Source organism: Rhodococcus sp. NPDC060090, assembly GCF_042729855.1.
GTDB lineage: Bacteria > Actinomycetota > Actinomycetes > Mycobacteriales > Mycobacteriaceae > Rhodococcus.
In genome coordinates, this window is the sequence record NZ_JBHWXB010000005.1 from 1 (window position 1) to 54,101 (window position 54,101).

Here is a 54,101-nt window from a genome sequence, read left to right on the forward strand (position 1 = left end):
GTCTTCGCGCGCCGGGCCGGGCCGCCGCCCTCGGCCTGCTTGTCGCTGGGCCCCTTGCGGCCCTTGGGCTCCCAGTGGTCGCCCACCTTCTCGAACTCGTGCTTGACCGCCGCTCGTGTACGTCGGAATCAGCCTCGGTACGGCTCCGCGGAAGTCAGCGTCACCTTCATCTTCTTGCCGTTGGGCAGCGCGTATTCGCGAGTCTCGCCGACCTTGGCCTCGATGAGGGCCTTGCCGAGCGGGGAGCTGGGCGAGTACGTCTCGAGCTCACTGTTGCGCGCGCCCTCTTCGCGGGTCGCGATGAGGAACGTTTCCTTGTCGGACTCGTCGCCGTCGTAGTACACCGTGACGACCGAACCGGGCAGCGCGACACCGGACTGCGTGGGTGCGACGCCGACCTTCGCGGCACTCAGCAACTCCTGCAGCTGACGGATGCGTGCTTCCTGCTGACCCTGCTCTTCGCGGGCGGCGTGGTAACCGCCATTTTCCTTGAGGTCACCCTCTTCACGCCGCTCGTTGATTTCGGCCGCGATGACGGGACGATTGGCAATGAGTTGGTCCAGTTCCGCCTTGAGACGGTCGTGGGACTCCTGCGTCAGCCAGGTAGCCTGGGTCTCGGTCATCATCGATCACTTCCTTCGGGTTGGAGCCCCCGGCTCCGTGGACAAGTCGTGCATACGCAACGACCGCAACAGCACGACCCTCGTCGTTCCCCCTGTAATGCGGTGAACGGGGTCGCACTGTCTCTGATGCAGCAATACACGGCCCCAATGGGTGGAACCGTGTATCCGCATATTCTAGCACCAGTGCGGGGTCGTGCACGGAAGTTGCAGTACAACCCCGGTGTGGACCGCACTGTGGTCAGGGTGTGTGCAGGTATTCCGGAACGTTGAAGCTGCAGCCGTACCCGTCGCCCATGCCCGGGCGCTGTGATGTCTTGACCGTCGAATCCAGTACCACCGTCGATGTCTCCGACGCGGGGACGAAGATTTCACGCCGACCTGTTTCGCTGCCGTCCCGCGATCGCGCACGAACGATGCACACCGCTTCCTGCGACGGGTCCTGGCGCGTGACCGACAACTTGATATCGAGGGTGTCGTCGTCGATGACCTCGAACGCGACCACTTCGTACTCGATCTCGGCGGGCCCGAACTGCTGGAACATCACGAATCCCAGCCCGATCCCCGCGATGACGCCCATAGCCGTGAACCCCCACTTCCTGCCGCGGGTCGTCCGTGTCTTCGACGGATATCTCGCGCTGCGGCGAGGTTCTTCTGGAGTGTCGGTCATCATATTCTTTCGTGCCAGGGCCGAAGTTCGGGTGCTCCCGTGGGGCCACGGCTGACGGAGGAGTTGTCAGGTGGAACTATAGGGGAGGGATCCGAACGGCCCGCACCGGCGGTAGCTGTCCGGTCCCGAGACGTACACGACGGTGAGGTGGAGGAAACACGTGAGCGGACTACGGCTCATGGCCGTGCATGCCCATCCCGATGACGAGTCGAGCAAGGGTGCCGCCACTACGGCCCGCTACGCGGCGGAGGGGCACGACGTGCTCGTCGTGACCCTGACAGGCGGCGAACGAGGAGACATCCTCAATCCTGCGATGGACGTGCCCGGTATCCGGGACCGCATGCCCGAGGTGCGTCGCGAGGAGATGGCGACCGCGGCCCGTCACCTCGGGGTGCAGCATCGCTGGCTCGGCTTCGTCGACTCAGGGCTTCCGGAAGGCGACCCCAAGCCGCCGCTGCCCGAGGGGTGCTTCGCGGTGGTGCCGCTCGACGAGCCCACCCGCAAGCTCGTCGAGGCCATCCGGGAGTTCCGCCCCCATGTCATGACCACCTACGACGAGAACGGTGGCTACCCGCACCCCGATCACATCCGTTGCCACGAGGTGTCGATGGCGGCGTACGACGCGGCAGCCGACCCGAACTACCACCCCGAGCTCGGCGAGCCGTGGGAAGTGCAGAAGGTCTACTTCTCGCACGGCTTCATCCGTAAGCGCATCGAACTGTTCCGCGACGAGTACGAACGTCGCGGCGAGCCGTTCCCGATGGAGGAGTGGCTCAGCCGCTGGCGCACCGAGCAGGGCGATCTCATGGCACGGGTCACCACCCAGATAACCTGTGGTGACTACTTCCCGAATCGCGACGATGCGCTTCGGGCTCACGCCACTCAGATCGATCCGAACGGGTCGTTCTTCGCGGTGCCGCTGGATATCCAGCAGAAGGTGTGGCCGACCGAGGAGTTCGAGTTGGCAAAGACCCGCGTCACCACGAAGATCCCCGAATCGGATCTGTTCGCGGGTATCGAGGACGGACAGGTGAGATGACGTTAGGCACGCTGGCAATCGAGGTTCTCGCGCAGGCACCCGCCGGCCCGGAGTTCGGTAAGGCGTCGCCCCTCGGCCTCGCGCTGGTCCTCTTGCTGCTGGTCGCCATCGTTCTGCTCATCTGGAACATGAACAAGCGACTCAGCAATCTTCCCGAGACCTTCGAGCCGGAAAGCCCCGAGGCCGATCAGGCCGCCGACGAGGGCACCGACCGTGGCGCCGCCGTAGCCGACGCCGCTCCGGCAGACGAGAGCACTGCACAGGCGAACGGAACCGAGGAGAACGGGCGGCACACCACCCCCGGCACGAACTGATCGCACGTAGCGTGGGGGAATGGCGAACAGGCTTGCCGGCTCCCTCAGTCCGTACCTGCGTCAGCACGCCGACAACCCCGTGCATTGGCAGGAGTGGGGTAGCGACGCGCTTGCCGAGGCCCGCGACCGCGACGTGCCGATTCTCCTGTCCATCGGTTACGCGGCATGCCATTGGTGCCATGTCATGGCGCACGAATCGTTCGAGGACGACGCCACCGCGGCGGTGATGAACACAAATTTCGTGTGCATCAAGGTCGACCGGGAAGAACGCCCCGACCTCGACGCGGTGTACATGAACGCCACGATTGCGATGACAGGGCAGGGCGGATGGCCCATGACGTGCTTCCTCACTCCCGACGGGGAGCCGTTCTACTGCGGGACGTACTACCCGAGCGCGCCGCGCGGTGGCATGCCGTCGTTCACCCAGCTGCTCGGCGCGATCACCGACACATGGCGCCACCGCCGCGACGACGTCGCGAAGGCCGCGGCCGCGATCGTCGCCGAACTCCAGCGCAGCAGCGGCGGACTTCCCCCGGGCGCTCGCACGGTAGATCCGCAACTTCTCGACGCGGCGGCAGCGGCGGTCGCGGTCGACGAGGACAGGGTTCACGGCGGTTTCGGGGGCGCACCGAAATTCCCGCCGTCGAACCTGCTCGAAGGTCTGCTGCGCGGGTACGAACGCACCGGGGCATCGGAGACTCTGGGGCTCGTGGAACGCACCGCAGAGGCCATGGCGCGCGGCGGCATCCACGACCAGCTCGGCGGCGGATTCGCGCGTTACAGCGTCGATTCGGGTTGGGTAGTGCCCCATTTCGAGAAGATGCTCTACGACAACGCGCTGCTCCTGCGCGTGTACGCGCATCTCGCCCGGATCACCGATTCGCCGGTGCCGCGTCGCGTGACGGAAGGCATCGTCGAATTCCTGTTCCGCGACCTGCGCACCGACGAAGGGTGCTTCGCGTCGGCGCTCGATGCCGACACCGACGGTGTCGAAGGGCTCACCTACGCGTGGACGCCGCAGCAACTCGTCGCTGTCCTCGGCGACGAGGACGGCGCGTGGGCAGCGGAGCTGTTCGCCGTCACCGAGGCCGGAACCTTCGAGTCGGGTACCTCGGTCCTGCAGTTACCGGCCGATCCGGCCGAGCCCGAGCGCTTCGACACCGTGTGTGCCCGGTTGTTCGCTGCCAGGCAGGACCGACCGCAGCCGGGTCGCGACGACAAGGTCGTCACCGCATGGAACGGGATGGCGGTCACGGGTCTCGTCGAGGCAGGTCTTGCCCTGGGCCGGCCGGACTGGATCGACGCCGCCGCGACGTGCGCTCGCGCACTGCTGAATCTGCACCTGGTCGAGGGCCGCCTGCGACGTACATCGCTCGGGGGATCGGTGGGAACGCCCGCTGGTGTTCTCGACGACCACGGCGCCCTGATCACCGCACTTCTCGCGCTGTATCAGGCGACGGGGGATGCGCATTGGCTCGAACCGGCCCGGACACTGGCGGATCTCGCGCTCACCCACTTCGCCGATCCCGATCGGCCGGGTAGCTGGTTCGATACCGCCCACGACGCTCAACAGCTCGTGGCGCGGCCGCGCGACCCGGTCGACGGCGCGACACCGTCCGGCGCCTCGCTGATCACCGAGGCGATGCTCTCGCTGGCCGCGGTGGTCGACGACGGTGCCCGCTACGCGGAGGCCGCGCGCGCGTCGTTGAGCGATGCGTCGCTCCTGCTCGAACGGGCTCCACGTTCGGCGGGTCACTGGCTCACCGTCGCAGAGGCTGCGGTGCGCGGTCCGATCCAGGTGGCCGTCGTGGGCGGGGGAGAGTTGCTCGAGGTCGCCCGACGCCGCGCGCCGGGCGGGTCGCTCGTCGTCGGCGGCGACCCGGAGTCGTCTGCGCTCTTCGCCGACCGGCCTCTGGTCGACGGGGCGCCGGCCGCGTACGTCTGTCGGGGATTCGTCTGTGATCGACCGGTCACGTCGGTGCCCAAATTGCGCGAGGCGCTGGCTGCCCGCTGACTGCTGCCCCCGCGGTCACGGCCAGACCAGGGAGCTGCGCGCTCCGAGGAAGTCCCCCTCGCTGGTCACCGGTGCTTCGAGCAGTCCCGCACAGGCGTCGATGAGGAAGTTCGCGAAGCCGGTCCAGTTGGGCTCGGCCTGCTCGGTGCCGAGTCGCTCCTCGTAGTCGGCGCAGAGGTCGGTGACGATGCGACCGAGGATCCACGACCGGCCGGTGAGTACCGACGACGGGATCTCGGTGAGCAGCGCGCGTATGCGTTGGATGAGTTCGTCCACGACCGGATCGGCCGTGATGGTGCCGGCCACGGTCTCGGCAATCGACGGGACGCTTCGCATCTGGCGGAGGAATCGCGCACGCCAACCAGGGATCGGCATCGACGCCAGTTGGTCGGTGAACGGAACGATGAGGCAGGTCAACAGATCTCGTAGGCCCGAGTCCGGGCCGAGCATCGCGAGGAGTTCCCGCCGCCGGGCATAGGTGTCGTCGGAGAATCGGTGCAACAGGGCGCGGATGAGTTCGTCGCGGCTGCCGAAATGGTAGTTCACCGCGGAGTGGTTGGAGTTGCCGGCGTGCTCCGCGATGCGACGGTTCGATACCGCGTCGATGCCGTGCTCGGCGAAGAGTTGTTCCGCGGAGTCGAGCAGAGCCTGCCGAACCCGATCGCCGTAGCTGCCCATGCCCGCTTCCGTCGCTTTCTCGAGTCGGTCGAACATCTCCGCCGGGGTGGGACGAAGGTCACCAGTCTTGCATCTTGGAGGATTTAAGACACTTAGCGTAACATTTTTAAGTCACACAACGTAATTATTCGAGGAGTATTCGCCATGTCCACATCGACCCTCGAGGAACCCACAGGCGGACCGCCGGGCGACGGCGAGCCGTCCGAAGCCGACCTTGCTCGTGCCCGCAAGGAAGAAATCGGCCGATACGTCGCGATCTTCGTCATGCCCTTCCTGATGGTCGGAATGATGATCACCGGGTATCTCGCCGCGATGCACGCCCCGGCGCCGAACAACATGCCGATCGCCGTGGCCGGGTCGACCGAGCAGGCCGTCCAGTTCGCTCGCACGCTCGAGGACGCCGATCCCGATGCCGTGGACGTTCGGGTCGTATCCACGGCCGACGAAGCGCGCGACCTCGTCTTCAGCCGTGAGGTTGCGGGCGCGGTGTCGCTGTCGGATGCCGGGACCGCCACGGTCTACACCGCGGGTGCCGCGGGTGCCTCTCAGTCGTCCACCGTCACCGGCCTGCTGGCGCCACAGGTGATCGGTCAAGGGCTCGATCTGGTCGCCGAAGATCTGGCGCCGCTACCCGGCAACGACACCGCAGGTCTTGCTGCAATGTTCATGGCCACGGGGCTGATGCTTGCGGGTTACATGCCGTGGAGCATCACGTTGTCGAACTCACCCGAATTGCTACGCACGCGCCGTGCGGTTCCGCTCCTCGCTGGTTGGTCCGCGCTCATCTCCGCGCTCGTGTGGTTCATCGCAGGCCCGGTGCTCGGTGCCATCGAGGGGCATACCGCTGCGATCCTGGGAATCTCCTGGCTCGCGGTATTCGCCGTGGGCTCGGTGCAGCTGTTCCTGACCAAGATCTTCGGTCCGATGGCCGTGCTCGTCGGCATGCTCTTCATCATGGTGCTCGGCGTTCCCGCGTCCAACATGGGCATGTCGATCTACACGTTGCCCTCGCTCTACACGACGTTGCATGCCTTCCTGCCGACGGCGGCGACCGGTGAGGCCATTCGCTCCGTCCTGTACTTCGACGGTGACGGACTCGGTTCGAATGTCCTCGTCCTGGTGCTCGGTGCAGTGCTCGCGCTCGCCGCGATCCTCGGTGTCGATGCGATCAAACGCAAGCGCAACCCCGATGGAGGCGACCCGGAGATCACGGTGGCCTCACTCACCGCAGGCCCGCGCCCCGAGCGCACTTGGGTCCGCTACCTCACCCTCGGGTTCTTCCCGCTCGCGATGGTCGTCATGATGTTCTCGATCATGCTCGGCGCGATGTACCAGCCGGCGCCGCGCGAGATGCCCGTCACCGTGGTGGCCGCGACGATGGAGCAGGCCGAGCAGACCGTGGCCGGACTCGAGCAGAACATGACCGGACTGTTCGAGCTGACCGCGTCCGACTCCGTCGACGAAGCGAGCGCCGCCGTTGCGGACCGCAGCGTTGTCGCCGCATACGTGCTGCCTTCGGTCGAGTCGCCGACGGCGACGCTGATCACCAGTCAGGCCGCAGGCATGAGCCAGCAGCAGGTGGTGGCGATGACGTTCGAGCAGGTCTCTGCGGGAAGGCAGGTGCCGCTCACCACGGAAGATCTTGCGCCGCTCCCTGACTCCGACACCATGGGCACGGTCACGATGTATGTCGCGATGGGCTGGATCATGGCCGGGTTCATGCTTGCGGTCGTGGGCAACAGTGCCGCTCCGGCGGCCATGCGGTTGAAGAAGCTGCTCCCGATCGCAGCCGGGTTCTCGGTGTTCATGTCGCTTGTCGTATGGGTGATCGCCGATCCTCTCACCGGCGCCCTCGACGGACACTTCCTGCAGCTGTTCGGTACCGGAATCGTCGCGATCTTCTGCACGGCGATGTTCTCCACGCTGCTCACCAGGTTGTTCGGGATGCTCGCGGTCATCCCCGCCGTCGCGATCCTGATGTTCCTGGGTGTGCCGGCGTCGAACGGTGCGATGTCGGTCTACATGAGCCCGGAGATCTTCCGCGTGCTGCACGACATCCTGCCGATGCCCGCGGCCGTCGAGTCGATTCGATCGATCGTGTACTTCGGTGCAGATTCCGTGGGCACCCATCTGGTGACGTTCGCGATCTGGGGTGTCGTCTCGCTCCTGGGAGTGATCGCGATCGACATCGTGCGTGGCCGGAAGAAGCCGGAGGGTTCAGTGACCGCAGAAGATGCGGTCGACGTCTCCTAGGAACCGGCGACCGGCGCGAGCATCAGCGACGGCGACTCGATGCCACTGGAATCGAATGCTTCGAGTACCGCGCCGGTAAGTGCACGCCGGACGGCCCACTGCTTGCCTGCCCGCACCCGCACGGTGAGGCGCAGGGTGACCGCGCCTGCCGTCACCGAGTTCACTCCGAGCAACTCCGGCTTCTCCAGAATGAATGCCATGAGGTCGTCACGCTCGACCGTGTCCAGCACCGCCCTGAAGGCGACCTGCTGGGCACGGTCGACGTTTGCGGTGGGGGCGACGGGTACGTCGACGACTGCGACCGCGTGGCCCTGACTCATGTTGCCGACGCGCAGGATCTCCCCGTTGCGGCAGTACCAGAGGGTGCCGTCGATGTCGCGAATGGTGGTCACGCGGAGCCCGACGGATTCGACCGTGCCGATCGCGTCGCCCACATCGACCACGTCACCCACACCATATTGGTCCTCGAGCAGCATGAACATGCCGGAGATGAAATCCCGGACGAGGTTCTGAGCGCCGAAACCGAGCGCGACACCGGCGATGCCGGCCGATGCGATGAACGGTGCGACGTTGAACCCGAGCGTCGCGAGGGTCTGTAACACGACCCAGGCGAGCACCACGATCGAGACGCCCGATTTGAACACCGAACCGATGGTCTGCGCCCGCTGGGCGCGACGTTCGCGCACGGCCGGGTCGCCCATACCGACACCGTTCCTGGCCGCACGTTCTTGGAGCGGTCGCAGGATCGATCGTTTGATACTGCTGTCCTCGTCGACCGTAGGTCGCGGCTTGGTCATGCGATCGATCATCTTGTGCAGCACATAGCGCAGAAGCACCGCCACGACGATGTAGCTCAAAATCGTCAGCGGACGGTCGATCAGCCAGTCGCGGTGGGTGTCGGTCAATTCGAAGGACAGGAGCGAGATAGACATCCCCTCGATGTTATCAATCCGTGATCATCGCTGCCAGGGGCGATGCTCAGGCGAAGACGACGAGCCACACCGCCACCGCATGACACAGTGCCGCGATCACGGTCGCCGCGTGGAAGAACTCGTGATGTCCGAACGTCGAGGGCCACGGATCGGGCCACTTCGTCGCGTACAGGATCGCTCCGCCGCTGTAGAACAGACCGCCGACGAGGAGCAGGATCATCGGCGCGACACCCGCCTCGGCCACGAGATCGCCGGCAACGGGGACGATCGCCCAACCGAGTAACAGGTAGAGCGGTACGCCCACCCATCGCGGTGCTGTCGGCCACAGCATCTTCAGCGCGACACCGGCCGCCGCTCCCGCCCACACGATCGCCAGGAGGGTTCGTCCGGTCTCGGGTGGGAGGGCCAGCGTCGCGAACGGTGTGTAACTGCCCGCGATGAACACGAAGATCATCGAATGGTCGGCGCGCTTCATCCACATCCGGTGTCGGGGATCGGTCCAGTGGACGCGGTGGTACAGGGCGCTGACGCCGAAGACGCCGCACACCGTGATGCTGTAGATCGCGGTCGGCCAGGTTGCAGCGGGATGCGTCGCTGCGGCGACGCTCACCAGGACGATGCCCGCGACCACGGCGGCCCCGAATGCCCAGAGATGGAGCCACCCGCGCATGCGGGGTTTGACGGGCAGTTCGTCGATTCCGAAGACCGTCATATGCGTGGACCCTTCCCGACCGGCCGGTAACCTACGGTTACGTAGGTTTGGTGACGTCAGGCTACCGGGACGTGGGCGGGGCGCGCGAGTGTTGTTGCCCACCGACGCAAACCGCGACAACCCGTGGGCGTAATGTGACTCACGTGGTGATGACGCGGTGAGGCTCAGCGGCGTGCTGTACGGGCTCTACGAACGGCGGCTGCTCAGGGAGCTCGAGGGTGCGCGCCACCCACGACACGTCGCGGTGATGTGCGACGGCAACCGCCGATGGGCCCGGGAGAACGGGTTCACGGACGTCGCTCACGGCCATCGCATGGGCGCCCGCAAGATCGCCGAATTGCTGAGCTGGTGCGACGCCGCGGGCATCGAGACCGCGACGATCTATCTGCTCTCCACCGAGAATCTGAGTCGCGACCCCGAGGAGCTCGATGCGCTGCTCGAGATCATCGCCGACGTCGTCGAAGAGATCTCGGCGCCGGATCAGAACTGGAGCGTGAAGATCGTCGGCACCCCCGAATTGCTGCCGGACGATCACGCGACACGGTTGCGTGAGGCCGCCGCAGGGACGGCCGGTCGGACCGGCACACACGTCAACGTCGCAGTCGGATACGGCGGCCGGCAGGAGATCGTCGACGCGGTGCAGGCGCTGCTGCGCAAGAAGCAGGCAGAAGGACTGTCGGGTGACGCACTGATCGACGCGGTCACCGTCGCCGACGTCGACAGTCACCTCTACACCTCGGGGCAACCCGACCCGGATCTCGTCATCCGCACCTCCGGCGAGCAGCGCCTCTCCGGCTTTCTGCTCTGGCAGAGCGCGTACTCGGAGATCTGGTTCACCGAGGCGTACTGGCCCGAGTTCCGGCGGGTCGACTTCCTCCGCGCACTCCGTGACTTCGCGGCGCGGCACCGCCGTTTCGGGGTTTGACCGGGTCAGATTTTACGCAACCGAAGCCGGTTGATGGAGTGGTTGGCGTCTTTGCGCAGCACGAGGGTCGCCCGCGGCCGGGTGGGAAGAATGTTGTCCACCAGGTTCGGCAGGTTGATCGAATGCCACAGCTCCTTCGCCGCGCTCATCGCGTCGCGATCCGACAGTCCGGCGTAGTGGTGGAAATGCGCATCAGGGTTCGAGAACGAGGTCTTCCTCAGCGCGAGAAACCTGTCGACGTACCACTTCTCGATGTCCTCGATTCGGGCGTCGACGTAGATCGAGAAGTCGAACAGGTCCGACACCATCAGGCGGGGGCCGGTCTGCAGAACGTTGAGCCCCTCGATGATGAGGATGTCGGGCTGGCGCACCACGTGGTACTGACCAGGCATGACGTCGTACGAGATGTGTGAATAGAGCGGGGCTGCAACCTCTTCGGCCCCCGACTTGACCTCGGTGACGAAGCGCAGCAGCTTCCGCCGGTCGTAGCTCTCCGGGAAACCCTTCCGATGCATGATGTTCCGGCGGATCAGTTCCTTCGACGGATACAGGAATCCGTCGGTGGTCACCAGATCGACCCGGGGGTGATGCTCCCATCGCGCCAGCAGTGCCTGGAGCACGCGCGCGGTGGTGGATTTGCCGACGGCGACCGAACCCGCGACGCCGATCACGAACGGCACCTGGCGGTCGGGGTGTTTCTCTCCGAGGAAGGTCGCAGTCGCCGCGAACAGCCGCTGCCGCGCTGCGACCTGGAGGTGGATCAGGCGAGCGAGAGGCAGGTACACCTCGGCGACCTCGACGAGGTCGATCTGCTCACCGAGTCCGCGCAGACCCACCAGTTCGTCCTCGGTGAGTACGAGTGGGGTGGACTTGCGGAGTGTCCGCCACTGCTTGCGGTCGAACTCGACGTACGGGCTGGGTTCGCTCAGGCGCGCCATCGGCACGTCCCTCCGACGACGCACATCCCGTCGATGCGGCCCTTGGGTGGGTCGTGGCGCTGCGTGTCCATGCAGGGGATTGTGCTCGCTGACACAGAATGATGCGTCGCCGGGGTCCCCGCGCGCAGCGGAACTGCGCGTCGCCTCACCGGGGGAGCGACTAGGGTTGCCGGGTATGGGATCGGACGCATTCGTACAGGAATACCTGCTGCTCGGGCTGGCTTTCGACCGTCTCGAAGAAGGATTCGTCGACGCCTACACAGGCGACCCCGAGTTACGCCGTCGAACGGAGAACGCGCCCGCGCCGGTGCCTCGTGATTTATCCCACATTGCGCAGAGGCTCCGCGACGAGCTTCCGGCCGCGGGACTCTCGGACGAGCGAACCCGATTCCTCGATGCTCACCTGCGCGCTCTGGACTGCTCCGCCCGCACCTTCGCGGGCGACGGCATCGGTTTCGTCGACGAGGTCGAGGCCTACTTCGACGTGCATATCGAGCCAGGCAACGAGGACGACTACCGCGACGCGCATCGTCGCCTCGACGCGCTTCTGCCCGGCGGGGAGCCGCTGGCAGAACGGCTGCAGGCCTATCGCAAGGCCGAGGTGATCCCGGCCGACCGGCTCGAAGAATGCGTCGAGGCGTTCTCGAGCGCGCTCCGCGACAAGGTCCGCGCCGTCTATCCGCTGCCCGAGACCGAGCGCGTCGAATACGAGGTGGTCGGCGACAAGCCGTGGTCCGGTTTCAACTACTACCTCGGCGACTACCGGTCGCGGGTGGCGATCAACTCCGATCTCGAACAGCAGATGTCGAATCTGCCGCGCCTGATCGCGCATGAGGCCTACCCCGGGCACCACACCGAACACTGTCGGAAGGAAGCGGGCCTCGTCGCCGACGGGCAGGGCGAGCAGACGCTGTTCCTCGTCAACACCCCGCAGTGCCTCATGGCCGAGGGGCTCGCCGATCTCGCACTCGAGGCGATCGTCGGGCCCGGGTGGGGGCTCTGGGCGCAGGAGATCTACGCGGACCTGGGTCTGCGATTCGACGGAGAACTCGCCGAGGCTCTGGGGGAGGCGTCCGCTGGGCTGCTGTCCGTCCGTCAGGATGCAGCGCTGCTCCTGCACGACCGTGGGCGCAGCCACGACGAGGTCGCCGCGTTCCTGCAGCGCTGGACGCTGGCGAGCCCGGAGCGTGCCCGGCAATCGCTGCGGTTCCTGTCATCGCCCCTGTGGCGCGCGTACATCAGCACCTACGTCGAGGGCTACCGGCTGCTCGGTGGCTGGCTCGCCCAGGCCCCGGTGGGCGTGGAGCGTGCCGAGCGGTTCCGCCGACTGCTGGACGAACCGCTCGTGCCGAGCTCACTGCGGTGACCTCGATCACCTGCGGGGACCGGGTTCCTCGGAGCGGGGTGCGGTTCGTAGACTGGAGGTCGTATCCTGCCGCCCTCAGCTTGGAGAATCCTCGTGACAACTGTGCCCGGCACTGACGTCAACACCGCTTCGCTCGCCGATCTCGACCCGGAGGTCGCGCAGGCGATGGCCGGCGAGTTGGCTCGTCAGCGCGACACCCTCGAGATGATCGCGTCGGAGAACTTCGTGCCGCGCGCGGTGCTGCAGGCTCAGGGCAGTGTGCTGACCAACAAGTACGCAGAGGGCTACCCCGGTCGCCGCTACTACGGCGGCTGCGAGCACGTCGACGTCGTCGAGGACCTCGCCCGCAACCGCGCGAAGGAACTGTTCGGCGCCGAGTTCGCCAACGTGCAGCCGCACTCGGGCGCGCAGGCCAACGCGGCGGTGCTGATGGCGCTCATGACGCCGGGGGAGAAGCTCCTCGGTCTCGACCTCGCGCATGGCGGCCACCTCACGCACGGCATGAAGCTCAACTTCTCCGGCAAGTTGTACGACGTCGCGTCCTACGGTGTCAGCAAGGACGATCACCGCATCGACATGGACGAGGTCCGCGACATCGCGCTTCGTGAGAAGCCGAAGGTCATCGTCGCCGGCTGGTCGGCGTACCCGCGGCAGCAGGATTTTGCGGCCTTCCGGGCGATCGCCGACGAGGTCGGGGCCTACCTGTGGGTCGACATGGCGCACTTCGCCGGCCTGGTCGCTGCGGGTCTGCACCCGTCGCCCGTTCCGTACGCCGACGTCGTGTCCACGACCGTGCACAAGACCCTCGGTGGGCCCCGCTCCGGCCTGATCCTCGCCAAGAAGGAGTGGGCCAAGAAGCTCAACTCCGCGGTGTTCCCCGGCCAGCAGGGCGGCCCGCTCATGCATGCGATCGCCGCGAAGGCCGTCGCGCTGAAGATCGCCGCGGGCGAGGAGTTCAAGGACCGCCAGCAGCGCACGCTGTCGGGCGCTCGCATTCTCGCCGAGCGGCTGTCGCAGGCCGATGTGGCCGACAAGGGCATCTCCGTCCTGACCGGCGGCACCGACGTCCACCTGGCTCTCGTCGACCTGCGTCACTCGCAGCTCGACGGACAGCAGGGCGAGGACGCGCTGCACGAGGTCGGTATCACCGTCAACCGCAATGCGGTGCCGTTCGATCCGCGCCCGCCGATGACCACCTCGGGCCTGCGCATCGGCACCCCGGCGCTCGCAACCCGCGGTTTCGGCGACGAGCAGTTCACCGAGGTCGCTGACATCATCGCGCAGACCCTCATCGGTGGCGCCGACCTCGATGCGTTGCGTTCCCGCGTGAGCAAGCTGGCGCAGGACATCCCGCTGTACGAGGGCCTGGAGGACTGGCCCCTGATCTGAGTTTCGCAGGCCGGGTTGCCGGTCTCGATCCGTCTTTCTCGTGAGCCCGGTCCGCACCGAATTCGGTGCGGACCGGGCTCACGTCGTATCTCGTTGGGGCCGTGAGTGTCGGCGACTGTCGGCGGCGGCGCTGCCGTGATGTCATGCAGGCGGAACAGCTGCGTTCATCCGAACTTCACCGACACGCCTCATCGCTAGCAAGCGCACAGAGCGCGTCGGGGTTAGCGTCGATGGTGTAGACGGTGCAGTGCCGGCTACACGGGAGGTCCCTGATCGTGCGGAAGAACAGTCCGAGCGAGGGGCCGGCACCCGGCCCTCGTGTCCGTGAGGACCGCCAGGGAACGACCGGCCACCGAACAATCTGCGCTGTGTCGCGCAGGTCGAGGAGCCTCACGTGAACGCAACACGCTCCGTCCCAGCTGTACGCACCTACGTGCTGGACACTTCCGTATTGCTCTCCGACCCGTGGGCGGTCACGAGATTCGCCGAACACGAAGTCGTGCTTCCCCTGGTGGTGATCGGCGAACTCGAAGGCAAGCGCCACCACCACGAACTCGGATGGTTCGCGCGGGAGTCACTGCGGTTGCTCGACGACCTGCGGCAGCGACACGGTCGGCTCGACCGCCCGATCCCGGTCGGCGACGCCGGTGGGATGCTGCACGTGGAACTCAACCACACCGATCCGATGGTCCTGCCCTCCGGCTTCCGAACCGACTCGAACGACTCGCGGATCCTCGCGTGCGCGATGAATCTCGCAGCGGAGGGTCGCGACGTCGTCCTCGTCAGCAAGGACACGCCGCTGCGGGTCAAGGCCGGTGCCGTCGGCCTGACCGCGGACGAATACCACGCGCAGGATGTGGTCACGTCGGGCTGGAGCGGCATGACCGAACTCGAGGTCGACAAGGCGCTCATCGACGAGTTGTTCGCCGGGGGCGTCGTCGACCTCGAGGCCGCCCGGGACCTGCCGTGTCATACCGGTATCCGGCTGCTGGGGGGATCGTCGAGCGCGCTCGGTCGCGTCACCGCCGACAAGCAGGTGCAGTTGGTGCGCGGAGACCGCGAGGCATTCGGTCTGCACGGCCGCTCCGCCGAGCAGCGGGTCGCGCTGGATCTGCTCCTCGACGAATCCGTCGGCATCGTGTCGCTGGGAGGTAAGGCCGGAACCGGCAAGTCGGCGCTGGCCCTCACGGCCGGCCTGGAGGCGGTGCTCGAGAAGCGCTCCCATCGCAAGGTTGTGGTGTTCCGGCCCCTCTACGCCGTCGGCGGTCAGGAACTCGGCTATCTCCCGGGGACCGAAGCCGAGAAGATGAATCCGTGGGGGCAGGCCGTGTTCGACACCCTCGAAGGGCTTGCGAGCCCACAGGTGATGGAGGAGGTCATGGCCCGCGGGATGCTGGAAGTGTTGCCGCTCACCCACATTCGCGGACGATCCCTGCACGACTCGTTCGTGATCGTCGACGAGGCGCAATCCCTCGAACGCAATGTGCTGCTGACGGTGCTGTCGCGGCTCGGTGCCGGGTCGCGGGTGGTGCTCACGCACGATGTCGCGCAACGAGACAACCTTCGTGTCGGGCGGTACGACGGGGTGGCGGCGGTGATCGAGAAGCTCAAGGGCCACCCGCTGTTCGCGCACATCACCTTGACCCGCAGTGAGCGGTCGCCGATAGCGGCGCTCGTGACCGAGATGCTCGAGGAGTTCGCGCCGGGCTCCTGAGTCATCGGCCGATGTCACCTTCAGTACGCGGAGATAGCTGAAGGTGACATCGGCCATGTGGCCGTGGGTTATTCGGAGTCGGGGAGGGCGCCGAGTTCGGCCTCGAGGACTTCCTGCACGACGCGCATCGCAGCGAGTGCTGCGGGGGCGCCGCAGTATGCACTGCAGTGGATCACGGATTCGACGATCTCGGTGCGGGTCAGGCCGTTCCGCAAGGCACCTCGCACGTGGCCGCGCAACTCGTTCTCGGCGCGCAGCGCGATGAGCATGCCGAGATTGAGCAGGCTGCGACTACGACGATCGAGTCCGGGGCGAGACCACACTGCACCCCAGGCATGCTCGGTAACGAACTCCTGCAGTTCTTCCGAGTCGGTGTCGCGCGCGCGGGCGAATGCGCGGTCGACGAAGTCGTCTCCCATGACTTCGCGCCGGATCTCGAGTCCCGCCGTGAATCCCGGACTGTGCTCGGCGTCGGACATCTCACTGCTCCCTGTTCGATCGCCACCGAACTGTTCGGTGGCCGCAGAGAGTCTACGGCCGCCGGAACACCGCCCGAACGAGACCGGCCGCAACAGCGCCCAGGAATCCGAGGACATCGAAGTGGTCGCGCCACGCCAGGATGCGTCCGTCGCGCAGTTCGAACGTGCCGCACACCGGGAAGGAGATCTCGACGCGCCCGATGCGGAGTACATCAGTGCGTTCGGTGAGGACGACGTCGGCGCTTTCGGCAGCAATGTGGTGCACCACGACGTCGAAACCGATCCACGGCTTCTCGAGGCCCGCCAGCACCGAGCTGATCCTGCGGGCGCCACGCAAGGTGGGAAGCGAGGTGTTGTGCCACGACATGTCGTCGTCCATGAGGGGCTTCGTGTCGCGGGGCCGGCTTTCGGCCAAAGCTTCGAGGAACTCCCGGACCACTGTGATGGCAGTATCGGGTGTGGTCGTCGCCGCGATGGCATTCACGTGCTTCCCCTTTTTGTCGACTGTGGGCATGGTACGGCGTCGATGTCGAGGTATCGACGAGAACGATCTTCTCGAAATCGAATCGAGTTGCGTAGAGGTCGACGAGTCGGTGCCTACCGAAGAAAGTGGACTTATCCAGATCGAACGGCTACGAACACCGGTTGAGGGTGGTTACGTTCGGGTCGTCCGCTTGTCCTATCCCGTGCAGGGCCACCGGCGCGGGGGATCAGACAGGAGAAGGTCCATGAATCGAATCAACCGTCGAATGGCAGCCACAGTTGCTGCGCTCGCCGCCGTCGGCCTGGTCGCCTCGGCATGCGGCGACGACACCAGTGCTGAAGACGTTGTCGGTAGCGCCACGAGCGCCGTCGAGTCCGCAGCCGAAAGCGTCGTGTCCGAGGTACAGGGCTCTGACGAGACCACCGGCGCTGAGGAGACGACAGGTGCTGAGGAGACCACAGGCGCCGAAGGGGAAGAAGGCACCGAGCCGGCGGAGGATCAGACCAGTGCAGTTCCCGGCCCGGACGGTGAATCGGTCGAACTGAGCGGTCAGATCCTCGCCAAGTACAACGAGGTCGGCGGTGAATCGAGCCCGCTCGGCATGGCCACCGGAAACCAGGAGGACGTCGGCGACGGCAATATCGCCGAGTTCGACGGGGGCATCATCGCGTGGAGTCCCGACACCGACGCCCACATCGTGTGGGGCGAGATCCGAGTTGCGTGGGAGGCAGAAGGCGGCGCAGGCGGCGAACTCGGTTTCCCCGTCAGCGATGAGCAACCCACCGACGGGGGTATGCAGAGCAATTTCGAGAACGGCTACATCACCTACATCGACGGACAGACCGAGGTGATGATGAACTGACGCAGTTCCCGGCCCCGGGTGCGGGGCCGGGACAGTCCATCCCCGGACTCTCCGTCACTGCTCGGGTTCGACCCTCGCCATCGCGAGTACGTCGAGGCGACGGTCGAGTTCGTCCTCGCTGAGATTCTCGCCGATGAGCCCGCGATCGACGACCGTCTGCCGAATGGTCTTGCGCTCCTTCAACGCCTCTTTGGCCACCGCGGCTGCCTCTTCGTAGCCGATCGCGGAGTTCAGGGGCGTCACGATCGACGGCGACGACTCGGCGAGGGTGCGCAGATGTTCGACGTTCGCGACGAGCCCTACGATGCACCGGTCGGCGAACAGCCGAGAGACGTTGGCGAGCAGCCGGATCGATTCGAGCACGTTCCGCGCCATCATCGGTATGTAGACGTTGAGTTCGAATGCGCCCGCCGCGCCGCCCCACGCGACCGCAGCATCATTTCCGACGACCTGTGCGGCCACCTGTGTAACTGCCTCGGGAAGAACAGGATTGACCTTTCCTGGCATGATGGAACTTCCGGGCTGCAGATCGGGAAGCTGGATCTCGGCGAGACCGGTCAACGGACCCGACCCCATCCAGCGGACATCGTTGGCAATCTTGGTCAGCGACACTGCGATCGTGCGCAACGCACCTGACACCTCGACGAGGCCGTCCCGGGCCGCCTGTGCCTCGAACCGGTCCTTCGCCGGCTTCAGCGCATCGACACCGGTGGCCTTGACGAGTTCGGCGACGACCCGCGGCCCGAAGTCGTCGGGTGCGTTAAGCCCGGTGCCGACGGCGGTCCCGCCGATGGGAAGTTCTCCGAGGCGCGGCAAAGTGGCCTGCACCCGCTCGATTCCGGCCTCGATCTGGCGGGCGTACCCACCGAATTCCTGACCGAGAGTGACGGGTACGGCGTCCATCAGGTGCGTGCGACCCGATTTGACGACCGTGCGCCACTCGGAGGCCTTGTCGCTCAGCGCACCGTGGAGTTGCTGGAGCGCCGGAACGAGATCGGCCACCGCCGCTTCGGTCGCAGCGACATGCGTCGAAGTGGGGAATGTGTCGTTCGACGACTGCGACATGTTGACGTGATCGTTCGGATGGACCGTGACGCCCGCCTGCGCGGCGATCGACGCGATGACCTCGTTGGTGTTCATGTTCGAGCTTGTGCCCGAACCGGTTTGGAACACATCGATCGGAAACTGGTCGTCGTGTTTGCCGTCGGCGATCTCGCGAGCGGCAGCAATGATCGCGGCCGCCTTCTCAGGATCGAGGAGACCGAGATCCTTGTTGACCTGCGCGCATGCGCCTTTGAGGAGTCCGAGGGCGCGGATCTGTGCGCGGTCGAGGCCGCGGCCGGAGATCGGGAAATTCTCGACAGCGCGTTGTGTCTGTGCGCGCCAGAGGGCATCGACCGGGACCCGGACCTCGCCCATGGTGTCGTGCTCGATGCGGTACTGAGGGGAAGACTGCTCGGAAGTGTCGGTCATACCGTCCACGGTAGGCCCGCCGCAGAGAACTGTGGGGTGCCCCGGAGCAGAACATGTTCCGGGGCACCCCACAGCGGTACTGCAGGATCAGGGGAGCGGCGGCGCAGCGCCGTCGACACCCTGGAAATCGATCGACGAGAACTCACCGAGCTTCTTGAGCCGGTGGTATGCCTCGACCATGCGGACCGTGCCGGACTTGCTGCGCATGACGATCGACTGCGTTTCCGCTCCACCCGGTGTGTACCGGACACCACGTAGCAGTTCACCGTCGGTCACACCGGTCGCGCAGAAGAAGATGTTCTCGCCCGTCACCAGGTCGTTCGTGGTGAGCACGCGGTCGAGGTCGTGACCGGCGTCGAGGGCCTTCTGACGCTCGGCGTCGTCCTTCGGGGCCAGCCGACCCTGCAGAGCGCCACCCATGCACCGCATCGCCGCAGCAGCGATGATGCCCTCGGGGGTACCGCCGATCCCGAGCAGCATGTCGACACCCGAGCCGGGCCGCGCTGCGGCGATGGCTCCGGCGACGTCGCCGTCGGAGATCAACCGGATGCGGGCACCTGCCGCACGCACCTCGCTGATGATTCCTGCGTGACGCTCGCGATCGAGGATCGTGACCGTGAGATCGGGGATCGCGATGCTCTTGGCCTTCGCCACACGCCGGATGTTCTCCGCGACCGGGGCAGTGATGTCGATGACGTCGGCGGCTTCGGGGCCCACCGCGATCTTCTCCATGTAGAACACGGCCGACGGATCGAACATCGCGCCGCGCTCGGCGACAGCGAGCACTGCGATTGCGCCGGGAGCGCCCTTCGACATGAGGGTGGTGCCGTCGATCGGGTCCACCGCGACATCGCACAGCGGGCCGTCACCATTGCCGACTTCCTCGCCGTTGTACAGCATGGGCGCTTCGTCCTTCTCGCCCTCACCGATCACGACGACGCCCTGCATCGACACCGAGCTCACCATGTGACGCATGGCGTCGACGGCGGCGCCGTCGCCGCCCTCCTTGTCGCCGCGTCCGACCCAGCGGCCTGCTGCCATCGCTGCGGCCTCGGTGACGCGCACCAGTTCGAGCGCGAGGTTGCGGTCGGGAGCTTCGCGGCGCTGTGGGGTGCTGGCCGTCATGGGCTACTGCCTCCTGCTGAAAGTCGGTCGACGCTCGAGTGGCGTCGGCACATATGTGGCCGCCGGGATCGGGGCCGCACGATCGGATGGGTGTTTCGCGTGGTCATTGTCTCATCACCTGGGCCTCGATGACGTGTCGGACCCAGGGCAGGCGAACCGCCCACCGTCACGGGCTGTCAGACTGGATGTGTGGCTCCCAAGAAACCTCGCATCCTGAACGACACCCGCGATATGGCCTGGTCGCTGATTCCGCTGGTTGTCGCAATGCTGTTCATTGCCGGAGTCGCGAGCCAATGCTCCTTCAGCCCAGGCGGTCCGACCGCGGGGCCGGTACCGACGTTCGACCTCGATGCGGGCCTGAAGTACGACGCGAAGGAACTGGGCTTCCCCATCCGGCACCCCGAGGTGCCAGAGGGCTGGCAGTCCAATTCAGGGAGCCGCAGCATCATCTCCGGAAACGAAGGTGGCGATTCGAGCACCGTGGGGTTCGTCACCGCCGGGGGGCGCTATGTGCGCCTCACCCAGTCCGATGCCGGAGAGGACGAACTGGTCCGGTTCGTGGCCGGCGAATCACGTCGCGTCACCGGCGCGCAGCAGATCGGCGCCCGGGATTGGACGGTCTACGGCGGCGAAGGCGTCGAAGCGCTGTGGGTATCGGACTTCGGTGACGTCCGCATCCTGGTCGGCGGTTCGGGCACCGACGAGGAACTCTCCGAGCTCGCCGCCACCGTCGGAGTTGCCGAGCCGTTGACGCCCTGACGGGCTCGCGACGGCTCAGTCGTCTTCGTCGTCGATGTCGTCCGCATGCGCGAGTGCGTTCTCGACCCGCTGCCGTGCACCGGCGAGGTGCTCCTCGCACCGCGTGGCGAGCGCTTCACCGCGCTCCCACAGCGCGAGTGAATCGTCCAGGTCCAGACCGCCTTGCTCGAGCATTTTGACGACGTTCACCAGCTCGTCGCGCGCGCGTTCGTAGCCGAGTTCGGCAATGTCGGAGTTCGTGTCGCTCACAGCGTGTTCCTTTACTTTTCTCGTCCCATGACGACGGCCCGCACGGCGCCGTCACCCACCCGCACCCGCAGTTGTGTGCCCGGCGGGGCATCGCCGACCGATCGCACTACCTCGGGATCGTCGTCCCCCATGATCCGCTGCACCACGGCGTAGCCGCGAGCGAGCGTTGCCGCAGGCCCGAGTGTGGACAGGCGTGCCCGCAGATGCTCGACGGTCGTAGCCTCCGCCGAGACCGACCGAGAGATGTCGCGGCGCGCGGCCACCCGGAGTCGTTCGATCTCGTCGGCTCTCCGGTCGAGTGCGGCGATCGGATCGGCCAGCACCGGTCGGTCGCGCAGCTGGGAGATCACGTGTTCTTCGCGCCGCACCCAGTTCCGCAGAGCGCCGGCTGCCCGTGCCCGGAGCTCGTCGACGAGATCCTGCTCGGCGACGGCGTCGGGCACCACACATTTCGCAGCGTCGGTGGGGGTTGCGGCCCGCAGGTCGGCGACGTAATCGGACAGTGGGCTGTCGGGTTCGTGCCCGATCGCGCTGACCACGGGCGTAGTGCACGCGACGATTGCGCGGCACAGGGCCTCGTCGGAGAACGGCAGGAGATCCTCGGGGCTGCCGCCGCCGCGCGCGAGGATGATGACATCCACGTCGGGGTCCTTGTCGAGAGCGGCGAGCGCGTCGAGGATCTGTGGCACCGCGGTCGGGCCCTGGACCGGGGTGTTGCGAATATCGAACTGCACGGCAGGCCACCGCCGCTCCGCGACCGACACCACGTCGCGTTCGGCTGCGCTCGCCCGGCCGGTGATCAGACCGATGCGCTGCGGCAGGAACGGCAGCGGGCGCTTGAGCCGCGGATCGAACAGGCCTTCCGCGGCGAGGAGTTTGCGCAGACGTTCGAGGCGGGCGAGCAGCTCACCGATACCGACCGGCCGGATCTCGGTGATCCGCAACGCCAGGCTGCCGCGACCGGGCCAGAACGTGATCCTGCCGAACACCACGACGCTGGTGCCCTCGCTGAGCGGCACCTCGGACGCGCGGAGTAGCTGCGGGTCGCAGGTGAGCTGCAAAGACATGTCGACCGACGGGTCGCGCAAGGTCAGGAATGCGGTCCGGGTGCCGGGCCGGGCGTTGATCTGGGTGAGCTGCCCTTCCACCCATACGGTGCCGAGCTTGTCGATCCACCCGGAGATCTTCTGTGACACGGTGCGTACCGGCCACGGGTTCTCCGGCGAGTTGGTGCGGCCCTCGGCCTGAGCGGTGCTCACTTGCGTTCGGCGCTGGAGATCCGGTTGGACAGCATCGTGACGAAGGGAGCCCGCTCGGCGTTCGCGTTCTCGTAGGTGAGCAACGCGGTGAGATCCTCGACCGACAGCGTGCGGAGGCGGGCGCGCAGTTGCGCGAGCGTCAGGGAGTCGTAGTCGAGGTACTCGGCGATCTCGGACGGCTGCGTAGGGGTGGGGGCCTTCGATGCAGGCTTCTTCGCCGCCCGCTTCTTCGCCGGTGAGGTTTTCGTCACAGTGGCCTTCGTGGCGGAGGTCTGCGTGGGAGCTGGTTTCCTCGCAGGGGCCTTCCGGGCGGGGGTCTTCTTGGCGGGCGGCTTCGTCGTCCCGGTCGTAGCAGGGGCCTTCGCCGCAGGGGCGGGCGACTCGGAGTTCGTGGCAGTGGGGGCGGGCGGCTCCGTCACCGCACGGTCTGCGGCGAGGTTGCCTGCCGTCTCACCCGGCGCCGTCGAGTACAGCGCGAAACGACCGGGCGCCGATGCGGGGTTCGGGGCAGGCGCATCGACCGGCTTCGCCGGTGAATCGTTGCTGGTGGCGGGCTCTTCGTCTTCGTCGAACACTGCCCACTCGGGATTTTCGGAGATCTCCGATCCGAACACTTCGAACAGTTGATCGCCCTTGATCGCCAGGCCGGTCATCACCTGCTGCATTCGCATCGCCGTCTGCAGGATCTGGCTCACCGTGGTCATCGGGAGCGCAACGGCAGTACTCGGAAGTCGGAGGGTCTCTTCGTACGCGGTGACGGCCACGCCGGCGGCCACTCGTGCCAGGAACGGTGGACGGATCATTGTCTCAGCCTGCCTCACGATCGTTGTCTTTGGTAGCCGAGCGGGTCGGTGCGACCTCTCGGCCCGTAGTCTGGAGGTATGTCTGCGCCTGTCCCGCTCGAACTAGGAATTACACGGTCACCCGGCACGTCGTTGCCGGGGAAGCGCGTCCTTCTCGCCGAGCCGAGAGGTTACTGCGCCGGGGTCGACCGTGCAGTGGAGACCGTCGAGAAGAGTCTCGAGAAGCACGGCGCTCCGCTCTACGTCCGTAAAGAAATCGTCCACAACCGCCACGTCGTGGAGACCCTTGCTGCGCAGGGCGTCGTATTCGTCGACGAGACCGACGAGGTCCCCGAAGGATCGGTCCTCGTATTCTCCGCGCACGGCGTGTCCCCGGCGGTGCACGAGGCCGCGGCGTCCCGCAGCCTGCACACGATCGATGCAACCTGCCCGCTGGTGACGAAGGTGCACCAGGAAGCGAAGCGGTTCGCCCGCGACGACTACGACATCCTGCTCATCGGCCACGAAGGCCACGAGGAGGTCGAAGGCACGGCAGGCGAGGCGCCCGACCACGTTCAGCTCGTCGACGGCCCCGACTCGGTCGACGCCGTGACGGTGCGCGACCCGTCGAAGGTGATCTGGCTGTCGCAGACCACCTTGAGCGTCGACGAGACGATGGCCACCGTGGAGCGGCTGCGCGAGAAGTTCCCGCAGCTGCAGGATCCGCCGAGCGACGACATCTGCTACGCCACCCAGAACCGTCAGGTCGCGGTGAAGGCGATGGCACCGGAATGCGATCTGGTGATCGTGGTCGGCTCGCGGAACTCGTCGAACTCCGTGCGGCTCGTCGAGGTCGCGCTCGGTGCAGGCGCAAAGGCGTCGTACCTGGTGGACTACGCCCGTGAGGTCGACCTCGCGTGGCTCGAGGGCGTCGAGACGGTCGGTATCACCTCGGGTGCCTCCGTTCCGGAAATCCTGGTCCGTGGCGTGATCGACTTGCTCGACGAGCACGGGTTCCACACTGTGCAGTCGGTGACCACCGCGAACGAGACCCTCGTGTTCGCGCTGCCGCGGGAGCTTCGGAACCCGCGCCCCTGACGGACTCCCGTCCGGCCTCAGTCCTCGACGCGATCCCGGTAGCGCACGGCCGGTGGCCGATATGACGGCGCCTGCCTCGTCGTACCGGCCATCGGTGCGGGCTGAGGGGTGGGTTGAGGCGTGCGGAGAGCGCCTTCCTCGGGTCGCGGGCGTCGCCGCTGGGGCGCATCCCGCCTCGGATCGACATCGCCGCGGCGCGGAGCAGGTGCGGCGCGCGCTGCCGGGTCGCTCGCGGGCGGCGCTGCGCTGCGTCGACGGGGCGCAGCCGAGCTGCCGCGCGAGGTGGTGACGTCGCGGACCGAGGCCTTCGTCATCGGGGGCTCGCTCTGCTCTGCGCGCATAGGCCTGCGCGTCGCGGAGGCGCGCGGCGTCGTAGCCTTGCGTGGCGCGTCGGCCGGATTCGGTTCGTCCTGCGCAGGACGCATCGCGGCACCTCGGCGCGCGGACCGGGAAGTGGCACCACGCGGCGGTGCGGCCCTACGGGACCGTGGGGCACGCGCCCGGACACCCGCGTTCTGCTTCGCGAGGAAGATCCGGGTACCACCGATCGCCAGCACTGCAACGGTGGCCAGCAACATCGCCGGGAATCGGTTGACCAGTGGATATGCGACGTTCAACGCCAATTCCTTGAGGCCGCTCGTGCTTCCGGCCGAGAGGAACTCCTGCCCGATCGGCACCGCAAGCAACAGCAGCAACGGTGGTTGAGCCATCGCGGTGAACAATCCACGATGGCGGACCGCCGCCACGGCCGCGATACATCCGAGGACATAGAAGACAGTGAATGTGGTGGTCAGCTGGTCTCCGCCGGCCGCATCGATCAGCAGCCCGACGACGGTCACTCCGACGGCGATGAGCGGAGCACCCCACCAGGGGACACCGGGAAGCGACGGGACCAACGACCGCATGTCGAGCGGCACTGCCGAGCGAGCGCGTTGGGATGCAGACACAAGGTAAACAGTAACCCGACAGAATCAGCTTGCTTCGTCGACAGGACCGTCGGGCTCGGCGGTTTCTGCGAGCGTGCTGCGCCGTGGCCACGAGTCGACGCGTCGGACCTCGGGCACATCGCCGTCGAAAATTTCCAGCTCATTGAGCTTTCGGGCCGTCACTCCGACCCGTGTCTCCATCGACGACACCGTGAGATTGAACGAATCGACCGCTTTGCCCAATTGGCCGCCGAGCCGGTCGAGATGATCACCGACCGTGCCGAGCCGTTGGTACAGCTCCCGGCCCAGCCTGTGGATGGTTGCGGCTTCCCGAGACAGGGCTTCCTGACGCCACGTGAAGGCGATCGTGCGCAACAGCGCCACGAGAGTGGTGGGGGTGGCGAGGATCACGTTCCGTGCGAACGCGTACTCGAGTAGATCTGGATCGGCACCGAGCGCCGCGTCGAGGAACGGGTCGCCTGGCACGAACAACACCACGAACTCCGGCGTCGGATCGAACGACTCCCAATACGACTTCGCGGAAAGCTGGTCGACGTGAGTGCGCAGCTGGCGTGCGTGCCGGATCAGGTGCCGATCGCGCTGCGAAGGATCTTCCTCCTGTGCCGCGTCGAGATACGCCGCGAACGGCACCTTGGCGTCGACCACGATCTGCTTACCGCCCGCGAGGTAGACCAGCAGATCGGGGCGCACACCCTCCTTCGACACCTGCGTGTCGAAGTCGCAGTGCCGCACCATCCCGGCGAGCTCCACGACACGCTCGAGCTGGATCTCGCCCCACCTGCCGCGCACCTGCGGCGCCCGCAGCGCCGTGACGAGCTGTTGGGTCTGCGTCGACAGCAACTGGGATGCGCGGTGCATACCTTCCACCTGCTCGGTCAGGCCCGCATACGCGTGGATTCGGCTCCGCTCGACGTTCTCGACCTGCCGGGACAACGCCCCGACTGCCTCGTGCAACGGCCCGACCAGCCGCGACACCTGCTCGCCGACTGCCCCGGACTGTCTGCGTGCGGCATCCTCGTTCACCGCGCTCCACGACTGCCGCAAGTGCGACTCGTTGGCCTCGAGAGCGGCGAGTTTCTCTTCGGCGCGCGCTGTCCGGTCGCCGCTGCGGGACGCGTGCAGCAGCCAGCCGAGCATCACGCCGAGGAAGAGCGCGACGACGAGTCCCAGTGCGGTGAGAACTGACATGAGCCGCATGATGCCGCACGGTGCCGACAGTTACCCGGAACCGGAGCGTGTCGGTGTCTTCCTCTACCGTCTGACGACATGCGGATCCTGCACACCTCCGACTGGCACATCGGTCGCACCTTCCACGGTGTCGATCTACTCGCCGACCAGGCGGCGGCGCTCGCCGCGGTCGCCGAGGTCGTGGCGGAGCGCGGTGTCGACGTCGTGGTGGTGCCGGGCGACATCTACGACCGCTCCATCCCGAGCGCCGACGCCGTCGCAGTGTGCAACGCCGGGCTCGAAGCGATCCGCGCCGCAGGCGCAGTGATCATCGCGACGTCCGGTAATCACGATTCGCCTGTGCGCCTCGGATCGGGCGCTGCGTTCGCGGCCCACGGGGGCCTCCACCTGATCACTCGGGTTGCGCAGGTCGATCGGCCGGTGGTGCTGAACGACGCGCACGGGCCGGTCGCGTTCTACGGCATCCCGTATCTCGAACCGGAGATCACCCGAGCCGAACTCGACGTACCCGGTGCGCGCTCGCACCAGGAGATCCTCGACGCCGCGATGGCCAAGGTGCAGGCCGAGGCCGCCGGTCGCGACGCCCGCACCGTGGTGTTGGCGCACGCTTTCGTCGTGGGTGGAGAGCCGACGGAATCGGAACGGTCGATCTCGGTCGGCGGTGTCGAGACCGTGGCAGCGACCACCTTCGGCGGTGCCGACTATGTGGCCCTCGGGCACTTGCATTCACCGCAGACGGTGTCCGAACACGTCCGGTATTCGGGCTCGTTGCTGCCGTACTCGTTCGGTGAGCGCTCACACCGCAAGGCGATGTGGCTCGTCGACCTCGACGAGACGGGGCTCGCGTCCGTCGACCGTGTCGACCTTCCGGTGGTGCGAGAACTGACGCAGCTCACCGGTAACCTCGACGACCTGCTCGCAGATCCGGCCCACGAGAACGCCGAAGAACACTATGTGGCCGCGGTCCTCACCGACCGTGCCCGCCCGGTCGACGCGATGCGGCGGCTGCAGGAACGGTTCCCGCATGCGGTACACGTGCAGTGGGAACGCCCCGCGTCGGAATCCGAGGGCAGCTACCGCGAGAAGGTGCGTGGCCGCACCGACTTCGAGATCGCCTCGTCGTTTCTCACCGACGTCCGATCGGAGCCGTCCACACGGGAAACGGGATGGTTCGAACAGGCCCTCCGCGACGGTGATCGTCGGCGCGGTATCGGCGACGAGTCGCGCCGCGGCGATTCCGGTCGTGACGAGCGGGCGGACGTACCGGCATGAGATTGCATTCGATCGAGATCACCGCTTTCGGGCCGTTCGCCGACACCGTCGCCATCGACTTCGACGACCTCGGGGCCGACGGGCTGTTCCTCCTGCACGGGCAGACCGGCGCGGGGAAGACCTCGATACTCGACGCCGTCGCCTTCGCACTCTATGGGACGGTGCCCGGTGCCCGAGCAGAGGGCCGCAGACTGTTGTCCGACCATGCGCCCGCGGGCGCCATCCCGCAGATCTGCCTCGAAGCGACGATCGCAGGTCGGCGACTGCGCATCGAGCGCAGCCCCGAATTCGAACGCCCGAAGAAGCGCGGCGTCGGCACTACCAAGCAGAACGCGAAAGCAACCCTGGAATGGCTCGACGGTATCGGGGAGAACCTGTCACGCAGCCAAGAGATCGGCGACGTGGTCAAGGGGCTGCTCGGGATGAGCGCCGAACAGTTCTTCCAGGTCGTATTGCTGCCACAGGGCGAGTTCGCGAAATTCCTGCGGGCGGCCAGCGACGAGCGCGGCAAGCTCCTCGAGCGACTGTTCGACACCACGAGATTCGGCGACGTCGAACAGTGGTTCCGCGAGCGCCGCGGATCCGGCGCGAAAGCACTTGCCGAACAACAACAGGCCGTCGACGTCCTCGCCGCGAAGGTCGCTGCGGCCGCAGGTATCGAGGCCGGGGCCGACGCCGAGCCGGTCGAATGGGCCCACAGGCTGCTCGCCGATGCCGCCGACGTCCGCGACTCGACTGCAGCCGCGCACGCCGAAGCCCGCGACACCGACCGCAGCAACCGCGCGGCACTCGACAGCGCGGTCGCACTGAAAGAACGGATCCGACGCCGCGGCGAAGCGCGCGAGAGCAAGGCTCGGCTCGACGCTGCCGAACCGGAGCGCGCGGCGATGGTCGTCGAACGCGATGCCGCGCATCGCGCACGACTGGTCGCGGTACTCGACCGTGAAGCGGCCGGCGCTGTCGCCGACACCGAGTCGGCGCAGGCCGAACTCGACTCCGCCGCAGCTGTTCTGACGAAGTCGGCCGAGGGACGTGCCCTGCTCGGCGAGGTACCGGGGCAGCCCGACGACAGCGACCGCGCACTGATCCGCCCCCGCTGCGAGCAGTGGTCCAGTGAAGTGACCCGACTCGACACCTTGATCGAGCAGCAGCTGAAAATCACCGACATCGGCTCCCGACGTGCGGCCTTGGAAGAGAAGCGTCAGACGGCCGCCGCAGAACTCGAGGGCGTTGCCGCCGAACGTGCCGCGCTTCCCGGCCTGGCCGCGGAGGCTACGACCGCGGTCGCGGACTCGGAGAAGGCTGTTGCGTCGCTTCCCGGGCTCCGTGAGGCCCGCGATCGAGCCGCGGATGCGCTTGCCGCCGCCGGTGAACTGCGCTTGCGCAGTACAGAACTCGAGCAACTGGAGAAGGCGTCCGTGCAGCGCCATGCGGACCATAATCTGGCGCACGAGGCACTGCTCGACATTCGTGCGCGTCGAATCGCCGGCATGGCCGCCGAGCTGGCAGCCAGGCTGGTCGAGGGCGATCCCTGCGAGGTCTGCGGCGCGGTGGAACATCCGTCACCCGCGCAGGCCGAACCCGAGGCCGCGACCAAAGACGACGAAGAGCGCGCCCATGCCGCCGAACAGCGGGCAGCGAAGGCACTCACCGATGCGCGCGCAGCCGTCGGAGATGTCGCGAGCACGGTGGCGATCCTGCGTCAACGCAGCGGCGACACGTCCGAAGACGATCTGGCCGCAGTGCACCTGGACGCCGTCCGGGCACACGACACGGCAGCTACCGCGGCGGCGCAGCTGGATCGACGCCGACGCGAGGTCGACGACCTTCAGGCGCGCGATCTCGCACTGCACTCCCGCGAGCGGGAAGTCGAGACCGCCCTCACCGGCATTGCCCGCGACGATGCCGTACTCGCTTCGGAAGCCGATGAGATCGGTCGCCGTATCGCAGCGGCAATCGACGGCAGCGAATCGTTGACGGCCAGACGTGACCGACTCGCGGCTCTGGTGGAAGCCGCCACCGCATGGCTCGATGCACGCCTCCGGGTCGCGCAGGTGCGCTCGGTCGCGCAGAAGCGAGCGCGTGAAGCGGAGGTCGCCGCAATCGACGGCGGATTCACCGACTTGGCGCAGGCGCGTGCTGCCCTGCGTCCTGATTCACGGGTTGCCGAAATCGAGCGTGAACTCCGCGATGCCGAGAACCGGCGGGCAATCGTCACCGCTGTGCTCGCCGAACCCGAGATCGCTGCACTCACCGGCAACGAGGTCGTCGACGTCGACGCTGCGCGCGCGGTGGTCGACTCCGGCGCCGCGGCACTCGAATCCGCGCTCGCTGCCGCGACCGAGGCACATCGCCGTCACACCGATGTCACCACCTATGCGAGCCGGCTCGAGCAGGCCTATACGGCACTGGTTCCGTTGCGCGACGAGCAGGCCGAACTCACCGCCCTCGCCGACGTCGTCGCCGGTGGGGGAGCGAACAACCGCAAGATGTCGTTGCGTTCCTACGTGCTCGCTGCGCGGCTCGAGGAAGTGGCTGAGTCGGCATCCGACCGGCTGCGCAGAATGTCCGGTGGCCGCTACGAATTCGTGCACAGCGACGCGGTAGGCAGCCACGGTAAGCGAGGCGGACTGGGTCTCGACATCCACGACGAGTACACGGGTGCGGTGCGCTCCACCAAGACGCTCTCGGGCGGCGAGTCGTTCCAGGCGTCCCTCGCGCTGGCTCTCGGGCTCGCGGATGTCGTTGCTGCCGAAGCCGGTGGCGTGGTGATCGACACCATGTTCATAGACGAGGGGTTCGGCACCCTCGATGCCGATGCGCTCGATGCAGTGATGGGTGTTCTCGACGAACTGCGGGCCGGTGGCCGTGTGGTGGGCGTGGTCAGCCACGTCGACGAACTACGACAGCGAATCCCGAGCCGTCTGCATGTGCTGCGCGGCCGAACCGGTTCCACCGTGCAGATCGCCGGCTGACGACGCCACCGAGATCCGCTGTGGGCCTATGAGTCGGTAGCGGACGTGTTCGGGTCGGGCGCCGAGGTGCTTCCGGGCGCCGGCAAGGCCTTCGGGTCGTCGGAGGTCTCGTCGTCCTCGTCCTGTGCCCGCTCGACCGATCGTGCGTCGATCTGCTCACCGACGTAGCGGATCACCACCGCTGTGACCGCGGCCACCGGGACGGCGAGGAACGCGCCGATGATGCCGAACAGTGATGCCCCGGCCGTCACCGCGAGCAGGACCACCACGGCGTGCAGTTTCATGCTCTTCGACTGCAACACCGGCTGCAGGACATTCCCCTCGATCTGCTGCACCGCGATGATGAGGATCAGCACGATCACTGCCGTGGTGAACCCGTTCGCGACCAACGCGACCAGAACAGCGAGGGCGCCGGCGACGAACGCACCGACGATCGGAATGAACCCACCGATGAACGTCAGGATCGCGAGCACCGGAGCGAGCGGCACACCCAGGATGACGAGGCCGATACCGATGAACAACGCGTCGATGAAACTCACCAACGCCTGAGTACGGATGAAGCCGCCGAGGGTGGTCCACATCCGCAGGAGCACCTCTTCGAGGTGACGGCCTGCCCGGCGGCCACTCACCGAGTGCAGCCACGGCACGAACCGCGGCCCGTCCTTGATGAAGAAGAATGTCAGCACGAGCACCAGGCCCAGCGTCACCAACAGCGAGCCCGCCGTGCTCACGCCGGAGAACACGCCACCCGCAATCGAGGCGGCACTGCCTTGCACACGCTCGATCACGACGTGCACCGCGTTGTCGAGCTGTTCGTCCTGCAGATTGATCGGGGGGCCCTGCACCCAGTCCTGCACGGTGTTGATGCCTTCGGTGGCCTTGTTCGCGAGGTCGGGAACCTGCGCCACCACGGACGGAACGATGCCGGCGATGATGCCGCCGACGACCGCGAAGAACAGGACGAGCGTCAGCCCGGCAGCGGCAGCGGGGGGAACTCCACGTCTGGTCATGCCACGCGTCGGTGGCCACAGGATGGTCGCCACGACGATCGCGAGGGCGATCGGCAGGATGATCACCCACATCTGCTGGATGATCCATCCGAGCACCACGGCTGCGGCGGCGATGAGAACGAGGCAGCCCGACCATTTCGCCAACCAGATGCCGCTGACTCCGATCAAGGCCCCGCGATCGGGTTTCACGGCAGCGTTGTCGCCGGCCTTGTGGTCGGAGGTGTTCTTCGACTCGCTCAACGATGGTCCTTCCGTACGCATGTGTTGATCACCTCGATCGATATTCGCCAATCTACGGCCAGCGTGCCGGATCTGCCGGGAGATGCGGTTTTGCCGGATACGCCCGTGTCCAGCATGAACGCGTGGCATTCTCGATATATGTCCTTGCGCATCGAGAATTACGTTTCTCGCAGGGTTATGTGTGTGATCACCGTCGCTGCATGTGCCGGAGTCCTCAGCGCGTGTGGCGAGGGCGACTCGCCCACTTCGGAGGGCGTACGTTCCTCGGCCGGCGTTGCTGTCACGTCCGTCCAGGAAGGCGCGCAGGGTGCAGCCTCATCGGTGCAGAGCGCCGCGTCCAGTGCGGCCGAACGGGCCGGAGACTGGTTCGACAGCGCCAAACTCGGTGCGTTCGTGGCAGCATTCCGCGCCGCGTACCCGAACCTGTCGGCCGATCGCGAGACCCAGTCGATCGAAACGATCGTCACCGAAACCTGTCCCCTGATCGAGGACGGCGCCGACGACGCCGAGGTGAACGCGAAGGTCGGCGAACTCGCCGCCAACGGTTCCGCGGAGCCGACCGACGATCAGTCGGCGCGTATCGCCCAGTTGGTTCGGGTGGCGTGCGGATGACATATCGCCGCAGTCACCACGTAGACTCCTGAACCTGTGAGCCTCACCCTCGGAATCGTCGGACTTCCCAATGTCGGCAAGTCGACCCTCTTCAATGCCCTGACCAACAACGACGTGCTGGCCGCGAACTATCCGTTCGCCACCATCGAACCCAACGTCGGCCTGGTCGAGCTGCCCGATCCGCGGCTGAGCAAGCTCGCCGAGATCTTCGGATCCGAGCGGATCCTGCCTGCGACGGTGTCCTTCGTCGACATCGCAGGCATCGTCAAGGGCGCCTCCGAAGGGGCCGGTCTCGGCAACAAGTTCCTCGCCAATATCCGCGAGGCCGACGCCATCTGTCAGGTGGTCCGTGTGTTCGCCGACGACGACGTCGTGCACGTCGACGGACGAGTAGACCCGGCATCGGACATCGAGGTGATCGAGACCGAGCTCGTCATCGCCGATATGCAGACGTTGGAGAAGGCTCTGCCGCGGCTGGAGAAGGAAGCGAAGAAGAACAAGGAGCTCAAGCCGCTGCACGAGGCGGCGCTCGAGGCGCAGACGTTCCTCGACGAGGGCAAGACCCTGTTCAGCGTCAAGGACAAGCTCGACTTCACGCTTCTCCGCGAGTTGAGCCTGCTCACCACCAAGCCTTTTCTCTACGTCTTCAATGCAGACGAGGCCGTGCTCACCGACGAGGCGAAGGTCGCCGAGCTGCGTGCCTCCGTCGCCCCGGCCGACGCGGTGTTCCTCGACGCGAAGGTCGAGCAGGAACTCCTCGAACTGGACGAAGAAGACCGCCAGGAAATGCTCGACTCGATCGGTCAGACCGAGCCCGGTCTGCATGCTCTCGCTCGCGCCGGCTTCCACACCCTCGGGCTGCAGACCTACCTGACGGCAGGCCCGAAGGAATCGCGCGCCTGGACGATCCACAAGGGCGACACCGCCCCTCAGGCTGCAGGCGTCATCCATACCGACTTCGAGCGTGGCTTCATCAAGGCCGAGATCGTCTCCTTCGACGACCTCGTCGAGGCCGGCTCCATGAGCGCCGCCAAGGCTGCAGGCAAGGTGCGCATGGAGGGCAAGGAATACCTCATGCAGGACGGCGACGTCGTGGAGTTCCGCTTCAACGTCTGACCGGTTCCGGTTCAATCCCTCACATGAGCGCTGATCTCGACCTCGACGACCACTGTTGATATCATGTCCGATATCAACGTGCGGAGGTGGTCATCATGGCATCCATCGTCGTCAGAGGGCTCGACGAATCGGTGAAGCAGAGCTTGGCGAAGCGGGCCAAGGAGCACGGTCGCTCCATGGAAGCCGAGGTGCGTGAGATTCTCACTCGGGCATCATTGCGTCCGCACATCGGGCTCGCGCTCTTGGAGGCGGCTCGTGCGGCTGACGGTGTTGAGGAGCTGATGATCCCTGAGCGCGTCGATGAAGCCCGGAAGGTCGACTTCGGGTGATCGTCTTGGACACGAACGTCATCTCGGAGATCTTCCGCTCTCGTCCTGAGCCGCGCGTCATCGCATGGCTGGAATCGCTCACGGATGATGTCGCGATCACGACGATCACGTTGGCGGAGCTGCTCGCCGGAGTTCGCAGGCTTCCGGATGGGCAGCGCAAAGCGGCACTCCAGGCAGCGATCGAGGGCGCGATCCGGCCCTATCGCGATACGCGTTCCCTGCTTTCCTTCGACGAGGTTGCGGCCGCGGAGTATGCCGAGGTGCTGGCGGTGCGTGAGGATGCGGGGCTGCCGATCAGCATGGCTGATGCGCAGATCGCTGCGATCTGCCGAGTCCATCAGGCCGTGTGCGCGACACGGAACACCAAGGACTTCGCGCAGACCGGTGTCGAGATTGTTGATCCCTGGGCCGTGTCGTGAGTGGACACGCATCAGGAGGGAGCGGAGCATCCTCGTCGGTCAGTCGATGGGTGCGCACACGGCGTTCCTTACCGCTGTGGAGCGTCCGGACCTTGTCGAGCGCCTCGTGACGCTCGAAGGGCATGTCGCCGGGCAGCGACGGCCCGGGTGGGGCAGTCGGCTGGGAACAGCACAGCATCCAGGTGAACGCGCAGTGGCCCATCTGCTTCGTCTGGAAAGATGGAGGTGCGGACAATGTCGAACTCGTCGACTACTCCTGAGGCCGATCTGATCGAGCCGATCCACCCGGGAGAGATCCTGATGGAGGACTTCATCGAGGGCTTCGGGATCACGCAGAACAAGCTGGCTGTGTCGATCGGTGTTCCGCCGCGTCGGATCAACGAGATCGTGCATGGCAAGCGGGGAATCACGGCGGATACCGTAGGCGCGTGTTGCTACGTGCGGCGACGTGGTTGCGCTCGAGCTTCCTCATCTGCCTGTGGTTCCGTCGATGAGTTCGCGGAGGATGTCTGCGTGTCCGGCGTGGCGGCCGGTCTCTTCGATCATGTGTGTCAGCGCCCAGCGTGCATTAGGGCCTGGACGCTCATTGCCGGCATGGGGAACGGGCCCGGAGAGGTCGTCACAGGAGTCCAGCACCGCGTTGGCTTGCTCCGCCACAGAGCGATAGCGGGCAACCACGTCTTCGCGCGTATCCGTTGCGGCGCACTGAAACGTCGCCGGCCAGTTTGTGGTCCTGTGGCCGAGGAATATCGATTCTTCGACGTAGGTGAGGTGGTTGAGTAGCCCCAGGAGATTCGTTCCCGACAGCACCTGGGCGGTTCTGACGTCAGGCTCGGGCGTGGTCTCCACCTTGGTTGCGATCGAATTTCGGAGATAGTCGAGGAATCCACGGAGTACTTCGGCTTCAGTGTTTCCGGTTTTCGGCGGAGATGTATCACGACGCTGTGAGCGTCGTCGGGGTGTGGTCATCTGGTGTTCAGCGCGGATACTCCTCGTCCACGGGGAGCAGACGCCGTCCTCCTTTCGAGGATTGTGGTGGCGGGGAACTGGTCGGTGGATCCGGTTATGGTGCCCGGCGTGGGGTCCGGACGGCTGTCCTCGAGTGTCACGCGCTTCGGCGTCAGCGCTCGGTGCGTTGAATCATCAGGATGTGGTCGGTGACCTCGGCGGCGCGTCCGTTCGGGCCGGTCGCCATGCGCTGCTGGGCGTCGGCTACGAGGATCTGCCATGTCGAGGGGTCGAGATCGATGTCGGCACTGACCTCTTGCGGGCTCGGGTAGTGGACATCGGGGTCGCGATTCCACGACCAGGGGGCGGTTGAGCCGTGGTCGACGATCAGGAGATATCCTCCGGGCTGCAGGGCGTGGGCCGCGTTCCTGAAGAGCCCGGCGCGGTCCAAGCCGGACACGGCATGCAGATAGTGAGCGTTGACGAGGTTGAACCTGCCTGAAGGTAACCCCTGGTTGAGGTCTGTCCGTTTTGCGGTGATCCGGTCATCCAGGCCGGCCTCCTGGGAATGCTGTGTCAACCGATCCACCGATGTCGCGGAGATGTCGAGCGCTGTAACCTTCCAGCCGCGCTGAGCGAGCCAGAGCGCATCGCCGCCATTGCCGCAACCCAGCTCCAGGGCCTGCCCCGGGGCGAGGTCGGAGATCATCTCGATGAGACGAGTGTTCGGTGCGGGGCGCTTACCCGGCACAGGGTCGGTGGGTGTAGCGGTGGTCATGAACACTCCTGTCGTCTGGTCACCTGATCTACACTCCCACCCGAGATTGCACGTCCGCCATCTCCCTTGCAGAATTGCAAACTCATTTGTTGTCAGGAAGAGAAGGGGCGCATGGATGATGACAAGGTGCTCAGTGCGGTCGGGCCGAGGCTGCGGGGGTTCCGTCAGGCGCTCGGGCTGAACCTGGCCGAGCTCGCCGAGCGCAGCGGGATCACGGCCAGCACTATCTCCAGACTGGAACGGGGCCTCGTGCGCCCCGGTTTGGAGCAACTCTTACCTCTTGCGCGGGTCTATGGACTGCCCTTGGACGAGCTTGTCGCGGCCCCCCGCGTCGGCGACCCGAGAGTTCACCTGAAGCCCATCCGCAAGCACGGCCTGACCTTCGTCCCACTCGGCGTCCATGCAGGGGGGCTGCAGGGTTTCAAGGTGATCTATCCGCCGAGCGCGAAGGCAGGCCCTCGGAAGTACAACACTCATCCCGGGCGTGAGTGGTTCTACGTTCTCGAAGGTGCCGTCGTCCTTGCATTGTCCGATCAGCGCACCGTCCTCGAAGCTGGTGAAGCTGCGGAGTTCGACACGATGACCCCGCACTGGATCGCGAACGCTCGCGAGGATCGGCCCGCCGAGATCATCGCACTCTATGGCGTGCAGGGTGAACGTCTCCATGTCATAGACGTCTGAGTGGCATCCTCGACGGCCTGCCACCGGAGAAGCTGCGAGACATCGGACGCAAAGAATTGGAGTCCTACGATGTGACCTTCGTCGGCAGGTTCTTGTCGCCGACTTCCTCCGCGACCGCGGCACCGTGACCGACGTTGTCGATCCCTTGTCGGCCGGCAGTCCACGCGGACCACAATCGGTGGTAGATCCCGCCACGCGCGAGCAACTGGTCATGGGTGCCTTGCTCAACGACTCGGCCCGAGTCCATGACGAGAATGTTGTCGGCGCGCGAGGCCTGGTCCAAGCGGTGCGCCACCACCAGGGCCGAACGATCACGAGTCACCTTGTCGGCTGCATCTTCCAACGCCCCGGCCCCCGCCGAGCCCGCCTCGGCAGTCGCCTCGTCCATGATGACGACGGCCGGGTCGAGAAGCAGGATGCGAGCCAGTGCAAGCTGCTGCGCGGCCACCGGATCCAGCTGGATACCCTGCGCGCCGACCACGGTGTCGAGGCCCTGAGCCAGCCGGTCGAACCACGGCCGCGCATGAACCCGATCGAGTGCCGAATGGAGCTCCGCATCAGTGGCATCGGGTTTGGCGAGAGTCATGTCCTGGCGCAGGGTTCCGGAGAAGACGTGCACCTCCTGGCTGACCATGGCGAGACGGGCGATGCGCTCACGGTCGGACAGCGACGACACGGGGTGCCCGTCGACGAGCACCTCACCCGCATCGGGTACACGCAAACCCGCCACCAGCGCTGCCACCGTGGTCTTTCCGGCCCCGGACGCGCCGACGATGGCGACGGTCTCACCCGGGTCGATGGTGATGTCGATATTGCGTACGGCCCAGGCGCCGCCGTAGCTGAAGCTGACGTCGCGCAGCTCGACGCGACCCCGTGGAGCATCGACACTGCTGTCGGGCACCGGCATCGGCGGGTCGGTGACCACTCCCACGACCCGCGCCAGCGAGGCGTAACCGGACTGTACGACGTCGAGCACGCGCATGAACGTGTTCAAGGGACCACGCAGCCGGATGATCATGAGGACCGCTCCGGTCACGGCACCTACGGTGAGAGCGTCGGTGGACACCAGGTGGTATCCCACCGACAGCGCGATCGCCAGCATGAGGAACTCGGCGCCGAGCATCCAGGCGTTGAGGCCGAGCATGGTGGTGCGTGCACTGATGCCCTTGCGGACCACGCCCCACGAGGCGTTCCCGACATCGATGTGCATCCGGTCTTCCATCGAGAAGGCACGCACTGTCGCACGACCCCGGATGGCCTCCAACACGCGGCGGGCGCGCTCGGCCATGGCGGCGCGCTCGTCGGCGTAGCGCTTGGGGGCCTTGGCGAGGTAGAGGCGCGCGGCAAAGTAGTACACCGGAGCGACGATCACCGGGATGATCAGGAACTGCCAGTCCAATGCGAACAGGGCGATGACGGTGGCGATAACCGTGAACAACGCGGTGGACAGCGTCGGCACGGTCTCGGTGACGGCGGCAGACAGCTCGGCGACGTCATCGGTGGAACGGCTGACCAGATCGCCTGTGCCTGCATCCTCGACTCGGTGGGTGGGCAGTCCCAGGGCGGTGCCGACCATGTCCTGGCGGAGGTTCGCGATCACGCGTTCGGACAGCCGTGCCACCAGATAGAAGCCACAGGCGCTCATGACCGCGCCGGCGATCGCCGCGGAAATCAGGCCCGCGCCGATGGGCCACAGCGATCGCTGGGTGTGGCCTATCACCAGGTCCACGATCTGGCCCATCAGTTGCGGCACCAGCACACCTGCGTAGGCACCGAGGCCGAGTAGCACCAGTGCGAACAGGAACAACAGCTTCGCGTGGCGAACCAGCCCCAACTGTCGTGCCACCTCGCGCCGCACCTGCCCCAGTGTGGCCAGGGGGAATCGGAGAGCGGTGTCGGCCTTGGCGGGTGGGGTCGCGCTCGTCGGCGAACTCATAGCGTGGCCCCCGCCAGAAGTTCCTCGGCTGTAGCCCTCAGATCCTGGACATCCAGGTGGCCGGTCGCTACAGCGGTCCACGCCGGTGACTCGCTGAGCACGAGCGTGATCTTGCCTGCTCGGTGGTGGGACACCTGCTCGGCGATGTTCTGCTCCGTCACCGAGTCCACCGCAGTGGTCGGATCCTGCAACACGAGGACTTCGGGATCGAAGGCGATGGCGCGCGCCAAGGCCACGCGCTGACGCTGACCGCCGGACAGCATGCGTCCGTTTTCTCCTACGCGCTTGTCGGGGCCCTCTGGGATGTCGTCGCAGCAGGCGACTCGGAGGGCCTCCTCGGCGGTGGCCCGGTCGGGGTAGACGTTGTCGGCCACGCTGCCGTCGAACAGGTCCGCTGCATGCGGGACGACGATCACCCTGCGCCGGGGTAGCGATTCCAGTTGGGAGATCAGCTCGTGGTCGATGCCGTGTACGACGGTGAGGCCGGTCGGCAGCGTTTCCATGAACTGGTCGGCCCTGGCGGCGTCGACCTCGGTGGTGCGTTCGAAGTCCGCCCCGAGAACCTCTCGGATACGTCGTCCGGATGCTTCGGCAGAGGCCCAGCGCGAGGCGAGGTTCCTGCCGAACATCGTCATCGGAGTGATGAGGAACTGGGTCAGGCCGACGACCGTGATGAGTTCGCCGATGGTCACGTGTCCGTTGAGTGCAAGCGCGCCGGCAGCGATGCCGAGGGCGGAGACGAAGATCGCGCCGGCCGCCTCGGTGGCACCGTTGAGGCTCGCTTCGGCCGCATTGGCGTGAACGGTCTTGCGATAGGCGATGTCCGAGACCTCGTCATAGCGACTCCGGACAGTGACGATGGCACCCAGACCTTTGAGGATCCGCAGTCCCTGCACCACATCCGTGGCGGTCGCCGCAGCCTGAGCGATCGCATGCTGACGTGCCACCGAACGGCTCTGCAGTGGTCGGGCCACTCGAAGGGCCACGACCACGAGGAGAGGGCCACCGATGAGGGTGGCCAGGCTCAGCCAAGGGTCGATGGTGAACATGATGATGGCGCCGTAGGTGATGGCCGCAGCCTCGGCCACCGGCATGACCGTCATCATCACGATGTCGCCGACCCTGCTGGTGTCGGACGACGCGATCGACAGTAATCCGCCTGCGGTGCGCTCTCGGCCGGCGAACCCACGCGGATCTTGTATGCGGTCGGTGACCATGGTGCGCAGATCATGGCCGACCAGCTGTTGACTGCGGATCAGCATGAAACGCGCAACCCAGTTCACGCCGATGGCGAGCGCGAAGAGGCCTCCCAGAACCAGGATCCAGAATCCCAGTCGGTGGGGTGACGAGGTGGCGATGGCTTCATCCACGGCCCTGCCCACCACGACGGGCGTGAGACCGTTGCAGACGAACGAGAGCGCCATACCGACCGAGGCAACGAAGCTCCACGGACGCTGAGAGAGCGCTACCTTCAGCGTCCACCCTCGTGCGTCGAGAGCAGGCATTTTGGACTTTCGCGCACCCGGCCCGGGTAGCGCCGAATAGTCGACAATACTTCCCTGCTCGGGTGCCTGAGGAGTATCGAGCACAAGCGCAGATGTTACAGCCGAGCTACCGCGACCCAGCTGTCGCGCCGCCTCGTGGGTGTTCGGCCCAGCCTGGGCGCGAGTATCGAGTGGCGGCTGATATCGAACCCGCTGGACGGTGCTGCGCGAGCCGGAATGTGTCCGTTGAAGATCGGAATGACCGTCGCAGCGGATTCCGTGCTTCATCACGTGGCCGAAGAAGTGCGGCAACGGGTCTGTCTCGTCGTCCTCGCAACATTGGTTTCCCAGGTGGATGTGCGTTTTGGTTGGTGTGATAACGTCCCGTTCTTATGTCAGATCAACTTCCACCGTGCCCCGTATGTGTGAGTGAGTTCAGCTATGAGACCGGCGCGTTGTTGGCATGCCCGATGTGTGGTCACGAGTGGTCCACGGACGTCGATGAGGAGACCGATGCTGCCGAGGGCGTCGTCAAGGATGCTGTCGGCAACGTGCTTGCCGACGGCGACACCGTCCACATCGTGAAAGACCTCAAGGTCAAGGGTGCAGGCGGCGGTGTCGTGAAGATGGGCACGAAGGTACGCGGAATCCGGTTGATCACTGATGGAGTGGGTGACCACGATCTCGATGCGAAGGTGCCGGGATTCGGTCAGATGCAGCTCAAGTCGAGCGTGGTGAAGAAGGTCGTCTGAGCGTCCCGGGAATCATCAGCGGTGTTGCTCGGCCTACTCCGGAATCGGCGCCTCTTGCAACGTTCGGCGGCTGGCGAATTGCCGCATCATTCCTGAGAGCGGATCGGTGAATTCCAGTTCCCGCGCGAGCAATTGGAGCGGAAGGGAATGATCATCCGGGGACTCGGGCATGAGCTCGGGATACCAATGATCGCCGAGGATCCCGATTCCGAGCGCGGCCAGATGCACCCGCAGCTGATGCATCCGCCCGGTGTGTGGGCGCAGGATCGTATGGAGCACAGCGCGTCCGGAGGCGCTCACACCGGACCCGAGCACATCGATCGCGGTCTCGGAGTTGGGTTCACGGGCGTCGTCGACGACCACTCGCAACTCGCCTTTACGCGCCTCGATGTGGTTGCGATAGGTGACGGGAACGGCGCGGCTTGCAAGTGTCGGTGCGTCGGGGTCCCATCCGGCGGGTCGTGGGGACACCGCTTCGTAGACCTTCACGACCTGCCGCTTCTCGAACAGTGACTGGTATGCGCCGCGTGTCGAGGGGCGGGTCGAGAACATCACCAGTCCGGCCGTCGCGCGGTCGAGTCGATGAATCGGCGTCAGGTCGGGGTTGTCCAGACGGATCCTCAAGCGGACGAGTGCCGATTCGCGCAGGTAGCGCCCACCCGGTGTGGTCGGGAGGAAGTGCGGTTTGTCGATGACGACGAGGTCGTCGTCGATGTGCAGGATCTTCTCGTGGAACGGCATCGGATCTTCCGTCGGCAGTTCGCGGTAGTACCAGATGAACCGGTGCGTGCCCAACGTTGTGTTGCGGTGGATAGGACTGCCGTCGGCGCCCACGATCTCACCGTCGTCGAACCGCTGATACAGAGTGCCGGTGTCCATATGGTCGAACCTCGCCACCACGTACTCGGCGATCGTCGACCACGGGCCGGACGTCGGCACACGCAGACGCGTCGGCCCGACCCCATTCTTGACGGGGAGCGGTGAGGGCATCGGCATAGGATCGATTCTCCCACCGGCGGCTGCGTGGATGGCAGACGGGACCGAGTGCGGCGATATTGCCGAGGAGCTACGAATTTCGTCGACGCAGCGCGCGGAACATCCTGGTCGGTTACGGTTTTGACAGCTGGTCCCTTCGAAAGGTCGATGCCGATGCCGCTGTACGACTTCCGGTGTGCCGAGTGCGGTCTGTTCGATGCCTTGATTCCGATGAGCGACGTCGGCTCGTCCACTGCATGCCCTTCCTGCGCGCAGCAAGCGCGTCGTGCGATCACCGCGCCGCGTCTCGGTCGCGGTGCATCGAGCGCGATGCGCCTGCATGACGCGACTGCGCGTACGGCGTCAGATCCGGACGTCGTGTCGGGTGCGCTCCCCGGTGGCCCGCGGCGATCGTCGCGTCCGGTCTCGACCGACCCGAGGCATCGGCTGCTTCCTCGCCCTTGAACGAGATCGACCGACCCCACGCGATCGACCGACCCAGGAGGTCCAGTGCCCGACGTCATCTTTCCTCTCGATTCGACACGCCGCTTCACCGACCAGGACAAGATCGGTCACAACCGTTGGCACCCCGACATCCCACCCGTGGCCACAGTGAAACCGGGGGAGTCGTTCCGGGTGCATTGCCGAGAATGGTTCGACGGGGAAATCCACAACGACGACTCCGCCGACGACATCCGCAACGCGCCGCTGCACACGGTCCACGCGCTGTCGGGACCGTTCGCGGTCGAGGGTGCGAAACCGGGTGACCTTTTGGTCGTCGACATTCTCGACCTCGGCCCGATCCCGCAGGAGGATTCGGGGCCGCTCGCCGGACAGGGCTGGGGCTATACCGGCATCTTCGCCAAGCCCAACGGCGGCGGCTTCCTCACCGACCAGTTCCCTGACGCCTACAAGGCGGTCTGGGATTTCTCGGGCCAGAAAGCGACGAGCCGTCACATTCCACACGTGTCGTTCACCGGCATCGTGCACCCGGGTTTGATGGGAACAGCTCCGTCGCACGATCTGTTGTCCACCTGGAACACCCGCGAAGCCGCCTTGATCGCGACCGACCCCGACCGGGTACCGCCGTTGGCACTACCGCCGGAGCCGAACGGTGCGATCCTCGGCAACCTCACCGGGGCGGACTTCGACCGTGTCGCGGCGGAGGGCGCACGTACTGCTCCACCTCGCGAGAACGGCGGCAACCAGGACATCAAGAACCTGACCAAGGGCAGCCGGATCTTTTACCCGGTGTTCGTCGACGGCGCGAACCTGTCGGTCGGCGACCTGCACTTCTCGCAGGGCGATGGCGAGATCACCTTCTGCGGTGCCATCGAAATGGGTGGCTTCATCGATCTGCGTGTCGATCTCATCCGCGGCGGAATGGATACCTACGGGGTCAGTGAGAACGCGATCTTCATGCCGGGCAACACCGATCCTCAGTTCTCCGAATGGCTTGCGTTCTCGGGTACGTCGGTGACGCTCGACGGTGAACAGCGCTATCTCGATTCGCAATTGGCGTACCAGCGGGCGTGTCTGCACGCCATCGAATACCTGACGAAGTTCGGATACAGCCCGGAGCAGGCGTACCTTCTCCTCGGCGCCGCGCCGATCGAGGGACGGCTTTCCGGAGTCGTGGACATCCCCAACTCTTGTGCCACGGTCTATCTTCCGACGGCAATCTTCGACTTCCCGCTGTCGCCGACGGCGGAGGGTCCGGTCCGGATCGACCGGGGTATGGGGGCGCCGCGTTCTCCGGCGTGAGTCGCGCGAACCGGAGCGCGTTCGCCGGCCGTCATGACCGGTAGAACGACCCGGACGACGTCAGAAGCGGGGTGACCGGATGCCGCACCAGTCGTCGACATCGCATTGACCGTCGACCCCGTTCCCGACAGCGATGACGGTGCCGTCGACGCGCACACCGAGCGTGTGGGCCGAGCCCGCCGCGACCGCGACGATGTCGCGCCACTGGTGGACATCGCACTGCCCGTGGCTGTTGTCGCCGGCCGCGCGAACCTTGCCGCTCGCGAGCACACCGACGGTGTGATGACTTCCCGCTGCCACCGATGTCACGTCGGCCCACCCGTCGACGCCGCATGCACCAGACTTGCGGTGCCCGACGGCAACAACGGTTCCATCGGTTCTGAGGGCGACGGTGTGCAGATATCCCGCCGTGACTGCGATGAGGTTGCGCCACTCGCCGACCCCGCACTGTCCGAATCGGTTGTTGCCCGTGGCGATTGCAGTGCCGTTTTCCCGGATCCCGACGGAATGCCAGTCACCGACGGCGACGTCGACGATCTCGCGCCAGGGGTCGACGTCGCACTGTTGTTCGGAGTTGCGTCCGGCAGCCACGACGGTGCCGTCTGCCTGCACGCCGAGGGTGCGGCGCCAGCCCGCGCCGATCGCCACGAGGTCGTGCCACGCGCTCACGTCGCACTGCCCGTCGCCGTTCCATCCTGCGGCCACGACGGTTCCGTCCTCACGAAGGCCGACGGTATGCGACCTGCCGGTGTTCCGTGCGGCGTGCACATTCCCGGCAGCTACTGCGAGGACGTTCCGCCACTCGAGCACGTCGCACTCGCCGGCAAAGTTATTTCCCACAGCGACGACGGTTCCGTCGCTGTGGAGGCCAACCGAATGGCGTCTACCTGCGGCAAGTACGGTCATGTGCTTCCATACTGCCAGCCGCGAGAATGCCGACGAAGTGTTCGACCCCGCCACACGCTGAGCGGAGGACGGCCGTTGCGACACTTTCCCCCCGTTGTCCGGGTTTCCGTTGCCTCACGACCCACGGCAAGCCGGACAACAGGAGGAAAGCTCGCGCGAGGCGCTCGATCCCTGCCCCGATGGTCCGAAAATGCCGTGTCGTGCGACACAATGGTCGCGAACCGATCGAAGAGGAGCGAGTCATGTTGAGCACCATGCAAGACGCACCCCTGTCCATCGCGCAGATTCTGCGCCACGGCAGCTCCGTCCACAGTCAGGCGGAGGTGGTGACCTGGACCGACTCCGGTCCGCGTCGGCGCACGTACGCCGAGGTCGGCCAACGGTGTGCGCAGCTCGCGCACGCTCTGCGCGGACTCGGTGTGAACGACGACGAGCGCGTAGCGACGTTCATGTGGAACAACGCCGAACACCTCGAGGCGTACCTCGCCATACCGGCGATGGGCGCCGTCCTGCATACCCTCAACATTCGCCTGTTCCCGGAACAGCTGATCCACGTGGCAAACCACGCCGAGGATCACGTGATCATCGTCGATCCGACCCTCGTGCCGTTGCTGGCACCGCAGCTGCCGCAGTTGACCACCGTCAAGCATGTGGTCGTGACCGGCGACTCGACCGCCGGTCTCGAAGCGCCGGACGGCGTGCAGCTGCACACCTACGAGGGGCTGATCGCCGACCAGCCCACCGACTTCGACTGGCCCGAAGTGGACGAGCGATCCGCAGCCGCGATGTGCTACACCTCCGGCACCACCGGCGATCCGAAAGGTGTTGCATACTCTCACCGTTCGATCTATCTGCATTCGATGCAGGTATGCACGACGGAGGGGCCTGCACTTCGCCAGGGCGACCGGGCCTTGGCGGTGGTTCCGCAGTTCCACGCCATGTCGTGGGGTCTGCCGTATGCGGCGTTCATGATCGGTGCATCGCTCATCATGCCCGACCGCTTTCTGCAGCCCGAACCGCTCGCCGCGCTCATCGCCGCCGAACGTCCGACCTTTGCCGCCGCAGTCCCGACCATCTGGCTCGGTCTGCACCAGTATCTCGAAGAGCATCCGCAGGACATCTCCTTCATGAAGGAGGTGCTGATCGGTGGATCGGCGGTGCCGCCGTCGTTGATGCACGCATTCGAGACCGACCACGACGTGCAGGTCCTGCACGCCTGGGGAATGACGGAGACGTCGCCGCTGGGCTCGGTGGCGCGGCCGCCGGTGAATGCCGAGGGCGACGAGCGGTGGCATTACCGATACACGCAGGGACGATTCCCGGCGTCGGTGCAGGCCCGTCTCGTCGGTGACGACGACGAGGTGGTTCCGAACGACGGCGTCAGCATCGGTGAACTCGAGGTCCGTGGGCCGTGGATCGCAGCCTCCTATTACGGTGTCGAGGCGCCCGAGAAGTTCCACGACGGATGGTTGCGCACGGGCGACGTCGGAAGCATCACTCCGGACGGCTATCTCACGTTGACGGATCGCACCAAGGACATCATCAAGTCCGGAGGTGAGTGGATTTCTTCGGTCGATCTGGAGAACGCCGTCATGGGGCACCCTGATGTTCTCGAAGCAGCGGTGATCGGTGTGCCGGACGACAAGTGGGACGAACGTCCGCTGGTCGCAGTCGTACTTCGTGCGGGGGCCACCGCGACCGTCGATACGCTGCGCGACTTCCTGTCGGACAAGGTTGCCAAGTGGCAGCTTCCCGAGAATTGGACCGTCGTCAGCGAGGTTCCCAAGACCAGCGTCGGCAAATTCGACAAGAAGCGCCTGCGGTCGCAGTATCACGACGGTGGGCTGGACGTCACACGGATCTGACGCGGACCCGAAGGGCCTGCCGCACCGCTGACGGTGCGGCAGGCCCTTCGATGTCAGCCCACGGAGGAGTTCGTTCGTCCCTTCCACCAGAACCACGCCGCGGTGACGATGATGGCGCCGACGATGGAGCCGATGATGCCGCTGGGTCGGAAATGGAGACCGTCCCCGGCGAGCAGGCTGATGAGCAGGCCGCCGACGAACGAGCCGCCAATTCCTGCAGCAAACGCTACTGTCCAATCGATTCCGGACGTGGACTTGCCCAGAATCAATTGTGCACCTGCGCCGACAAGTATCCCGAACAGAATGAGCCCGATGATCAGCATTGCCGGAGTATATGCAGCAGATTCTTCTCGACGTGGTGTTTCTCGATCGGACGCCGGTTACGGCACCTGGAATGTGGCGATGCCGGGGGTAACCGGTCCGGCAGCTGTCGAGGTCAAGAGGACGGCGATCTGTCCGGCGCCGGTGTCGATCGTGGCGAACGCCGGAATGCCGTTCAGCCCGTCCGACAGGCGAGCGGAGCCGGATTCACCGGTCGACAGGTTGACCCACTGCACATCCGCGTAGAGAAGGCATCCCCACCCGTCCTTCTTCCCTCCTGTGATCGTCATGGTGCCCGGCTCTTCGCCGATCACCGCGACGCAGCGGATCGACGGAGCGTCGAAGCTTCCGTTCGGATTGCCGTACGGCGCCGGGTCGGTCTGGAACGGGACGGTCGTCGAGGCCGAAGCGACTCCTGCCGCGAACAGGACCGATGTGGCAATGGTGGTGGCACAGACACCGACGGCACGCATCAGTCTCATGGAGGACCTCACTTGTCGAGTTGTCGATTCACCATTTCGGTGATCCAGATGGGGGCGAACGGGGACGTGCATCCCGGGGAGGTCGGATAGTCCTCGAGCACTTTCAATCGCTCGCCGATGTCGAGTGCACGAGCGCGATACTCGGCGTGTTCGATCCCGATCCGGGCGAGACAGGTGTTCATGGCCCACTGCAATCGTTCCGGAGCATCCTTCATCTGCGTTTCGATGATGTCGAGCAGGCCGGCGAGGTCGAGGTCTTCGGGGCCCTTCACCACGCGTTCGGAAGTCAGGTCCCAACCGGCGCTCGCCACAACGGGATCCGGATCGTCGAACCACAGGGCTCGCAACTCGTCGGCATGTGGATTTTTCTTCGCGATGTAGTTGACGAGCCAATCCTGCACCTTCGGCACACGTGCCTGCCGCAACATGGTGTCCAGCTCGTCGAGTGAATACGCTTTCGGGCGGCTGACCAGGATCGCGAGAAGCCTCGCTGCGCTGTCTCCGGTTTCCCAGAGCTCGCCCGCGAGTTCGTGTTGCGTCCTCAGTCTCTTGGCGATGGCGCGCAGCTTCGTGAGGTTGACGGCGTGGTCGTCGCCGTGCCGGGCATTCACCTCGCGGATCTTCGGGTCTTCGAGTTCTGCCAGCTCAGCCATCAACTCGGACACTGTCGGCGGTTCCACCGTGGATCCGGCCACCGTTCGCTCCGTTCTTCGTCGATATGGAATTCACACTACGTGTGTCGAGCGCCTTCTCATCGCGTTACGCTGCCACTGACCGCGATTCGGTTGAACACTGTGGGGGCCGAAATGTGAACCGGGACGAACTCGCACGGGCGGTACTCGGACTGGACGGCATCGGATGCGCGGCTGCTGCGGTGGCAGTGTCGCTGGACGAGCGGGCCGCAGGATCGGTCGACCCGTCTCAACGCGTACGAGTGCCTGTTGCCGTTGCACTGGGCGCGACCAGCGTCGTCCTGGTGCGTGCGGCGGTTCGTCGTCCGGCGCGGCGCCGCGATCTCGAAATTGCTGCAGCGGTCAATCTCGGCTGGGTGGCGGCATGCTGTGTCGGATTGTCGCGGGCGCCGTCGCGGTTGGGTCGCGGCCTCCTCATCACCACTGCGCTTTCGGACGGCGTCGCGGCGGTTGCGCAGTGGTCTCTACGACCGAGTGCTCGCTGACACACCGTTGCCGTGGAGGTGTGCGCGCTCGCCGTTGTGATCGAGGATGGTGAGGATTTCGACGACGCCGCCGTGGGCACTGATCGCGTGCGGCGTCATCGTCGAGAACTCGGCGGCATTGCCCTCCTGGATGAGGATGGTGCGCTCACCGAGCTGAAGGCGCGCGGTGCCGGTGAGGACGGTGAACCAGTCGTGGCCAGGGTGGACCGAGAGCGTCTCCGTGGGGGCAGGGTCTTCGTTCGTGATGCGCATCTTCGCGATGGTCACTCCGTTGAGGGAGCGTTCGCGTGAGAGAAGCCAGGTGGTGTATCCGGGCATGTTCTGGGGCTGCGGCCTGATCACCACATCCTGGTCGTCGTCGGATTCGACGAGGTGATCGATCGTGATGTCGAGTGCTCGCGCGATCGGGACGAGCTGATCCAATGCGATTCTGCGGCGGCCGGTTTCGATGCGACTCAGATTCGATGGGCTGATGTGACAGCGGGTAGCGAGTGCATCGAGTGTCCACCCGCGCGCCAGGCGCAGGCTCCGGATGCGCTGCCGGACGACCTGGTCCAGATCAATATCTTCTTGCTCCATAGGCAAGATGGTATGCGCATTCGGCATTGATCGCTATAGCGTGGAGGAATGCACCACCACAGTCACCACGAAGCACACATGCACGACGAATCCCCGGCAGATCTACTGGATCTCGACGCCGAGGTCCATCTCGGATACCTGGAGGGCCTGGTCGAATGGATCGCCGACCGGTCGACTCCCCGTGTCATCGTCGATGTGGGGGCCGGAACCGGGACGGGCACGCGTGCCCTCGCCGAACGATTCCCCGAGGCCGAACTGATCGCCGTCGATCGGTCACCGCAGATGCTGGCTCGAGTTCGTGACATTGCTGGTCAGTATGGCTTTCAGGATCGGGTCGACACTGTCGAGGCAGATCTGGACGCCGGCTGGCCTGCTGTGGAATCGGCCGATCTCGTGTGGGCGGCGTTGTCGCTCCATCACGTCCGGGATCCGGCCGTCTTCCTGCAGCAACTCCATGCTTCGCTGAATCCTGGAGCGCTCCTGGTGGTCGTCGAAATGGAATCCCAGCCGCGCTTCCTTCCCGACGACATCGGGATCGGTACGCCGGGGCTCGAAGCGCGCGCTCACACGCTCGCCGCCGAACGCGGATGGAACAACCATCCGGACTGGAGCGATGACCTCGAACGCGCAGGATTCGACGTCGAAGCCGTGCGCCGCACCGAGATCGACCTCGACGGCAATACGACAACCGCCCGTACCTACGCGCGGACGGTGTTGAGCAAGCTTCGTAAGGGGCTCGGAAACGGCCTGTCCGCAGATGATCTCGACACCCTGAATCGACTGTGCGCGGACCACGGCCCCGACTCTCTGCCCACCAGGACCGACCTGAGGGTCCGGAGTAACCGAACCGCATGGGCAGCAAGAAAACTCGATCGAGGAGCGAACTGATGAACACGAACACCGAGCAGTCTGCCATTGCGCACTACGACGTTGCTGTGATCGGGGGTGGCGCGGCAGGTTTGAGTGCCGCGATCGCGCTCGCCCGCTCGCGACGCTCGGTGCTCGTCGTCGACGCCGGAGAACCACGCAATGCGCCGGCCGCAGGCGCGCACAACGTGCTCGGCCACGACGGTGTTCCACCGCTCGAGCTCCTCGCCGCAGGCCGCAAGGAAGCGGTCGGGTACGGGGTGGAGATTCGCGTCGACACCGCCGCAGCGGTGCGCCGGGACGGTGATGCGTTCGAGGTGGACCTCGAGGAAAGCGGAACCGTGCGAGCGCGACGACTCGTGCTGGCGTCAGGGCTCGTCGACGAACTGCCCGAGCTGCCGGGCGTACGGGAGATGTGGGGCAAGAAGGTGCTGCACTGTCCCTACTGCCACGGATGGGAAGTGCGGGATCAGCGCATCGGTGTGATCGGGTCGAGTCCGATGAGTGTCCACCAGGCGCTGTTGTTCCGGCAGCTCACCGACGACGTCACGTTGTTCACCCACACCATGCCGGAACTCGACGCCGACTCGGTCGAACAGCTGGCGGCACGGCAGATCCGCGTGGTCGATGTCGCTGTCGTACGCCTCCGCGACGAGGGAGACAAGGGGGTCACCGTCGTACTCGACGGCGCACCCGACGCCGAACAGGACGCGGTGGTGGTCGCCCCACGGTTCCACGCTCGGGCCGACCTGTACCGACAGCTCGGCGGCACCATGACCGATCACCCGCTCGGAGCCTTCATCGACTCCGATCCGATGGGGAAGACGGAGGTGCCCGGAGTGTGGGCTGCGGGCAATGCGAGCGACCTGTCGGCGATGGTGATGGTGGCATCGGGGGCGGGTGTGATGGCGGGGGCCGCCGTCAATGCTGATCTCGTGGCGGAGGATGTGGCTTCGGCCGTCCGGGATCGCACCGCCCAGCGCTGACACCGGCGGCGGCCCGAGTCGTCCGAAGCAGTACAGGATGTGGTTCACGGATCCGGACGGACCAGCTGGCCCAGCCGGCTGATGATGCGTTCGACGTCGTGGGGGAGTGGAGCCTCTTCGGTGAGTGCATCCAGTGGCGTCGCCGAGATGAACGTGGTCGTGATGTCGCGGTCGTACAGAACGTCGACGACGTTCGCGAAGCGTTGCGACGGTTCTCTGCCTGCGGTGCGCAGGTCGGGGATTGCACTGACGACCCAGAACTGGAAGGACTCGGCGAGGGCGAGGTAGTCCGCCGGTGCGGTGGTGTCGACGCACAGGTCGGAAAAGTCGATCCACAGGGCACCACTGGTGCCGCGCTGGAGGCGGATCGGGTGGCCGGCCGGAGCGACCGTCACCGCTTCGTCGAGCCCGGGTGGGTCGAGACCGAGGCGGGCGAGTTGGTGCGCTGAGTCGGGTGTGATCCATGCTCCGGCCGGCCATCCGGTGTCGTGGCCCGACGCGGTGCGGTAGTCGACGGGGCCGTCGACTGCCACAACCGTCAGTTGCTGCTCGATCAATTCGATGGTCGGCACGAAATCATCGTGGAATAGCGGATTCGGCATGAGCGAACGTGGTGGGTAGTTCGAGGTCAGAACGACTCTGACGTTGCGGCGCAGGAGTGCGGATAGCAGGCGCGAGATGAATATGCCGTCGGCGGGATCGTGGATGTGGAACTCGTCGAAGCACACGACATCCACTCCACCGAGTAGTTCGTCGAGGGTGGCAGCGAGGTTGTGTCGGTGGCGTCCGAGGGCGGTGTGCAGGTCGCGGAAGAATTCATGGAAGTGGACTCGCAGCTTCCGGTGAGTGGGGAGTGCATCGAAGTACATCGACATGAGCCGGGTCTTACCGCGTCCGGCCGGCCCCCACAGGTACAGGCCCCGTTCGGCAGTCGCGAGTTCGAGTGCGGCATGTCGCTGAGCTGCGTCCAGGGTGAATCCGAGTGTCTTTGCGGCGTGGTCGAATGCATCAGGTTGCACCCCGGATGGATGGGCCGGGGTTGTATTGCGAAACCATCCCATGGTCGGAACTCTACTATCGTAGAGTCTGGGAGGATGGAGACATGCCTCACCGCGCCTCTCGCCGAGACGTCATCTGTGACGCGGCTCTGGATCTCGCCGCGGAGGGCGGCAACCATGCGCTCACCCACCGGGGCATCGACGCACGACTCGAACTCGCGCGCGGCTCCACGTCGTACTACTACCGCACCAGGCAGGCGCTGGTCTCGGCCGCGATCGCTCGCCTCACGCAGGGGTCGAGCGAATCCTTCCGCGCCGCGTTGCCCGCAGAACCACCCCGATCGGCCGAGGAAGCGAGCGCGCTGATCACCGGCCAACTCGAGACGCTGGTCGTCGACAGGCGACGAGATGTTCTCGCCAGATACGCACTGGCAGTCGACGCCGCAAGCGAGGAAATCCTGCGCGTGGCGTTGGCGTCGTGCCTGTTCTCCCGGCCTGCGGCGACCACCCTGATGGATTCGCTGGGTGCGCACGATCCGGACGGGGCCGCACGCGACCTGATCGTTCTGCTCGAAGGCATGGTCTTCGATCTCACCTACGGGTCGCGGGCGCTGGGTACCGACACCCGGTTCGACGACCACCGAGAGCCGGTACGGCAGGCTATCGCCCTTTGGATCGGCGCGCTCTGCACTCGGTAGCTCTATCATTTGCCCTATGGCTACAGCTCCGCCGCCCGACAGCGATCTACCCGCGTCCATCGGCAAGCCTGCGACGCGAGGCCTGCTCGATGCTGGAGTGGTGACGCTCGACGACGTCGCAGCCCGTTCGAAGGCGGAGTTGGCGGCGCTGCACGGTGTGGGTCCCAAGGCGCTGCGAATCCTCTCGGACGTTCTCGCCGAGCGGGGGCAGGACTTCGCGTCGTAGGGTCGGTGAGGTTCGAATCCGGCTGAGCGAACGGCACACCCGGTAGGTCTGAAGAGACGAAGGATCCGTTCGCTCGGATGTGGGTTCACGACAGGAGATCACGATGACAGCCGCGGCCCCCGCGACCCACCGCCCGCGACGGCACATTCTGCGGTGGACCCTGCTTGTGCTCGCGCTCGTCGTGGTGATTGCGCTCGCGGGCTTCGTGCTGAGCCCGACGCCGGGCGCACTCGTCGTCAGGGCGGTGTTCGAGCGGGACGCAACCAGGCTGACGGCAAATCTCGAGGAGGGCGCGCCGGCAACCGATCTCGTCGCAGACCTCGCCTACCGCGGCGACGACCCCGACGCGTACCTCGACGTGTACACGCCGACGGGGACGACGGAGTCGCTCCCCACCGTCGTGTGGACGCATGGAGGCGCGTGGATATCCGGTAATCGAAAGAACTACGCCGGGTACTACCAGCGGCTCGCCGACGCGGGGTTCACGGTGGTATCCGTCGGCTACTCGCTCGCGCCGGAACACCGCTATCCGACGGCCGTTCACCAGCTCAACGACGCGCACGCCTACCTGCTCGCGCACGCAGAGAAACTACACATCGACACCGGGCGGATCGTGCTCGCCGGGGACTCCGCGGGCGCTCAGCTGTCGGCACAGCTCGCCGCGGCAATCACCGACCCCGAGGCCGCCCGTGGCCTCGGGGTGGAACCGGCGCTGTCTGCGGAGGCACTGCGTGGCGTGGTCCTCAATTGCGGTATCTACAACGTGCCTGCCATGGACGGTGCGGGCGGTCTGGTCGGATGGGGCGTCCAGCAGGCGCTCTGGGCCTACACCGGCGACCGTGACTTCGCGTCGTCGAAGGCTGCCCGGCAGATGTCGAGCCTGTTCGTCGTCACAGAGAACTTCCCGGCGGCATTCATCAACGGCGGGAACGCCGATCCGCTCACCGCCACGCAGTCGAAGCCGCTGGCGGGCAAACTGTCCGAGATCGGTGTTGCGGTGGACGAGGTCTTCTACCCGGACGATCACACGCCCGAACTCGGGCACGAGTACCAGTTCGACCTGTCGCTTCAGGATGCTCGCGACGCCCTCGACCGCACGATTACGTTCGTGCACAAGGTGACTGCATAGAGCCGCAGCGCATCATGAGGTCGCGAGATCGGGAAGTGGCACCGTCAGAATGTGTGCAGCGTCGTCGGTGACGGCGATGGTGTGTTCACTGTGTGCAGTGCGTGACCCGTCCGCGGACCGGATGGTCCAGCCATCCGGGTCGTACACGATCTTGGCGGTTCCCGCGGCGAACCACGGTTCGAGCGCGAGGGTGAGCCCGGGGCGCAGGACGAGGCCGCGACCGGCCCGGCCGACGTTCGACACGTGAGGGTCCTCGTGCATGGTGCGTCCGAGGCCGTGCCCACCGAACTCGGTGTTGACCGGGTAT

At 66.0% G+C, this 54,101-nt stretch carries 57 protein-coding genes and 2 pseudogenes (1 of these 59 running past the window's edge); 30 read left to right on the top strand and 29 right to left on the bottom strand.

What is annotated here, in order from left to right:
• The 3 genes and pseudogenes from ACFWCF_RS08200 to ACFWCF_RS08210 form a co-directional block, all read right to left on the bottom strand.
• Positions 1 to 113, bottom strand: a pseudogene (locus ACFWCF_RS08200) (cation transport regulator ChaB); the annotation flags it as partial.
• 15 nt (positions 114 to 128) lie between these two features.
• A complete protein-coding gene (gene greA / locus ACFWCF_RS08205) occupies positions 129 to 623 on the bottom strand; it encodes a transcription elongation factor GreA (RefSeq protein WP_378490449.1) in 495 nt (164 codons plus the stop codon).
• 238 nt (positions 624 to 861) lie between these two features.
• Complete coding sequence (locus tag ACFWCF_RS08210) at positions 862 to 1,293, bottom strand: DUF4307 domain-containing protein (protein WP_378559488.1); 432 nt, start codon at positions 1,291 to 1,293, stop codon at positions 862 to 864.
• Positions 1,294 to 1,450: 157 nt separating this feature from the next.
• Here ACFWCF_RS08210 and mca point away from each other — a divergent pair, with 157 nt between their 5' ends.
• The 3 genes from mca to ACFWCF_RS08225 are packed head-to-tail and all read left to right on the top strand — an operon-like array spanning position 1,451 to position 4,657.
• Positions 1,451 to 2,329 carry a mycothiol conjugate amidase Mca gene (mca, locus tag ACFWCF_RS08215; RefSeq protein ID WP_378559492.1) on the top strand — a complete coding sequence of 293 codons (879 nt, stop codon included), beginning with the start codon at positions 1,451 to 1,453 and terminating at the stop codon, positions 2,327 to 2,329.
• Positions 2,326 to 2,643 (top strand): hypothetical protein, encoded by a 318-nt coding sequence (locus tag ACFWCF_RS08220; RefSeq protein ID WP_378559495.1) that lies wholly within the window; start codon positions 2,326 to 2,328, stop codon positions 2,641 to 2,643. Before mca ends, ACFWCF_RS08220 begins: the two co-directional genes overlap by 4 nt.
• Positions 2,644 to 2,662: 19 nt before the next feature.
• Positions 2,663 to 4,657 carry a thioredoxin domain-containing protein gene (locus ACFWCF_RS08225; protein ID WP_378559498.1) on the top strand — a complete coding sequence of 665 codons (1,995 nt, stop codon included), beginning with the start codon at positions 2,663 to 2,665 and terminating at the stop codon, positions 4,655 to 4,657.
• Positions 4,658 to 4,672: 15 nt separating this feature from the next.
• Here the strand turns inward: ACFWCF_RS08225 and ACFWCF_RS08230 are convergent, their stop codons facing one another.
• Positions 4,673 to 5,371: a TetR/AcrR family transcriptional regulator gene (locus tag ACFWCF_RS08230; RefSeq protein ID WP_378559501.1), complete on the bottom strand. Its 699-nt coding sequence runs from the start codon at positions 5,369 to 5,371 to the stop codon at positions 4,673 to 4,675.
• Positions 5,372 to 5,479: 108 nt separating this feature from the next.
• Here ACFWCF_RS08230 and ACFWCF_RS08235 point away from each other — a divergent pair, with 108 nt between their 5' ends.
• Positions 5,480 to 7,588: an ABC transporter permease gene (locus tag ACFWCF_RS08235; RefSeq protein ID WP_378559504.1), complete on the top strand. Its 2,109-nt coding sequence runs from the start codon at positions 5,480 to 5,482 to the stop codon at positions 7,586 to 7,588.
• On the opposite strand, the gene ACFWCF_RS08240 is transcribed toward ACFWCF_RS08235, so the two are convergent.
• Entirely contained in the window at positions 7,585 to 8,520 is a 936-nt protein-coding gene (locus tag ACFWCF_RS08240; protein ID WP_378559507.1) for a mechanosensitive ion channel family protein, read from the bottom strand. The two genes, ACFWCF_RS08235 and ACFWCF_RS08240, sit on opposite strands and share 4 nt — an antisense overlap.
• A gap of 46 nt (positions 8,521 to 8,566) precedes the next feature.
• Entirely contained in the window at positions 8,567 to 9,232 is a 666-nt protein-coding gene (locus tag ACFWCF_RS08245; RefSeq protein ID WP_378559510.1) for a hemolysin III family protein, read from the bottom strand.
• A gap of 157 nt (positions 9,233 to 9,389) precedes the next feature.
• On the opposite strand from ACFWCF_RS08245, the gene ACFWCF_RS08250 reads away from it, so the two are divergent.
• Positions 9,390 to 10,157 (top strand): isoprenyl transferase, encoded by a 768-nt coding sequence (locus ACFWCF_RS08250; RefSeq protein WP_378559513.1) that lies wholly within the window; start codon positions 9,390 to 9,392, stop codon positions 10,155 to 10,157.
• A gap of 5 nt (positions 10,158 to 10,162) precedes the next feature.
• On the opposite strand, the gene coaA is transcribed toward ACFWCF_RS08250, so the two are convergent.
• Entirely contained in the window at positions 10,163 to 11,095 is a 933-nt protein-coding gene (gene coaA, locus ACFWCF_RS08255) for a type I pantothenate kinase (RefSeq protein ID WP_378490359.1), read from the bottom strand.
• A gap of 175 nt (positions 11,096 to 11,270) precedes the next feature.
• On the opposite strand from coaA, the gene ACFWCF_RS08260 reads away from it, so the two are divergent.
• The 3 genes from ACFWCF_RS08260 to ACFWCF_RS08270 all read left to right on the top strand — a co-directional run bounded on the left by ACFWCF_RS08260 (position 11,271) and on the right by ACFWCF_RS08270 (position 15,564).
• Positions 11,271 to 12,461: a DUF885 domain-containing protein gene (locus ACFWCF_RS08260; RefSeq protein WP_378559515.1), complete on the top strand. Its 1,191-nt coding sequence runs from the start codon at positions 11,271 to 11,273 to the stop codon at positions 12,459 to 12,461.
• Between the two features lie 93 nt (positions 12,462 to 12,554).
• Positions 12,555 to 13,850: a serine hydroxymethyltransferase gene (glyA, locus tag ACFWCF_RS08265; RefSeq protein ID WP_378559518.1), complete on the top strand. Its 1,296-nt coding sequence runs from the start codon at positions 12,555 to 12,557 to the stop codon at positions 13,848 to 13,850.
• 394 nt (positions 13,851 to 14,244) lie between these two features.
• Positions 14,245 to 15,564, top strand: a complete 1,320-nt coding sequence (locus ACFWCF_RS08270; protein WP_378559521.1) for a PhoH family protein — start codon at positions 14,245 to 14,247, stop codon at positions 15,562 to 15,564.
• Positions 15,565 to 15,632: 68 nt separating this feature from the next.
• Here ACFWCF_RS08270 and ACFWCF_RS08275 read toward each other — a convergent pair whose 3' ends face one another.
• Together ACFWCF_RS08275 and ACFWCF_RS08280 are read right to left on the bottom strand one after the other, a co-directional pair.
• Complete coding sequence (locus ACFWCF_RS08275; protein WP_378559524.1) at positions 15,633 to 16,043, bottom strand: carboxymuconolactone decarboxylase family protein; 411 nt, start codon at positions 16,041 to 16,043, stop codon at positions 15,633 to 15,635.
• Between the two features lie 52 nt (positions 16,044 to 16,095).
• Positions 16,096 to 16,527, bottom strand: coding sequence for a limonene-1,2-epoxide hydrolase family protein (locus ACFWCF_RS08280; RefSeq protein ID WP_378559527.1), 432 nt, complete (start codon positions 16,525 to 16,527; stop codon positions 16,096 to 16,098).
• A 244-nt stretch (positions 16,528 to 16,771) separates the two neighbouring features.
• Between ACFWCF_RS08280 and ACFWCF_RS08285 the strand changes: the two genes are divergently transcribed.
• Entirely contained in the window at positions 16,772 to 17,389 is a 618-nt protein-coding gene (locus tag ACFWCF_RS08285) for an LGFP repeat-containing protein (RefSeq protein ID WP_378559530.1), read from the top strand.
• Between the two features lie 54 nt (positions 17,390 to 17,443).
• Here the strand turns inward: ACFWCF_RS08285 and ACFWCF_RS08290 are convergent, their stop codons facing one another.
• Positions 17,444 to 18,862 carry a class II fumarate hydratase gene (locus ACFWCF_RS08290; protein WP_378559533.1) on the bottom strand — a complete coding sequence of 473 codons (1,419 nt, stop codon included), beginning with the start codon at positions 18,860 to 18,862 and terminating at the stop codon, positions 17,444 to 17,446.
• Between the two features lie 87 nt (positions 18,863 to 18,949).
• Positions 18,950 to 19,987, bottom strand: a complete 1,038-nt coding sequence (gene glpX / locus ACFWCF_RS08295) for a class II fructose-bisphosphatase (protein ID WP_378492836.1) — start codon at positions 19,985 to 19,987, stop codon at positions 18,950 to 18,952.
• A 189-nt stretch (positions 19,988 to 20,176) separates the two neighbouring features.
• On the opposite strand from glpX, the gene ACFWCF_RS08300 reads away from it, so the two are divergent.
• Positions 20,177 to 20,746 (top strand): DUF4245 domain-containing protein, encoded by a 570-nt coding sequence (locus tag ACFWCF_RS08300; protein WP_378559536.1) that lies wholly within the window; start codon positions 20,177 to 20,179, stop codon positions 20,744 to 20,746.
• 15 nt (positions 20,747 to 20,761) lie between these two features.
• On the opposite strand, the gene ACFWCF_RS08305 is transcribed toward ACFWCF_RS08300, so the two are convergent.
• Genes ACFWCF_RS08305 through ACFWCF_RS08315 form a run of 3 tightly spaced genes read right to left on the bottom strand, consistent with a single transcriptional unit; the run spans position 20,762 to position 23,057 of the window.
• The gene (locus ACFWCF_RS08305) at positions 20,762 to 20,995 is read right to left on the bottom strand and encodes an exodeoxyribonuclease VII small subunit (RefSeq protein ID WP_378559539.1); all 234 of its coding nucleotides are present in this window, start codon (positions 20,993 to 20,995) and stop codon (positions 20,762 to 20,764) included.
• Positions 20,996 to 21,006: 11 nt separating this feature from the next.
• A complete protein-coding gene (gene xseA / locus ACFWCF_RS08310; protein ID WP_378559542.1) occupies positions 21,007 to 22,254 on the bottom strand; it encodes an exodeoxyribonuclease VII large subunit in 1,248 nt (415 codons plus the stop codon).
• On the bottom strand, positions 22,251 to 23,057 hold the full coding sequence (locus ACFWCF_RS08315; protein WP_378559545.1) for a lipid droplet-associated protein: 807 nt from the start codon (positions 23,055 to 23,057) through the stop codon (positions 22,251 to 22,253). The genes xseA and ACFWCF_RS08315 overlap by 4 nt, the downstream gene beginning before the upstream one ends.
• A gap of 78 nt (positions 23,058 to 23,135) precedes the next feature.
• Between ACFWCF_RS08315 and ACFWCF_RS08320 the strand changes: the two genes are divergently transcribed.
• Positions 23,136 to 24,134, top strand: a complete 999-nt coding sequence (locus tag ACFWCF_RS08320; protein WP_378559548.1) for a 4-hydroxy-3-methylbut-2-enyl diphosphate reductase — start codon at positions 23,136 to 23,138, stop codon at positions 24,132 to 24,134.
• A 17-nt stretch (positions 24,135 to 24,151) separates the two neighbouring features.
• On the opposite strand, the gene ACFWCF_RS08325 is transcribed toward ACFWCF_RS08320, so the two are convergent.
• Positions 24,152 to 25,081, bottom strand: a complete 930-nt coding sequence (locus ACFWCF_RS08325; protein WP_378559551.1) for a DUF6542 domain-containing protein — start codon at positions 25,079 to 25,081, stop codon at positions 24,152 to 24,154.
• Between the two features lie 24 nt (positions 25,082 to 25,105).
• The gene (locus tag ACFWCF_RS08330) at positions 25,106 to 26,269 is read right to left on the bottom strand and encodes a DNA recombination protein RmuC (RefSeq protein ID WP_378559554.1); all 1,164 of its coding nucleotides are present in this window, start codon (positions 26,267 to 26,269) and stop codon (positions 25,106 to 25,108) included.
• A 78-nt stretch (positions 26,270 to 26,347) separates the two neighbouring features.
• Here ACFWCF_RS08330 and ACFWCF_RS08335 point away from each other — a divergent pair, with 78 nt between their 5' ends.
• Both ACFWCF_RS08335 and ACFWCF_RS08340 read left to right on the top strand, forming a co-directional pair.
• Entirely contained in the window at positions 26,348 to 27,541 is a 1,194-nt protein-coding gene (locus tag ACFWCF_RS08335) for an exonuclease SbcCD subunit D (RefSeq protein ID WP_378559557.1), read from the top strand.
• Positions 27,538 to 30,516 carry an AAA family ATPase gene (locus ACFWCF_RS08340; RefSeq protein WP_378559560.1) on the top strand — a complete coding sequence of 993 codons (2,979 nt, stop codon included), beginning with the start codon at positions 27,538 to 27,540 and terminating at the stop codon, positions 30,514 to 30,516. Before ACFWCF_RS08335 ends, ACFWCF_RS08340 begins: the two co-directional genes overlap by 4 nt.
• Before the next feature lie 26 nt (positions 30,517 to 30,542).
• Here ACFWCF_RS08340 and ACFWCF_RS08345 read toward each other — a convergent pair whose 3' ends face one another.
• Entirely contained in the window at positions 30,543 to 31,787 is a 1,245-nt protein-coding gene (locus ACFWCF_RS08345; RefSeq protein ID WP_378559563.1) for an AI-2E family transporter, read from the bottom strand.
• 156 nt (positions 31,788 to 31,943) lie between these two features.
• Here ACFWCF_RS08345 and ACFWCF_RS08350 point away from each other — a divergent pair, with 156 nt between their 5' ends.
• The 6 genes and pseudogenes from ACFWCF_RS08350 to ACFWCF_RS08375 form a co-directional block, all read left to right on the top strand.
• Complete coding sequence (locus tag ACFWCF_RS08350) at positions 31,944 to 32,378, top strand: hypothetical protein (RefSeq protein WP_378560203.1); 435 nt, start codon at positions 31,944 to 31,946, stop codon at positions 32,376 to 32,378.
• 36 nt (positions 32,379 to 32,414) lie between these two features.
• On the top strand, positions 32,415 to 33,494 hold the full coding sequence (ychF, locus tag ACFWCF_RS08355) for a redox-regulated ATPase YchF (RefSeq protein ID WP_378559566.1): 1,080 nt from the start codon (positions 32,415 to 32,417) through the stop codon (positions 33,492 to 33,494).
• 95 nt (positions 33,495 to 33,589) lie between these two features.
• Complete coding sequence (locus ACFWCF_RS08360; RefSeq protein WP_378559570.1) at positions 33,590 to 33,823, top strand: Arc family DNA-binding protein; 234 nt, start codon at positions 33,590 to 33,592, stop codon at positions 33,821 to 33,823.
• On the top strand, positions 33,820 to 34,242 hold the full coding sequence (locus ACFWCF_RS08365; protein ID WP_378559573.1) for a type II toxin-antitoxin system VapC family toxin: 423 nt from the start codon (positions 33,820 to 33,822) through the stop codon (positions 34,240 to 34,242). The genes ACFWCF_RS08360 and ACFWCF_RS08365 overlap by 4 nt, the downstream gene beginning before the upstream one ends.
• Positions 34,243 to 34,364: 122 nt before the next feature.
• A complete protein-coding gene (locus ACFWCF_RS08370; RefSeq protein WP_378559576.1) occupies positions 34,365 to 34,502 on the top strand; it encodes a hypothetical protein in 138 nt (45 codons plus the stop codon).
• Positions 34,477 to 34,662: pseudogene (locus ACFWCF_RS08375) on the top strand (HigA family addiction module antitoxin); the annotation flags it as partial. The gene ACFWCF_RS08370 and the pseudogene ACFWCF_RS08375, both read left to right, overlap by 26 nt.
• A 48-nt stretch (positions 34,663 to 34,710) precedes the next feature.
• Here ACFWCF_RS08375 and ACFWCF_RS08380 read toward each other — a convergent pair.
• Together ACFWCF_RS08380 and ACFWCF_RS08385 are read right to left on the bottom strand one after the other, a co-directional pair.
• On the bottom strand, positions 34,711 to 35,211 hold the full coding sequence (locus ACFWCF_RS08380; RefSeq protein WP_378560206.1) for a DinB family protein: 501 nt from the start codon (positions 35,209 to 35,211) through the stop codon (positions 34,711 to 34,713).
• 151 nt (positions 35,212 to 35,362) lie between these two features.
• Entirely contained in the window at positions 35,363 to 35,968 is a 606-nt protein-coding gene (locus ACFWCF_RS08385; RefSeq protein ID WP_378559579.1) for an SAM-dependent methyltransferase, read from the bottom strand.
• A 111-nt stretch (positions 35,969 to 36,079) separates the two neighbouring features.
• Here ACFWCF_RS08385 and ACFWCF_RS08390 point away from each other — a divergent pair, with 111 nt between their 5' ends.
• Entirely contained in the window at positions 36,080 to 36,649 is a 570-nt protein-coding gene (locus tag ACFWCF_RS08390) for a cupin domain-containing protein (RefSeq protein WP_378559582.1), read from the top strand.
• Positions 36,650 to 36,713: 64 nt separating this feature from the next.
• Here the strand turns inward: ACFWCF_RS08390 and ACFWCF_RS08395 are convergent, their stop codons facing one another.
• Together ACFWCF_RS08395 and ACFWCF_RS08400 are read right to left on the bottom strand one after the other, a co-directional pair.
• Positions 36,714 to 38,585, bottom strand: a complete 1,872-nt coding sequence (locus ACFWCF_RS08395) for an ABC transporter ATP-binding protein (protein ID WP_378559585.1) — start codon at positions 38,583 to 38,585, stop codon at positions 36,714 to 36,716.
• Complete coding sequence (locus ACFWCF_RS08400) at positions 38,582 to 40,090, bottom strand: ABC transporter transmembrane domain-containing protein (RefSeq protein WP_378560209.1); 1,509 nt, start codon at positions 40,088 to 40,090, stop codon at positions 38,582 to 38,584. Before ACFWCF_RS08400 ends, ACFWCF_RS08395 begins: the two co-directional genes overlap by 4 nt.
• Positions 40,091 to 40,461: 371 nt before the next feature.
• Between ACFWCF_RS08400 and ACFWCF_RS08405 the strand changes: the two genes are divergently transcribed.
• Complete coding sequence (locus ACFWCF_RS08405) at positions 40,462 to 40,821, top strand: zinc ribbon domain-containing protein YjdM (protein ID WP_378559588.1); 360 nt, start codon at positions 40,462 to 40,464, stop codon at positions 40,819 to 40,821.
• Between the two features lie 33 nt (positions 40,822 to 40,854).
• Here the strand turns inward: ACFWCF_RS08405 and ACFWCF_RS08410 are convergent, their stop codons facing one another.
• The gene (locus ACFWCF_RS08410; RefSeq protein WP_378559593.1) at positions 40,855 to 41,817 is read right to left on the bottom strand and encodes a pseudouridine synthase; all 963 of its coding nucleotides are present in this window, start codon (positions 41,815 to 41,817) and stop codon (positions 40,855 to 40,857) included.
• A gap of 153 nt (positions 41,818 to 41,970) precedes the next feature.
• Between ACFWCF_RS08410 and ACFWCF_RS08415 the strand changes: the two genes are divergently transcribed.
• Both ACFWCF_RS08415 and fmdA read left to right on the top strand, forming a co-directional pair.
• Positions 41,971 to 42,261, top strand: coding sequence for an FmdB family zinc ribbon protein (locus tag ACFWCF_RS08415; protein ID WP_378559596.1), 291 nt, complete (start codon positions 41,971 to 41,973; stop codon positions 42,259 to 42,261).
• Between the two features lie 45 nt (positions 42,262 to 42,306).
• The gene (gene fmdA / locus ACFWCF_RS08420) at positions 42,307 to 43,560 is read left to right on the top strand and encodes a formamidase (RefSeq protein WP_378559599.1); all 1,254 of its coding nucleotides are present in this window, start codon (positions 42,307 to 42,309) and stop codon (positions 43,558 to 43,560) included.
• Between the two features lie 60 nt (positions 43,561 to 43,620).
• Here fmdA and ACFWCF_RS08425 read toward each other — a convergent pair whose 3' ends face one another.
• Positions 43,621 to 44,466, bottom strand: a complete 846-nt coding sequence (locus tag ACFWCF_RS08425) for an RCC1 domain-containing protein (protein ID WP_378559602.1) — start codon at positions 44,464 to 44,466, stop codon at positions 43,621 to 43,623.
• Between the two features lie 242 nt (positions 44,467 to 44,708).
• Here ACFWCF_RS08425 and ACFWCF_RS08430 point away from each other — a divergent pair, with 242 nt between their 5' ends.
• A complete protein-coding gene (locus ACFWCF_RS08430; RefSeq protein WP_378559605.1) occupies positions 44,709 to 46,331 on the top strand; it encodes a long-chain fatty acid--CoA ligase in 1,623 nt (540 codons plus the stop codon).
• 53 nt (positions 46,332 to 46,384) lie between these two features.
• On the opposite strand, the gene ACFWCF_RS08435 is transcribed toward ACFWCF_RS08430, so the two are convergent.
• Genes ACFWCF_RS08435 through ACFWCF_RS08445 form a run of 3 tightly spaced genes read right to left on the bottom strand, consistent with a single transcriptional unit; the run spans position 46,385 to position 47,787 of the window.
• Positions 46,385 to 46,654, bottom strand: a complete 270-nt coding sequence (locus ACFWCF_RS08435; protein WP_378559608.1) for a GlsB/YeaQ/YmgE family stress response membrane protein — start codon at positions 46,652 to 46,654, stop codon at positions 46,385 to 46,387.
• Positions 46,655 to 46,711: 57 nt separating this feature from the next.
• Positions 46,712 to 47,134, bottom strand: coding sequence for a hypothetical protein (locus tag ACFWCF_RS08440; RefSeq protein ID WP_378559611.1), 423 nt, complete (start codon positions 47,132 to 47,134; stop codon positions 46,712 to 46,714).
• An 8-nt stretch (positions 47,135 to 47,142) separates the two neighbouring features.
• Positions 47,143 to 47,787 (bottom strand): DNA alkylation repair protein, encoded by a 645-nt coding sequence (locus ACFWCF_RS08445; protein WP_378560212.1) that lies wholly within the window; start codon positions 47,785 to 47,787, stop codon positions 47,143 to 47,145.
• A gap of 155 nt (positions 47,788 to 47,942) precedes the next feature.
• On the opposite strand from ACFWCF_RS08445, the gene ACFWCF_RS08450 reads away from it, so the two are divergent.
• Positions 47,943 to 48,311: a hypothetical protein gene (locus ACFWCF_RS08450; protein WP_378559614.1), complete on the top strand. Its 369-nt coding sequence runs from the start codon at positions 47,943 to 47,945 to the stop codon at positions 48,309 to 48,311.
• Here ACFWCF_RS08450 and ACFWCF_RS08455 read toward each other — a convergent pair.
• Positions 48,291 to 48,890, bottom strand: coding sequence for a helix-turn-helix domain-containing protein (locus ACFWCF_RS08455; protein ID WP_378559617.1), 600 nt, complete (start codon positions 48,888 to 48,890; stop codon positions 48,291 to 48,293). The two genes, ACFWCF_RS08450 and ACFWCF_RS08455, sit on opposite strands and share 21 nt — an antisense overlap.
• Before the next feature lie 78 nt (positions 48,891 to 48,968).
• Between ACFWCF_RS08455 and ACFWCF_RS08460 the strand changes: the two genes are divergently transcribed.
• Together ACFWCF_RS08460 and ACFWCF_RS08465 are read left to right on the top strand one after the other, a co-directional pair.
• Positions 48,969 to 49,778 (top strand): class I SAM-dependent methyltransferase, encoded by an 810-nt coding sequence (locus ACFWCF_RS08460; RefSeq protein WP_378559619.1) that lies wholly within the window; start codon positions 48,969 to 48,971, stop codon positions 49,776 to 49,778.
• A complete protein-coding gene (locus ACFWCF_RS08465) occupies positions 49,778 to 50,743 on the top strand; it encodes an NAD(P)/FAD-dependent oxidoreductase (protein WP_378559622.1) in 966 nt (321 codons plus the stop codon). Before ACFWCF_RS08460 ends, ACFWCF_RS08465 begins: the two co-directional genes overlap by 1 nt.
• 44 nt (positions 50,744 to 50,787) lie before the next feature.
• On the opposite strand, the gene zapE is transcribed toward ACFWCF_RS08465, so the two are convergent.
• Entirely contained in the window at positions 50,788 to 51,762 is a 975-nt protein-coding gene (zapE, locus tag ACFWCF_RS08470) for a cell division protein ZapE (RefSeq protein WP_378559625.1), read from the bottom strand.
• Between the two features lie 83 nt (positions 51,763 to 51,845).
• On the opposite strand from zapE, the gene ACFWCF_RS08475 reads away from it, so the two are divergent.
• From ACFWCF_RS08475 to ACFWCF_RS08485, 3 genes are all read left to right on the top strand, one after another.
• Positions 51,846 to 52,439, top strand: a complete 594-nt coding sequence (locus ACFWCF_RS08475; RefSeq protein ID WP_378559628.1) for a TetR/AcrR family transcriptional regulator — start codon at positions 51,846 to 51,848, stop codon at positions 52,437 to 52,439.
• Positions 52,440 to 52,455: 16 nt separating this feature from the next.
• A complete protein-coding gene (locus ACFWCF_RS08480; protein ID WP_378559631.1) occupies positions 52,456 to 52,665 on the top strand; it encodes a helix-hairpin-helix domain-containing protein in 210 nt (69 codons plus the stop codon).
• A 103-nt stretch (positions 52,666 to 52,768) separates the two neighbouring features.
• The gene (locus tag ACFWCF_RS08485; RefSeq protein WP_378559634.1) at positions 52,769 to 53,794 is read left to right on the top strand and encodes an alpha/beta hydrolase; all 1,026 of its coding nucleotides are present in this window, start codon (positions 52,769 to 52,771) and stop codon (positions 53,792 to 53,794) included.
• A gap of 12 nt (positions 53,795 to 53,806) precedes the next feature.
• Here the strand turns inward: ACFWCF_RS08485 and map are convergent, their stop codons facing one another.
• A protein-coding gene (map, locus tag ACFWCF_RS08490; RefSeq protein WP_378559637.1) for a type I methionyl aminopeptidase crosses the window boundary here: on the bottom strand, positions 53,807 to 54,101 show its 3' portion. The gene runs 491 nt beyond the window's last position; only the last 295 of its 786 coding nucleotides appear in the window; its start codon lies off the right edge, out of view; its stop codon occupies positions 53,807 to 53,809.

What these genes read in the sequence shown, in the direction of transcription:
- greA (WP_378490449.1), bottom strand. Translation starts at nt 623, where the DNA reads ATGACCGAGACCCAGGCTACCTGGCTGACGCAGGAGTCCCACGACCGT.
- ACFWCF_RS08210 (WP_378559488.1), bottom strand. Translation starts at nt 1,293, where the DNA reads ATGATGACCGACACTCCAGAAGAACCTCGCCGCAGCGCGAGATATCCG.
- ACFWCF_RS08220 (WP_378559495.1), top strand. Translation starts at nt 2,326, where the DNA reads ATGACGTTAGGCACGCTGGCAATCGAGGTTCTCGCGCAGGCACCCGCC.
- ACFWCF_RS08225 (WP_378559498.1), top strand. Translation starts at nt 2,663, where the DNA reads ATGGCGAACAGGCTTGCCGGCTCCCTCAGTCCGTACCTGCGTCAGCAC.
- ACFWCF_RS08230 (WP_378559501.1), bottom strand. Translation starts at nt 5,371, where the DNA reads ATGTTCGACCGACTCGAGAAAGCGACGGAAGCGGGCATGGGCAGCTAC.
- ACFWCF_RS08235 (WP_378559504.1), top strand. Translation starts at nt 5,480, where the DNA reads ATGTCCACATCGACCCTCGAGGAACCCACAGGCGGACCGCCGGGCGAC.
- ACFWCF_RS08240 (WP_378559507.1), bottom strand. Translation starts at nt 8,520, where the DNA reads ATGTCTATCTCGCTCCTGTCCTTCGAATTGACCGACACCCACCGCGAC.
- ACFWCF_RS08245 (WP_378559510.1), bottom strand. Translation starts at nt 9,232, where the DNA reads ATGACGGTCTTCGGAATCGACGAACTGCCCGTCAAACCCCGCATGCGC.
- coaA (WP_378490359.1), bottom strand. Translation starts at nt 11,095, where the DNA reads ATGGCGCGCCTGAGCGAACCCAGCCCGTACGTCGAGTTCGACCGCAAG.
- ACFWCF_RS08260 (WP_378559515.1), top strand. Translation starts at nt 11,271, where the DNA reads ATGGGATCGGACGCATTCGTACAGGAATACCTGCTGCTCGGGCTGGCT.
- ACFWCF_RS08275 (WP_378559524.1), bottom strand. Translation starts at nt 16,043, where the DNA reads ATGTCCGACGCCGAGCACAGTCCGGGATTCACGGCGGGACTCGAGATC.
- ACFWCF_RS08285 (WP_378559530.1), top strand. Translation starts at nt 16,772, where the DNA reads ATGAATCGAATCAACCGTCGAATGGCAGCCACAGTTGCTGCGCTCGCC.
- ACFWCF_RS08290 (WP_378559533.1), bottom strand. Translation starts at nt 18,862, where the DNA reads ATGACCGACACTTCCGAGCAGTCTTCCCCTCAGTACCGCATCGAGCAC.
- glpX (WP_378492836.1), bottom strand. Translation starts at nt 19,987, where the DNA reads ATGACGGCCAGCACCCCACAGCGCCGCGAAGCTCCCGACCGCAACCTC.
- ACFWCF_RS08315 (WP_378559545.1), bottom strand. Translation starts at nt 23,057, where the DNA reads ATGATCCGTCCACCGTTCCTGGCACGAGTGGCCGCCGGCGTGGCCGTC.
- ACFWCF_RS08320 (WP_378559548.1), top strand. Translation starts at nt 23,136, where the DNA reads ATGTCTGCGCCTGTCCCGCTCGAACTAGGAATTACACGGTCACCCGGC.
- ACFWCF_RS08330 (WP_378559554.1), bottom strand. Translation starts at nt 26,269, where the DNA reads ATGTCAGTTCTCACCGCACTGGGACTCGTCGTCGCGCTCTTCCTCGGC.
- ACFWCF_RS08335 (WP_378559557.1), top strand. Translation starts at nt 26,348, where the DNA reads ATGCGGATCCTGCACACCTCCGACTGGCACATCGGTCGCACCTTCCAC.
- ACFWCF_RS08340 (WP_378559560.1), top strand. Translation starts at nt 27,538, where the DNA reads ATGAGATTGCATTCGATCGAGATCACCGCTTTCGGGCCGTTCGCCGAC.
- ACFWCF_RS08345 (WP_378559563.1), bottom strand. Translation starts at nt 31,787, where the DNA reads ATGCGTACGGAAGGACCATCGTTGAGCGAGTCGAAGAACACCTCCGAC.
- ACFWCF_RS08350 (WP_378560203.1), top strand. Translation starts at nt 31,944, where the DNA reads ATGTGTGTGATCACCGTCGCTGCATGTGCCGGAGTCCTCAGCGCGTGT.
- ACFWCF_RS08360 (WP_378559570.1), top strand. Translation starts at nt 33,590, where the DNA reads ATGGCATCCATCGTCGTCAGAGGGCTCGACGAATCGGTGAAGCAGAGC.
- ACFWCF_RS08370 (WP_378559576.1), top strand. Translation starts at nt 34,365, where the DNA reads ATGTCGCCGGGCAGCGACGGCCCGGGTGGGGCAGTCGGCTGGGAACAG.
- ACFWCF_RS08380 (WP_378560206.1), bottom strand. Translation starts at nt 35,211, where the DNA reads ATGACCACACCCCGACGACGCTCACAGCGTCGTGATACATCTCCGCCG.
- ACFWCF_RS08385 (WP_378559579.1), bottom strand. Translation starts at nt 35,968, where the DNA reads ATGACCACCGCTACACCCACCGACCCTGTGCCGGGTAAGCGCCCCGCA.
- ACFWCF_RS08390 (WP_378559582.1), top strand. Translation starts at nt 36,080, where the DNA reads ATGGATGATGACAAGGTGCTCAGTGCGGTCGGGCCGAGGCTGCGGGGG.
- ACFWCF_RS08395 (WP_378559585.1), bottom strand. Translation starts at nt 38,585, where the DNA reads ATGAGTTCGCCGACGAGCGCGACCCCACCCGCCAAGGCCGACACCGCT.
- ACFWCF_RS08400 (WP_378560209.1), bottom strand. Translation starts at nt 40,090, where the DNA reads ATGCCTGCTCTCGACGCACGAGGGTGGACGCTGAAGGTAGCGCTCTCT.
- ACFWCF_RS08405 (WP_378559588.1), top strand. Translation starts at nt 40,462, where the DNA reads ATGTCAGATCAACTTCCACCGTGCCCCGTATGTGTGAGTGAGTTCAGC.
- ACFWCF_RS08410 (WP_378559593.1), bottom strand. Translation starts at nt 41,817, where the DNA reads ATGCCGATGCCCTCACCGCTCCCCGTCAAGAATGGGGTCGGGCCGACG.
- ACFWCF_RS08415 (WP_378559596.1), top strand. Translation starts at nt 41,971, where the DNA reads ATGCCGCTGTACGACTTCCGGTGTGCCGAGTGCGGTCTGTTCGATGCC.
- ACFWCF_RS08425 (WP_378559602.1), bottom strand. Translation starts at nt 44,466, where the DNA reads ATGACCGTACTTGCCGCAGGTAGACGCCATTCGGTTGGCCTCCACAGC.
- ACFWCF_RS08430 (WP_378559605.1), top strand. Translation starts at nt 44,709, where the DNA reads ATGTTGAGCACCATGCAAGACGCACCCCTGTCCATCGCGCAGATTCTG.
- ACFWCF_RS08435 (WP_378559608.1), bottom strand. Translation starts at nt 46,654, where the DNA reads ATGCTGATCATCGGGCTCATTCTGTTCGGGATACTTGTCGGCGCAGGT.
- ACFWCF_RS08440 (WP_378559611.1), bottom strand. Translation starts at nt 47,134, where the DNA reads ATGAGACTGATGCGTGCCGTCGGTGTCTGTGCCACCACCATTGCCACA.
- ACFWCF_RS08445 (WP_378560212.1), bottom strand. Translation starts at nt 47,787, where the DNA reads ATGGCTGAGCTGGCAGAACTCGAAGACCCGAAGATCCGCGAGGTGAAT.
- ACFWCF_RS08455 (WP_378559617.1), bottom strand. Translation starts at nt 48,890, where the DNA reads ATGGAGCAAGAAGATATTGATCTGGACCAGGTCGTCCGGCAGCGCATC.
- ACFWCF_RS08460 (WP_378559619.1), top strand. Translation starts at nt 48,969, where the DNA reads ATGCACGACGAATCCCCGGCAGATCTACTGGATCTCGACGCCGAGGTC.
- ACFWCF_RS08465 (WP_378559622.1), top strand. Translation starts at nt 49,778, where the DNA reads ATGAACACGAACACCGAGCAGTCTGCCATTGCGCACTACGACGTTGCT.
- ACFWCF_RS08475 (WP_378559628.1), top strand. Translation starts at nt 51,846, where the DNA reads ATGCCTCACCGCGCCTCTCGCCGAGACGTCATCTGTGACGCGGCTCTG.
- ACFWCF_RS08480 (WP_378559631.1), top strand. Translation starts at nt 52,456, where the DNA reads ATGGCTACAGCTCCGCCGCCCGACAGCGATCTACCCGCGTCCATCGGC.
- ACFWCF_RS08485 (WP_378559634.1), top strand. Translation starts at nt 52,769, where the DNA reads ATGACAGCCGCGGCCCCCGCGACCCACCGCCCGCGACGGCACATTCTG.